Genomic DNA, 57,671 nt, shown 5'->3' with positions numbered 1-57,671 from the left:
CATCTTTTCCGAAGAATATATGGAGGACGCCAAAGCCTATTTGCAGCTTACCCAGCAGGAGCAGCTGATTTGTGCTTTGACTGGTCAGCACGGCAAGGCAACCATGCTTGTCCGAATCGTGCAGGTGATGGGCCATTTGAGCTATTCTCTGGGACAATACAAGGAAGCCCTGACGAAATTTGCAGAGCGTTTGAGTGAACCAGGTTATGACCGTACCCCGGATGGTTATGCGGCAATGTTCGGACAGTTCTTCAAAGGTGAGCCAACTCTGTCGCTGGATAACCCGGCCTGGATGACCCTGACCAATGCTTCGGTGCAGTATGTATCCGCCGTTCGGCCTGGAAAGACGGAGCCACAGTTGGTCAAGCGGATGCACTATGTCTCCTTTGTGGGAATGTTCCGTTCCGATCTGTTTGAGGGGCTTTGTGTGGGCCATGCACCCAAGAAATGCCCCATCTGTGGCAGATGGTTTCTCACCATTGACGCACGGCATACCAAATACTGCGGCGGTCTGGCCCCTGGCGATCAACGGGGAAGGACGTGCCGACAAATCGGCAATCTGAGAGGCTGGGAACAGCGGGAGCTTGCAGAAGATCACCCCATTAAGGCCATTTATACCCGCCGGATGAATACCATCCTGCAAAGCACCCGCCGTGGAAAGCTGGATGAAGAAACGGCAGCAGCTATGAAAAAGCTGGCAAAAGATAAGATGCTCCGTGCGCTCTCTGATCAGCGCTATGCCAGCACTGTCTATGAGCAGGAAATGACCCAAGATGCACTTTTGAAGGCCGTACAAAAGAAATAAGTAGCAAAATATCAGAAAGGCGGTGAGGGAAAATGGATACAGCGTGGTCATGGGAACTACCTGGCTACTGTGCCAAATACTGCTTTCTAACGGAATCTAAGGGCTTGACCATGCGGGAAGTAGAACGTATCTTTCAGCTTGACTCGGAACCGCCTGTTCTGGAAAATATGAACGACTACATCATTGAGGCTGTGCGGAGCTGTGAATTGCGCTGGTTCTCCTTTTTCCTGCACTGCTATGAAAATCGGCTTAATGGTCGTGTTCGCCGTTTCCTGCTGCGGGAGGGGCTGGATCGCTATAACCCGGAACGCTTTTTGGACTACAAAATGGGATGTGTGCTTGCCATGTTGGACTGTCTCCGGGGATATGATCCCTCACAAGGGGCAGATTTTCTGACCTATGCCCATCATTTTATCGGGAACGCCCTTTTGATCAGCCGGATGCAAGAGGAGGCTGGTTCCTTTGAAAATGTGGATGAGTACAAAGCTGTGCGTGGGATTGCTTGGCTCTATAATCAATCCGGTCAGTCTGAACAGGCGGCAATCCAGAAATATGCCCAAAAAAACGGTTGTACCGAGGAAACCGCAGCAAAGTTTTTAGCATTGGCCAAGCAAAATCGCAGCCGTGTTCCGTTTTATCAGACCATTCAGGATGAGGACAGCGAAGAAACCGGCGAGGATGTCAGCCGGGATGACCATTGGGACTATGCGGAGATTCTATGGAACGGTATCCGGGCTGAAGCTGTCCGAGAAGCGTTTGAAAAGCTGAATTACCGGGAACAGACCCTTTTGGAAAAGAGAAACGCCATCTGTATGACCTGTGGACGGATCAGTCCCATCAGCACCCGGTTGACCTTTGAAGAACTGGCAGTCCTTTTTGAGGGCAGCACGGCCAGTGGTGCAGAACGGGCCTACCGCAAAGCCGTGGATCATTTGGCCTGTCTGCTGACAGAAGCCGGAGTGCTTCATATGATCCGGCTGAAACGCAAATCCCAGACCAAACGTAAAAAGAAAATCGCCGCCGCTGTTTACCTGTATCAGGTGGACAACGACGGCGAATGGGGTGAGATTTTGTTTGATTTTGAGGCTGGAACAGCGGAGATCATCCGGTTGGCAGAGTGGGATACGACGGTAAGTAAGAAATTTGCAAAACAGGCAATCTATCATCTGCAAACTTCTCCAAATCATAATCTGCCCAAAGATGGGATAATGATATTTGAAATATGATTCCCGTATTTTAAGGCTGAATATCTTCCACCTTATTTGTCATCGTGCAGTTCTTTATACAGACGATCCGCCAAAGCTCTCATCACAGCCTGATACTTATCTGCATCCAAGAAGAGCTGCTCATATGCTGCGGTGTTCTCCATATAAGCTTCCTGTGCGGTTGTATCAAAAATACCCGGGAAAAGACTTCTCTCATATACTTGGCGATCCTCAGTCTTTGCGGCTTTTTTGGCTTTAGAATCCTTACGCATTTTTTGATACAGCGTATCAACCATTACACGGTCTGCATCTGTGAATTCACCATAGAATTCCTCATTGATGCGCTGAATGATTTCGTCCAATGGACTGGTACGATCTTTTTGGCCACCAGCCCGTTTTGGCTGAGTCGGTTTCCAAGATCCAGGCTTGCTTTCAAGTTCGATTGCACCTTCGTATGTCCTTTCCAGACGATAATATTCCAGCTTGACTCTATTATCAAGGTCAAATGGCTGCACGGGATCGGAGGGAAGCAACTTTGCCAAGTAAGAGCAGAAAACATACTCTTTGTGCAGTTCCTTATCGAACATACGGGTAATCTGAGAAATGTAATTATACCACTTAACGAGAGCACGAACTTCTCTACGAAACTGATAGCGTTGCTCCTGATTGAGTTCGTTGTACTTATCAGCCACAGGCTTTAGCGCATTGGATATCTTTCCCTGAGTCAGATTTGCCTTGCGCACATCCGGATCAAAATAAATGCTGGAAACTTCTTCAATATCTTCATCTGCATAGATACCAAAACCACGAAGCGTTTTCTGGGTTGTGTAAATCAAATCGAAGTTGATTTCTTCATCCAGACTGGTTTCTTGATAGAACTGCTGGAAAGCTTCACGGATGCGTTCAATCGGATTTACAAAATCGAGAATATAGGTGTCCTCTTTGCCAGGATAGATACGGTTGACACGGCTCAAAGTCTGAACAGCCTTCACATCACGAAGTTCTTTGTCAACAATCATCGTGTGAAGAAGCGGCTCATCAAAGCCTATCTGATATTTTTCTGCAACAATGAGAATATTGCCTTCTTCGTGGAATACGGCCTTTGTCTGACTTTCCTTCACCCGATTGCCATTACGATCTACATTCATACCGCTTTCGGTGTATTCAGTACCTGTCGGGTCATCTGGGTCTTTCAGGCTCCCGCTAAAAGCAATCATGATTTCTACATCATCGTAATTGTTGCTTTCAAGATAACGCTTAATTTCATGATAGTAACGGACTGCCGCCAGCCTGGACGCAGTAACTACCATCATCTTTCCATGGCCACCGATTTTCTTTTTTGTGACCTCACGGAAAGTTTCTACAATAATAGCTGCTTTCTGCTGAAGGTTGTGCGGATGTAATTCCTCATAGCGTCGAATCGTTCTAACAGCCTTAGAGGTAGGGACTTCCGGATTGTCCTGGACATTCTTTGCGATTTGATAACACATTTTGTATGTGGTATAGTTCGCTAAAACATCCAGGATAAATCCTTCTTCGATAGCCTGTCGCATCGAATAGATGTGGAAGGGATGGAAAGAACCATCCGGTTGAGGCTCGCCGAAAATTTCCAAGGTTTTGCCTTTGGGCGTTGCAGTAAAGGCAAAGAAACTCATGTTACTGTGTTTACCTTGGCTGAGCATTTCTTGCACAAGAATATCGTTTGCCTCGACTTCTTCAATAGCCTTTTCTTCCAGTTCGGCATATTCTGCAAGAGCGTCGCTCACATCGGCAAGAGCAGCCTTGAGTTTTAATGCACTCTGTCCAGTCTGGCTGCTGTGTGCTTCATCTACAATAACCGCATAATGCTTCCCAACAGCAGACTCGACTTCGTTGTAAATCACTGGGAACTTCTGCAAAGTGGTGACAATGATGCGCTTTCCATCGTTAATGGCATCACGCAGAGCGCCAGAGTTTTTCTTCTCATCAATCGTAACCACACTCCCCAAAGTATGGTCAAAGCTGGAAACGGTGGCCTGCAACTGTTGATCGAGAATACGGCGGTCTGTAATAATGATTACGCTGTTAAAAATTGCATCGTTGTTTTCGTTGTGGAGGCTTGCCATACGGTAAGCCGTCCAAGCGATAGAATTGGACTTGCCGGAACCGGCACTGTGTTGGATGAGATAGTTATGTCCAGCGCCATTAGTTCTAACATGATTGACCAGTTGACGCACGACATCCAACTGGTGATACCGTGGGAAAATGACTTTGCTACTGACGGTTTTCTTTGTGGAACCGTCCGGTAAAGTCTCTTTTTTTTCTGTTCTTTCGTAGTTAATGAACTTTTGCAGAATATCCAACAAGCTATCCTTCTGAAGGACTTTCTCCCAGAAGTATGAAGTTACATAGCTGCTATCGGTGCTCTTTGGATTACCTGCACCGCCATCCTTGCCTGCACCAGCACTGCCTTGATTGAAAGGAAGGAGCGTTGTCTCTGGGCCTTTCAGCTGGGTAGTCATATATACATTGTAGAGATCGCAGGCAAAGTATGCGAGAACACGCTTATTAAATCCGAATGCTGGTTCATTGGGGTTACGGTCATATTGCCACTGGCGCATGGCGTCATCTACCGACTGCCCGGTGAGCTGATTCTTCAGTTCAATCGCCACAATGGGGATGCCGTTGACAGCCAGCATCATATCGACTGTATTTGTGTTGCGTTTAGAATAGTGCCACTGGCGGATACACTGGCAGACATTCTTTTGGTAGTTGGTGATGGACACCTCGTTCAGCTCAGACTCAGGCTTAAAATAGCACACACGAAAATTGATGCCACGATGCTTGAAGCCGTGACGCAGGACAGAAATCAGACCATCCTGCGTGATGGCATTTTCAAATGCCTTATAAAACTGCCGAACCGGGTTGATCGTACACATCCGCTCAAAGCGTTTCCATGCCATAGGCTGGGTGCTTTTTACGAAATCGGTCAGAGTGACGATGTCCAGAAACATATCCTTGCTTTCGTCGCTACAATAACCGGCATCCGTTGCCTTTGTCCATCCACCATCCTCAGAAATAAGGTAGGACTCTATGAATTCCTCAAAGCGTTTTTCCGTTTCGTTCATGGTCACACCACCTTTCTTTTTCCTGTGACAGCTTCAAATATTAGTGATCTTTTATAGCACTCCAACTCGATAACGAGAGCATTTTTTTCACTTATAAGTGAATCAATTGCTTCGCACTTCTGTTTAAGATATTTTGCTATTGCATCTTGCTCATTATGTGGCGGCAATGCAATCAAATAGTTGGATACATTTTCTGCTGATAGGTTAGCTGCACAGGTTCCATTCATATACACTTGAGTTTCTCTAACAGCAACATCAGATAACAAGCAAAACAGCAAATATTCCCCGTTGATGTCATGCGGCCGAATTGTCGCAAGGGACGAAGCAACAGTACCTCTTTCGAGATTTGTATTAATAGCACATTTTCCAACACTTCCACGAAGGCAATATACGATATCCCCCCTTTGTAATTTTGCTCCGCTTAACGAGTTGTACTTTTCCTCTGTTATATACTTGCAAACTGACGTATCGACAACATCACCGTTCAAGTTTGAGGAGTTAAGGAATGCTACTCCCTCTGCAACGAAGTCTGTTGGTTGCGGATATCGAGATGTTCTATCCCCATTAAAAAAATAAGCAAAATGATTAACTTTTACTTTTTGCCAATGTGTTGGTATTTTCCCCAAATATTCACAGCCACTATCCTTCAAATCAACGCTTCGATCCAATCCTTTTGTCACGGCCTCTGAAATTACCGAGAATTTCCATCTTTTGTACTCATCGATACTGGATTTTGTATCCTCAAGAATTGAATCGATTTGTCCGCATTGATTATCAAGGAATCGAACAATAGCATTCTGTTCATCTTGACCCGGCAGCACGACACGAAGCTCTTTCACTTCTGCGTAATTTAGTCCTTGTCGCACGCCAGACCCCATACCGTAAAATCCTTTTTTTAGATCAAAGGCATGGAGTAGGTAATATAAGTATTTTGAATTGCTTGTGTCTATTGGACGCAAGGTTGTGTAAGCGGAGGTAATGATACCACGCTCTGTGGCCAAACCCACCCGAAGGCTTGTATGGTCGTTTTGTAAATCCGTTAAACGAAGAACAATATCCCCATCTTCGATAATATTATAGCCGTCAAAAGACGCAGGAAGAAGTCCATCCGGCGAATCAATATCTTTACGTTTGATTTTGCCGTAACTCAAAGACAACAGATTCTTTTCCTGAAGATTGCTGTTTTTTTCCTTGACCTGGGTCACAAGTTGATACAAAGTGTGGACACGCCAGTGAGAGGGAACGCTGCCTATCCATTCTATGCCACTATCTTTTGTTTTTTCATAGGTAGTAATCTCACTCATTTTGCCCACCACCATTTCCAAACAATGCCTGCAATTTCTCCATCAGTACCTTTTCACGGGCCGCAATGCGTTCTGCAATATCAGCCGCCGGTTCCAGTTCCTCGTATTCATAAAAGGTACGAGTGAATGGAATCTCATACCCGACTTTGGTCTTGCTTTTGTCGATCCAAGCACCCGGACGATAAGGCAGAACTTCCCGTGCAAAATAAGCATCCACATCTTCATCAAGTGGAACACTTTCAGTGTCACGCTTGGAGGTATCGGCTACTGGCTTTCCTTTTTTTACAATCGGGTTGCCATCATCATCCAAAGCAGGACTTTCCACTGTAATTTTATTGTAGCCAAGCGATATGGCATCAAGCACTTTGCTTTTGCAAGTCAACACTGTTTTTTTATCTTCTAAGGTCTTTGTAAAAATTGCACTTCTATATTCGCTGTATGCCTGTGTGATCAAATTGCGGCAAGATTCTGTAATATCTACACGCTTATTACCGATAGGACGTCTGCGTGCCTCACAGCACTTGCTGGCATCAATCAGCAAAATGTGTTCTCTATGTGTTTCGGGTTTGTTTTTAGAGACTATCCAGACATAGGTTGCAATCCCGGTGTTATAAAAGCTGTCATTGGGGAGCTGAACAATGGCATCCAACCAGTCATTCTCAATAATATAGCGACGGATTTCACTGGGGCCACTTCCTGCATCTCCTGTGAAGAGAGAGGAACCATTTTGGATAATAGCCATTCTGCCGGTGTCTTTCAATTTTGCAATGCCATTCAGCAAGAACAGCATCTGCCCATCGGATTTTTGAGGCAAGCCAACGCCAAACCGACCGGCATCGCCCAGTTTGTGTTCTTTCTCCACATCAGCCGCTTCACGCTTCCAATCGATACCGAATGGAGGATTGGAAATAATGTAGTCGAAGGTATAGCCCTTGAATTTATCCGCATTCAAGGTGTCGCCGAACTGCATGTTTTCAGGATCGCCACCACGGATCAGCATGTCCGCTTTGGCGATACCAAAAGTAAAAGGGTTGATTTCCTGGCCATAACAGATGATTTCAGCCTCTTTGTCAAGGGCATGAACACGCTCTTCCATACAGGTAAGCATCTGACTGGTGCCCATCGCCATATCGTATACAGTCTTGGCAGAGACATCTTCGCCGGAAAAATCCGCATTCATGGTAAGCAAGTCACACATCAAATAAATAATGTCACGGCTGGTGAAATGCGCACCTGCTTCTTCATCATAACTCTCAGAAAAACGCTGAACAAGGTTTTCGAAGACATAGCCCATATCAATTGCGGAAATTTTCTCCGGATTCATATCTGCATTGTCAGCAGTAAAGTCGCTGATAACCTGATACAGAACTCCCGCATCCGCCATACGCTCGATTTGCGTAAAGAAGCCCATATTCGCCAGAATGTCAATAACATTATCGGAGAAGCCGTTGATGTACGCCTCGAAATTGGTCTTAATATTCTCTGGGTCAGCTTTCAGTCGCTCGAAGGTGTACTGGCTGGTATTGTAAAAACGATAGCCAGATGCAGTACGCAGAAAACCATCTTTGACGGCTAACTGTTTCACCTTTTCATAAGTGGCCAGCACTTTCTCTCTGGTCGGGAGTAAGCAGTCATGAAAACGCTTAATCACGACCATGGGCAAAATAACCAGACCATATTCATGAGGCTTATATGCTCCAAATAGACTGTTCGCCACATTCCATATCAGATTTGCTTTTTCTTGAATGTTTGTACCGACTATTTTGATCTTTTCATTGGTATCCATAATCTCGTTCCTCCCTAATATTGGCTGAGATCTCATTGATTTTCTCAGTTAAACGACTTGACTTAATGCCGTATCGCCACAGTTCTCCGTTTTCCTCCATGGTGTCGTGAGTTATAGAGAAGACGCAGCGACCACGCATTACATCGAAAATGCAGTGCGGCATATCCTTGATAGCGTCACAGATGCCTTGCACCGCAAACTGATAATTGTTGGGTGGCTTCTCGCCCAGTGTGAAAAATCCGCTTAATTGCTTGCCAAAGATATCAATAATATCACCAACTGCCAAAAACTCATCTACCTCTGTCGGAATCTGGTCTGCCCATGTTCGGAGATCTTCTATCGACCACTTGGTTTCCATAAGCTCCAACAATCTCTGATGGTGATTGTAAGCCCGTTGTAACCTCGGCCTACTCTTCATCCCTTCCTTAATTCTGGGAATGACAGTTCTATCATCCAGGCCTTTGTGGAGTACCGTCAATCGCCGATCTTTATGAACCACCGGAAATCGCTTTCCGTCGGAATGGATAATATCAAGCATAGCGTTTCTGGCATATCGCTGAATCGCCTCATCAGTCACCACAATTGAAGCCATTGGAAAGTACTGATTCACGGCATTAAATAAGCTATCGACTGGGTCTACATATATGGTTTCAACTTGATTAGCATCCAATGTTTTCAGAAATGCACCACAGGTTTCCTCGGATGAATCTCGCAAAATATCCAGGCAATAAACCTCACCATCCCAAACCCCTAAAACAGCGGGATAGAACTCCCCAAAAAACACTACCTCGACAATGCTAATGATATGCGGTGTTCTGACCGGCGGCAACAATGACTCCCTATATTGGATTCTGCGTCGCATTACTTCACCCACTGAAGCAGTAGAAGCTGGAACACCGTAATGCTGGCATACTTTTTTATATGAGAATTGAAAGGTTCCATCTGCCAAGGCATCTGATAGCCGGTTTGTGAATTTGCATCCCTTTTCTCCAAATTCTGTAGGCTCAGGGAAAACGCTTTGCCCGCAACTATCACAGCGCATATAACGCTGATGAAAAAGTAGGCTGATTATTTGAAATGTCTTGTGGTCCTCGTCAAGCCACAATAAATCCTTGAGTTTTCGATCCACAATTTTAGAGCAGCGTGTTTTAGAGGAACGACAAGCAGGGCAGAGCAATTTTTCATCCTCAAAGTATCTACGATGTACAACTTCTAAACCAACATCATCCCTGTTTGTTTTTAATACCACAAGTTCGGGTATGCCCAGCCATTCGGTTTCGGCTTTGGAGATGTTTTCTTTTGTGTATAGCTTTTTTCCCAAGGCACACTCCTCCTATTTTATTTCATTATACAACATTTGCCACCAAAAATCAAACATTTTTAACTATTATCTTATATTTTTTTAATTTTGCCACCAAACAACGAACATCTTAATTTTTCATATAGCAGAAATAGCTGTATAATGGAACCATCAGAAAAAGAGAAATTCACCGGCCCAACGGAAGCCGTGGACAGGTGAATTTCCGAAGCTTTTAAGGAGGTGGTGTCTTATGTACAAATAAAAAGAGCGGCAATCTGCTGGCACAGATTAACCGCTCATTTGCAATATGTACGCTATCAAAATATCATGTATCGCTTGTTTGGTCAAGCAGAAAGGAAAATTATATGTATCATTATTACTATGTTAACAACAATCAGACGTTAAATCCTGGCCTTCATCATGAAGTCCATACAAAAGAACATGCTGAACAGCTTGGCATCCGTAGCGCACAGTATGTGGGCTACTTTGAAAGCGAGGTTGAGGCAGTAGCTCATGCGAAGAAAATCTATCTCGATGCGGACGGTTGTGCAATCTGCTGTCCTAAAGCACACAGGGGGTAATCGTATGGCTCGTTCTACTCATCATGTCGTTCACAATCCCAATGGTGGCTGGGATGTAAAACGTGGCGGAGCTCAACGCTCCAGTGGCCACTATTCCACCAAGGAACAGGCAGTAAATGCTGGAAGACAAATCAGCCGAAACCAAGGCACTGAGTTTGTCATTCATGGGCTGGACGGTCGTATTCAGTCTGCGGATAGCCATGGAGGGGACCCTCATCCGCCGAAAGGCTGATTTCGATAAAACACTGGTCTCCAAAGGCTCCACGAAGTCTATAAGGAGAAAAGTGGGTAAAATGCTTGCCGACCACAAGGCTAAGTTAAGACAAAGGGCATCCATGCTTTCGTATGGATGCCCTTTGCACGTCAAGATTTATAGAGTTATCAATCAGAATCTAACTGCGGGATCTCAGTTACGGTTCGCAAGTATTTTTCTGGATCACCATTCAAAATCAATTCCGCATAAGACAGCGGATCGTTGTAGATGAGCCAGTCCAGTTCAGACCGCTGGAAACGGCTATTCGCAACTTCGTCCTCTACAGCGGTGCAATTAATGGAAATCATGCTGTCGTCAGAATATCTTAGTTCAACGCAGCCTGTGTCCATGTTAAATTCACAGGAAAGTAATGTTTTCATAATGCTATCCTCCAATATAGGCTCTGTTAACAAGAAAAACTCCCGACTAATTCCTGTTAGGAATCAGACGGGAGTTTCGTATGCACCCGAAAACCGTCAGCTAACAGTTGATAAGTGATTTAGTTCCTTATCACTGTTAAGCCAATGTTTAGGTGCTTTTTGTATACGCAAATATGCTTGGAAATCAACATCTGAACTATATTATTATTTCAGGCAAATAGGTGTATCCACATCTCCTTTTTTTGCTTTAATGTACTCTTCTTTATAAATTAAAGAGTAGCAGATGCATGAAATAAAAATGAATAGGCTGCCCCCAATGATACCGGTTAGATTTGGCCCAATAAAAGAATTAGCAGGCTGACTCATAAACAGCTTCACAGGAGTAATTTTATCAATGGCATTCAAGGCAGCATGGAATATGATAGAAGGCCAAAGATTACTAGTCTTGAAATAGAGCCAAGAGGACAAACCACTTACTACTATGCAAAACAAAATCATGGCTAACATACCAAGCACAGGGTGTTCAGTACCATAATTGAAACCAGTTAAGATGATTGGAGCATGCCAAATTCCCCAAATTGTACCGCTTACTAAAACTCCTTTAAAACGTCCTATCTGTTCAGCTAGTGCTGGCAGCAGGAAACCACGCCATGCAAATTCTTCGCCTAGACATTGAAGTATTCCGCCGATTGGATTCATCAAGACGGCTAATGGCAGCATTACCATTAACTGACTAAAATAAGCTGAACTGCCTGTCAACTGCCACTGTTTGGCAATTTCAGAATGGAGTGGATCGAAATGATTAGGGAATAAGGTAAAATAAATAAAAGCACCACCGAAAGCGAGCAAAGGAGTAGCAAAATATACAATTAAAAAAATCTTTTTATTTTTAGATAAGTCTGGCTTCAGTTGCTTAAAATTAAGTGGCTGATGAGTAATTCGCTGAGTCAGAATACAGCTTATAGTTGGTGTGAGCATCAAAATTGTCAGCACTGATGGTTTCATAGATTGAATGTATATACCACTTAAAACGGCTAAAAATAATCCTGTAAATATTAAAAAGATTAAGATATTTTTTTGAATTTTCATAAATGTTCCTCTTTCTAAGGTGAGAGGAATTTATTTTTTTATGAATGAAAGGGTTAATAAAAGACAAGCTGCAAATAACAGTCCAACTGTCATTATTGCCATTAAATTGTCAGAGAGTTTAAATTCTAGCATCAGTGGAATGGCAAGAATAGCGATTGCAAACAAAATGACTGAGCTGATTCTTAACAGCTTTTTCATTGGATATGTCTTTGACGAAGATTGCATTTCTGATTTTGATTTTTCAATTTTCTTAACCTGAAGCAATTCATCTACTGATAAATTGAATAAATCACAAAGCGGAACAATCTTATCAAGATCGGGTGTACTTTCATTTCGTTCCCATTTAGAAATAGTCTGTCTTGATACATTAAGCTTATCACCTAATTCTTCCTGACTTAAATTTTGTTGTTTTCTAAGTTCATATATCTTTTCACCAAGATTCATTCCTTCACCTCCCCAATATTGTAATCAAACTGATGAAGTGCATCTACCAGATTTGGTTGTCACTTTGTCAACTGAATTTAACATTCTATGTTTAACATGATTTTAAACACTTTGCAAGTACCTATTATCAATTCAGCCAGAGCAGCTGATGAAAGTGAATATAAGTTTTCATTTTTAATAGTGCAATATAAAATCTATACTGATAGCGTTTACATGCTCAGTAAGCATTTTTTTCATTTTTGAATTGATGTATAATTATCAATTATATCGTTAATCAATCAAGATTATGAAAAGAGGCGCAGGGATGGATAGGAAATTATTTGATAATGCGGCACTGAAACGTTTGATTATTCCATTGGTAATTGAACAATTTCTGGCAGTATTTATGGGTATGATGGATATGATCATGGTATCCAGTTGTGGTGAAGCGGCTATTTCAGGGGTGAATTTGGCAGACAGTATCAATATTTTAATTATAAATGTACTTGCCGCTTTAGCTACCGGCGGGGCGGTGGTAGCGAGTCAGTATTTGGGTAAACAGGAGCCTGAAAATGCAAGTAAATCAGCAAAGCAGCTGATTTATTCCAGCTTGATTTTTGCATTAGCATTGGCAATAGGCTCCATGCTTTTCTGCAAGCCGCTTTTAGGTTTTGTCTTTGGCAGTGTTGATGCTGAGGTTATGGGTAATGCAACAACTTATTTCTTTATAACAGCAATATCTTATCCATTTCTTGCTTTGTATAATTCAGGGGCATCTCTGTTTAGAGCGATGGGTGATTCTAAAGTCAGCATGAAGGTCTCAATGATCACGAATGTTGAGAATATTGTCGGTAATTACATTATGATTTTCCCATTACAGATGGGAGTTGCCGGTGCGGCGATTTCAACACTTGTTTCACGTTTGACAGGTGCCGTTATCATGCTCGTACTGCTGAAAAAAGAAGAGAATCCGATTCATATCAAGAGATACTTGCATTTTGAATGGAGTAATTCTTTAGTAAGTAAAATCCTGGCTGTCGGTTTGCCAAGCGGTATGGAGAATGGTATCTTTCAATTGGGCAAGATTTTAGTGCAAAGCTTGGTATCAACCTTTGGCTTAAGCGCCATTGCGGCTAATTCTGTTGGTTCTACAATGGCCTCTGTCTGTACGATTCCAGCGGCTGCGATTGGTTTGGCCTTGGTTACGGTGGTCGGACAATGCATGGGAGCCGGTAAACCAGAGGAAGCGGCTTATTACATGAAAAAACTGACAGGCATTGCTTATGTCTGTATCTTTGTTACAGCAGCCCTCACTTATCTGTCATTGCCGTTTATCTTCCGTCTTTATCAGCTATCACCAGAAACAATGACTATTGCCAGAGAGCTGGCGGTATCCTTCTGTATTGCATGTGTTATTTTCTGGCCAGCCAGCTTTACCTTCCCAAATGGACTGCGTGCGGCAAACGATGCCCGTTATACGATGGTTGTATCTGTATTATCCATGTGGATCTTCCGTGTTGGCAGCGCCTATGTTTTTGCCCAGTACATGAACATGGGAGTTATGGGCGTATGGTTTGCGATGTATCTGGATTGGATTGTACGGCTAGTATTCTTTGTTTTACGCTTCAAAAGCGGCAAGTGGCAAAGACGCAAACTTGTATAAGTTATACAGGGATTTCATTTTGATAGAAAATATAGATAAATATTCGAGATATAATATAGCCATTGAAAATAAATACTAAGAAAAGAGTAGGCTTATGAGTAAAAAAAAAGAAAAATAACAATAACAGTGAATGCTTTGATGAGTTCGATTATATATATTATGAAGCATTGGACACTGCCGAACAGCAGAGAAATGATATAAAGAAACTTATTATTCTATTGATTGAATATGATATTCCAATTCCTGATGATATTATCAACAAATATCTTAAAAAGGATTCGTATATTGATAACATATCAGAAGAAGATTTGCCTTTTTAATGAAATACTAAAACTGCACAGCCAAACGTTACTTGACTGTGCAGTTTAAATTTTAACTATTATTTATCAGCATCAAATACAATGCCAGCATCTTTTCTTGCGGCTTCCATCACTTCACAAACGCTTAGTGAATAATCAAGCAGCTTGTAACAAGCGTCATAATCTTTTGCTTCTACAATCTTTAAGAAATCCTTCATCTCATAATACAATGCAGTAATATCTTCCTGATCATTGATGATTTCAACTTCTTCACGATCATTCAAGTGAATTTCAACCTGCCGGCAGCGGCTAGTTTCACCTTCAATCAGCATATATCCCTTTTCACCTTGTATCTGTGCCATATTATGACTCTTTGTATCCTTGCAGCCAACTGCTTCAGCATAGAACCTGTCATATGTGAAAATCAATACGCCGGAAGTATCGATGCCATTGTGAGCTAGATTTGCGAAGTAATTGATTTTCTTTGGTTTGCCAAACAATCCCATAATAAAATTCGTATTATAGACATTAATATCCATCAAAGCGCCGCCAGAGAATTTAGTTGTGAATACATTCGGCGATTCGCCTGCTAAAAATTGATCATACTTCCTTGAATATTGTGAGAAATTACACTGAACCATTTTCAAAGGCCCCAGCTCACCGATTTTTTCTTTCAGACGTTTAAAATTCGGCAGATGAATCGTTGTGATAGCTTCAAAAAGGAATAAATGTTTTTCCTTTGCCAAGCGGATCAGTTCCTGACATTCTCTGACATTGCTGGTAAACGGCTTTTCACCAATGACATTCTTGCCAGCTTCTAGTGCTTTTAAAGCGTAACTGTAATGCAGACTGTTAGGTGAAGCAATATAGATAAAATCTATTTCCTCATCCTTCAGCATCTCTTCAAAATCAGTATATACTTTCTTAACATTAAACTTATCAGCCAGCGCGCGGCCTGTTTCTTCTTTTCTTGAAAAAACAGCCAGGCATTCGCAATTTTCATTATGCTCTACCGCGGTTAGAAACCATTCGACAATAAAACCAGTTCCAATCGTACCTATTTTCATTTGGATCACCTCTGTGTCTATTGTATCATGGTTGAATTGTTTAGTCAGCCTACACATTTGCATAATTACCATAAAGCAGGTTTGATGATTTAAAAAATGTTCGAAACATAAACCATCATTCACCAATAATGTACCATGTTATGCTCCTGTAAACGATGCCTTCATCTGCATAATTTTGCTTTATATTGTTCACATTGCTCACAATTCAACAGTTAAGATAGATACGCATGGTTTATCCGGTTTAATTGAAAATATTTACATGTTGACAATTGACCTTTTACTTGCTTTAATGAACGATGGGTTAAACCGTAAAAGGAGGCTTTTTTTCGTGAAAAATAAATATGATGTAGTAATAATCGGCGGTGGTATCGGCGGTATAATGACTGCTTATCGTCTGGTGGAGAATGATCCGGCTTTACAGGTGGCAATCTTTGAGAAGGGGAATGCTATTACTAAAAGACAATGTCCAATCGTAGCGAAGAAAGTAGAAAAATGTGTAAAATGTCCATCTTGTTCAATCATGGAGGGAATGGCAGGTGCGGGTGCATTCTCAGATGGCAAGTATGTAATATCAACCGAATATGGCGGCTGGCTGACTGATTTTTTAAAGCCGGAAACGGTTATTGATTATATTGAACAGGCAGATAAGGTCCTCGTTTCCTTTGGTGCTACTGAGGAACGCTATATGCCTAATAATGAATTAAAGAAGCTTTGTCTCCAGCATGATCTTCACATGTCACAGGCTCAGCTTAAACACTTGGGTACAGATTCTAATTTCGATACAATGCGTAAGCTGATCGAGTCTTTAGAAGGTAAGGTAGAAATTATTACCGGTGCTAATGTTGTGGATGTGGATAAGGATAGTCATATCGTTCGTGTTCAGCATGCCGGCGGCGAGCATTTTGTGGAGGCAGAAAAGATTGTTTTCGCAGTGGGCCGTGTGGGCAGCCGTTTCTTCTCAAAATGGTGCCGTGAAAATGATATCAAGCTTGAGAATAATCAAGTGGATATCGGTGTGCGAGTCGAAGTTCCAAGCATGGTGTGGGAAGACTTTTCTAAAAAAATCTATGAACCTAAAATCTGGTATCGTTCACAGAAATATGGTGATGTCACTAGAATGTTCTGTTTTAATGAACGCGGTCAAGTAGTGACAGAGTTTACTGACGGAGTGCTGACTGTCAATGGCCACAGCTATCGGGATCAGTCACGCAAAACCGAGAACTCTAACTTTGCCTTGCTGTCAACGATTCGTTTTACTGAACCATTTAAGGAACCAATTACCTATGCGCGTCATGTTGCTTCGCTGGCTAATTTGATTTCTGGAGGTAGTGTGCTGGTACAGCGTTTGGGTGATTTAGAGGATGGCCGCCGAACTACGGAAAAACGACTTCGTGAATCATCACTGCAGCCGACATTAAATGCGGTGCCGGGTGATTTAAGTCTCTGTCTGCCTAAACGCCAACTAGATAATATTGTAGAGACATTGCATGCGCTTGATGTAATAGCGCCGGGTACAGCGAATTATGATACACTGCTTTATGGTATTGAGTGCAAATATTATTCGGCTCGTCCTGAATGCGAGGATTTTGCGATTAAGGGCTGTGAGAATATTTATGCAATTGGTGACGGCGCTGGTTTTACCCGCTCCTTGTCACAGGCTGCCGCGAATGGCCTGTATGTTGCTGATAAATTAACTAAATAAAGAATACCGCAGGAAACTGCGGTATTTTTACAGTTTTCCCTATGGATAGGAAATCATTTATTTGCATTGATTATCCTTACAATTTCCACACACTTAGGAAATTAAATATTTGCGGTAAGAATAAGAGTCTTTTATACTGGAATCAACAATTAATAAGTGTCGACGAAGCGTAATTGTTTTGAAAAGGAGATAGGGAAACTATTATGAATACACTACAAAATGTGTTGATGAAATACCTAATGCCAATTGCAAATAAGGTAGAACAGCAAAAGCACCTTCAAGCTATTAAGGATGGAATGATTGCCGATATTCCTATTGTTATCATTGGATCAATTTGCTTACTGCCAATTGCATTTATGAATTTGCTTGGAAGTGGTCCTATTTATGAATTCCTAGCTAATAATATCAGTATTTTCACCTATGCCTCATTGTATACAAATGATATACTTTCTGTCTATGCGGCTTATTTCATTGCTTCCGCACTCGCAAAACGTTATGACATGAACGCATCAAGATCAGGTATTACTTCAATTGCAGTCCATTTGATTTTGCCCGGTGTTGCTATTGAAGGCGGTATCGGCATTGAGTATCTAGGTGCATCAGGCTTATTTACAAGTATTGTTTCAGCAATTTTATCAGTAGAAGTTTCAAGACTGCTGCTTAAACATCACGTATATATTAAACTGCCTGACAGCGTACCGGAAATGGTTGGTGAAAGCTTTAAAACATTAATTCCACTAGTTATTAATGTTATTGTTGCTGTAATAATTGCTAATCTGTCTTTGGCAATGAGCGGTAAAGTATTCCCAGCACTTGTTATGAGTCTGCTTGCACCAGCAATTAGTTCAATGGATTCATTACCTGCATTATTAACCGTTATCTTTTTTACTCAGCTGCTTTGGTTCTTTGGGTTACATGGACCTTCAATTACATCAGCTGTATGGGCACCGTTTGCTATAGCTTATGGAGCTGAAAATATTGCTAATTTTGCCGCTGGAGCTCCTGTAAGTCATATCTTTACATTTGGTTTATATTATAATATTCTTCAAGTAAGTGGATCAGGTCTGACATTAGGTCTAGTATTCCTTATGATGAAGTCAAAATCAAAAGCCTTTAGTTCAATGGGAAAAGTAGCATTAGTACCTTCATTATTTGGCATAAATGAACCTGTTATATTTGGTCTTCCAATCATTTTGAATCCATATATGCTGATTCCGTTTGTATTCGGACCGTTGGTTATCACTGCTATGACCTACTTCGTTATGAATACAGGCTTTATTGGAATGCCAATTGCTAATCCGCCAGGATTCTTGCCGCCAGGTGTCGGGGCCTTCTTAATGACTCTTGACTGGCGTTCAGTAATCTTCGTATTCGTATGTCTGATTCTTATGACCTTATTCTATCTGCCATTCTTCAAAACGATGGAAGCGGAAGAACTGAAACGGGAACAGGCAAGCGAAGCAGCTAATAATAACTAGAGACGGGAGAAATTACATGTTCACTGGGAGACAACTTAAAATCATCGAGCTGATATTCAACAATACTCAAGGTATTCACGGTTCTAAAATCGCCGAGCTTTTAAGTGTGTCTTCCAGAACAATCCGTCATGAAATAGGTGAAATTAATGATCGCTGGCAGAATGAATGCTGCATTAAATCATCGAAAAAGAGTGGTTATTATTTTCAAGCAGAAAATATCCAGTTTGTCCGAGATTTTTTATTCAAATATCGCAATCTCGAAAATGAAGATACAGATAGTGAAAAAAGACGTTATGCGATCCTTGGCTTACTGCTTTTTGATGAAGATATGGAACTTGATGAAATTGGTGAACGACTCTATGTTTCATCACAAACGGTGTATAAAGATATTCTTAAATTACAGCAGCAGCTGAAAAAGAAATATGGAATTGAACTTTTAAATATATCTGGATCGTATGTCCGCATTATTGAGGATGAACATAAAATACGGGAATTAATGTTCAAAATCATTAAAGATGAAGTTTTAATTAAAGAATCCGCGGGTACACATTATCTTAAAGATTTACTGCCGGATGCCTATGATCAAAGTGAATATGAATATTTATTAGAACAAATCAAACATTATTTTAATGAACAAGGTGTAATGCTGACGGATGGTAATTTGATTATGGCCGCAAGTGCTATTTATATCGCGATTGTCAGAAACCAATACGATTATCGAGCCGCAGAGGTAGAAAATAGCGGTATAGATAGTAATGTGAAAAGGCTGATTGATGTACTCATACAAGCACAATGGTCGCTTTATCCTCAGGATATGTATTCTTTGAATCAATTTCTGCATACATTCAAATTAAATGATGAAAAGGATGAAAGTGATATCAGCAATTTCAGTATACATGTATTAGATGAATTCTGTCAGGAAGTATTGGATAAATACAATTTTGATTTGCGTACTTCAGAAGCACTTTATTTGAATATGCTGGCTCATTTTGAATATATGCTGCGCCGTCTTGAAAATGGGTTTCAGTTATTGAATCCAATTCTTGATGATGTAAAGAAAAAATATCCATATGCTTATGAAATTTCTATGTTAATTGTTCATATCGTGTATAAATATAAAAACACCTATGTTCAGGATGATGAAATTTCATACATTGCAATCTATTTAGAGCATTTTCTTGAGAATGTAAATCAAAAATTAAATGTGATCTTAATCAGTTCAGCACGGCTTAGTGTTTCCCATATTCTGTTGAATTGGCTGAAAAATAACTTCAGCAATCAGTTAAATGTTCAGACCGTACTGCCGATTCATTCTCTAGCTAGTTATGTGAATGAAAATGCGGTTGATTTGATATTATCGACTAATGATATGGCACTACATCCAATTATTCCAACTTATAAAATTAACAGCTTGCCAAGTTCACAAGATCAATTGCTTTTGAATGATATGATTCATACAATCAGAATCAGTCAAAGATTCAGAGAAGTTGTAAAAAAACATTTTAGTCCGGAAATGATTAAGATTTATGAAGATAAAACGACGTTTGAATCAATTATTACCGATATGGCTCAGAAGCTGGAAACGTACAATAAAATCAATGATGCAGAAGAATTTGCAAAGGACGTTTTACAAAGGGAAATTAATTATCCGACCTTTGTTAATGATCTTTTTATGATTCCTCATCCGCTTATGACATTTGCTAATAAGACAGCTGTTTCAGTTGCAATATTAAAGAAACCGTTGTTGAAAGATGGCCGTTCAGTACAGTTAATTTTCACTTTAGCAATTGAACGTAAGCAGAATGATGATGTTCGCGTGTTGTTTCAGATTTTTAAACAGATTGCCGCAAATAAGCAATCAATGAAAATGTTGATTGAGGCAACAGATAATGATAAGTTCTTATCTGCATTAATCAATTTATCTGGTTCGATTCAATAATTCTGCCATCAGACAGAGAGGGTTGAATATGAATAAAGTGTATTTAGCGCAGTATATAAAACGATTTTGTTTTTTGATACTAGGTGCATTTATCACAGGTGCTGCAATTGGTGTATGCAACCGCTCCGGTTGGGGAGCAGACTCAATCACTGTTTTCTATGACGGGCTTGCGAAGACAGCAAATATATCGGTGGGTGAAGCCAGCAAATGGACGGCGCTTACAATGGTTGGAGCGGCGGCACTGATTGATTGGCGGCAGCTTGGATTGGGAACCATTATTGCCCCCTTTTTTACGCAGTATGGTATTGATCTATCAATGTGGTTGCTTCAAGGCGCAGCTGGCGGTATGATTGGATTTCTCTATTTTGCGGTAGGAATTACATTCATTGCACTGGGAATTGCACTTATGGTTTCAATGAATCTAGGCAAAAGCTCATATGATGCACTGCTTTTAGGTTTAGTAAATCGCTGCGGATTTTCATATGCGCCAATTCGATGGGTGTTTGATACAGGTTTATTAGCTGTTGGATTTTTACTTGGCGGCAAGGTTACTGTGGGTACTTTTATCGCCATTTATTATCTAGGCAAAGCAATCCCATTCTTCCGATATCACATAGAGTTAAAAGTCACTGCAAGGGTTATTTAAAACGTTTCCTAAGCGGTAGGAAATTGAATATTTGTTTAAGGCAGACAGCTTTGATATAATCACGATGACAATAAAATCTAACATTCAATGTATCTCTTTATTGTTTCAAATAGAAAGAGAGGAAATAAATATGAAAAAGAAATCATCAGTTGTAATTGCAGGCGGAGGCAGCACTTATACGCCGGAAATCATTTTAATGTTATTAGATAATCTCGACAAGCTGCCGCTTCGCAAGATCAAATTATATGATAATGATGAAGAACGTCAGAACAAATTAGCAAAGGCTTGTGAGATTATTGTAAAGGAAAAAGATCCAAGTATTGAATTTTTGGCAACCACTGATCCGGAATTAGCATATACGGATGTTGACTTCTGTCTTGCTCATATCCGTGTAGGTCAGCTGCCAATGCGCGAGATGGATGAAAAAATCTCGCTGAAGCATGGCGTAGTCGGTCAAGAAACTTGCGGCCCAGGCGGCATTGCATATGGTATGCGTTCAATCGGCGGTGTGCTTGAGAATATTGAATACATGGAGAAATATTCACCCAATTGCTGGATGCTGAACTATTCCAATCCAGCTGCTATTGTTGCAGAAGCATGCCGGCGTTTGAAACCTAATTCAAGGGTGATTAATATTTGTGATATGCCAATTGGTATGGAAAATACAATGGCAGAAATTTTAGGAGTAGCATCAAGAAAAGAGCTTGATGTACGTTATTTTGGTCTTAATCATTTTGGCTGGTGGTCATCAGTTAAAGATAAAGAAGGTAATGAGTTACTGCCGAAGCTGCTTGAACATCAGTTAAAATATGGCAATTGTATGACAGATGGCGGCGGCAATTTTACAGATGACAGCTGGCAGGAAACAGCAAGAAAAGTTAAGGATATTGTGGCGGTTGATCCGACATTAGTACCAAACTCTTATTTGAAATATTATTTATTTCCAGACTATGTTGTAGAACATTCAGATCCTAATTATACAAGAGCGAATCAGGTCATGGATACAAGGGAAAAGCGTGTGTTTGGTGAGTGTGCGCGAATTGAAAAAGCCGGTACAGCAGTTGGCACCTGTCTGGAAATTGGTATTCACGCATCATTTATTGTTGATTTAGCGACAGCACTTGCATTTAATACACATGAAAGAATGCTGCTGATTGTTCAAAACAATGGAGCTATTGAGAATTTCGACCCTGAAGCGATGGTTGAGATTCCGTGCATTGTAGGTAAAGATGGTTATGAACCTTTGTCAATTGGTAAGATTCCTACTTTCCAAAAAGGCTTGATGGAAGAACAGGTTGCGGTTGAAAAGCTGACAGTCGATGCTTGGCAGGAAGGCAGTTATCATAAATTATGGCAGGCTCTTACATTGTCTAAGACAGTGCCTAGTGCAACCGTAGCTAAAGCAATTCTTGATGATATGATTGAGGCAAACAAGGGTTACTGGCCTGAATTAAAGTAATTGTATCAGCCATCTATTAGGAATGAAAAAAGGAGAATTATATGAAAATATTATTATGCTGCAATGCAGGTATGTCCAGTTCAATATTGGTTAAGAAAATTCGTGAAGCCGCAAGTAAAAGAGGCATGGATTTAGAAATAACGGCTGTTGCTAATTCAGGAATTCGCGATGAAGTGGGGAAATGGGACGTATGTCTTGTAGGGCCTCAGTTGGTATATGCGGTTAGTACGATTCAGTCTCAGCTTAATATACCAGTAGCTAGTGTTGAACCACGTACTTATGCGATGGCTGACGGGGAGAAGGCATTGGATTTTGCTCTCAGCCTGCTGAATAAGTAAGCAGGAAATAATTATGGTAAATGTTGAGAAATTATCTGAAACGGCTATGCATATCATAACCTATGCCGGTTTGGCAAAATCATATTATATGCAAGGTTTGATGTATTATAAGGAAGGAAATACAGAAGCAGCATTAAAGTTAATTCAGGAAGGTGAAGATGAATTTATCCGGGCACATCATGCCCATGGAGAAACTTTGACAAATGAAATGTCTACATCTGATCCGCAGATTTCATTATTAATGGCACATGCTGAGGATCAGTTGATGAGTGCAGAAACAATCAAAATCATGGTTATGGAACTGATTGATGTATATAAGGAAAAGCGAGGAAATAAAGGTGAGTAATTATAATATTTGGGCAGATTCTAAAACACGGAATGGTTTCGCGGCTGATGAAATAATCTCCTGTCTGCAAAAGGCAATCCGCCGTTCAATGGTTGAAGAGGCGTGTCAGTATGCGTATGAATTATATACATCAGGACCTATTTTCTTAGATAAGGTATGGCGCCGGTTGCTGACAATTTCAGTTGAGGATATCGGTTTTGGCAATTTGGATGCGGCAGTGCAGATAAATGCTTTAGATCAAATGCGAAAAAGCTTTCCTTATGACGATGGTGACCAGCCGATGTATTTTATCCATGCGATACGAATTCTATGCATGAGTACAAAAGATCGGTCTAGTGACTTTTTGAAAAATATTATTATAAAGAGTGCTGCTATGGGCAGGAAGCCTGAAATCATGGATGTTGCACTTGATAAACATACTCGCCGCGGTCAATCAATGGGAAGAGGTTCAAAGCATTTCTTTGAAGAGGGCTGTTTAGTTTTTCCACAATTAGAAGTTGATAATGATTATAGGGAACGCTATGGCAAGATTCTTGAGGAATATGACCCCGAAAATGTTGTTGAGAATGCCTTTGTTTATAATACAGGTCAGTATTAAAGAGTTGTTTCGGCAACTCTTTTTTGAAAGGAGAGTTTATGAAGGCTTTTGAGAGCGTGCGGTTAACAAACATTGAATTAAAGAACCGTTTTATTCGATCAGCTACGTCAGAACGTCTTTGTTTGGATAATGGCCATTTGAGTGAAGCTTATTATCAGCATTATGAGAAACTGGCGCAAGGTGGCGCAGCCATGCTTATTACTGGCTATACATATCCTGATGAAGCTTTTAAAGTTAAATCACGAATGGCTGGGTTTTATGATGACAGCTTTATACCTGAGTATCAGCGGCTGACAGCTTTGGCTCACTGTTATGATACAAAACTTTTGCTTCAGCTTGTTCACGGCGGAAGTTCGTCCTCATTGGGCTGTATTGAAAGTGCTTCGGCTATACCTCATATATCATCAGGATTGGTTCCAGAAGCTATGAGCAAGGAAAGATTAAAGACAATCACTAATATTTTTGTAACTGCGGCTATACGTGCAGAGCGTTGTGGATTTGACGGTATACAAATCCATGCCGCACATGGATATTTGTTTTCACAATTTTTAGATCCTCGAATGAATCAGCGAATGGATGAGTATGGCGGCCCAATCAGCAATCGAGCTCGCTTGCTTGTTGAAGTGATAAAAGCAATTGATAAGCAAGTTTCCAAGCATTTTCATATTAGTGTAAAAGTGCATTGTTCAGATTTTAATATTAATGGCATGTGCTTTGATGAAGCTTTAGAATTATGCGGCTTATTAACAAAAGCAGGCGTTGATTCAATTGAGATAAGTGGGGGTGATTATGCAGCACGCAAAGGGGAGCTGTTTTATCAATCAGAAGCGGCACTGATTGCTGAAAAAGTAAATATCCCAGTATTTTTAGTGGGGGGTGTACGCAGTCTGAAGGCTGTAGAAAAACTGTTATGCACGACATCAATCGCTGCAGTTTCAATGAGCCGTGCTTTATTATGTGAGCCCAATCTCGTTAATGCTTATTATTATGGCAAGAAAGCATCACCGGATTGTCTGCAATGCCGTACATGCCAAGCTTGTATTCTGCCATCAAAACATGCACCCGCGCTGTTTGTTTCTGACGTAGACGGTACAATCTCAATGCATGGCGTTATTTCAAAAGCCGATGTGGCTGCTGTAAATCAATATGCTAAACATAATTATCTAGCTTTTATCAGCGGCAGATCATTGTCTAATTTAAAGTGCGATTTGGACAAACATAAGATTAATTATGATTTTCTCGGAGCATATAACGGTGCTTATTTAATTGATCGATGTGGCAAAGTTTTGATCGATCATCCGCTTGCTATTGAAATGGAGGAATTGTTTGAATTAATAAGTAAATTTCAGATTAAAGGATATGCTTTGACAGGTAAAGCAGGGATGTATTTTAATATTATGGATACTGATTCGATCATGAATAAAATGAAAACATCATCCTATGAACCACAGATTGAACAGCGAGAGGTAATGAAGCAGCTATATTCAGTGAATATAGAATTCAGAGATGATAGTACAGCAAGTTTGTTTATCGCACAGGCTGAAGCTTTAAAGTTGAATTGTCAGATATATCTGAATACGCATTTTGTTGATATTGTAGCGTATCGAACCGGTAAGCTTGAAGCAGTTAAATGTCTGCAGTCAGCACTTGGTCTTGAAAGAGAAGCAGTTACTGTTATTGGTGACAGCTTTAACGATTTGCCTATGATTGAAGCTTATAATAGCTTTGCAATTTCTTCTGGGGATTTGAAAGTCATTAAAGCGGCAGCTAATCAGGCTGACAGTGTTGAAGCGGCTATCCATCATATTATGGGTTAATAAATTAGAAACAGTCTATCGATAATGATAGACTTTTCGTCATGCAAAAAATGCACTTGATTACAAAAAAATGATATAATAGATAAAATAGCATGAATCGTGACGGAGGAAATTATGAAAAATATAAATATGTATAAACTTGTTCTTCGTGCGCTTTTTTTAATAGGCGGCGCTGCTTTAAATGGGTTCGCGATCGGCCTGTGCAATCAGTCAGGCTGGGGAGCCGACGCGATTACAGTCTTTTATGGCGGCGTGTCATCAACCTTTAATATAACGGTGGGGGCAGCAAGTACCTGCACGGCGATCGGTATGCTGATACTGGCGGGCATCATTGACTGGCGTCAGCTTGGTTTAGGTACCTTGATCACACCTTTTTTTACCCAGTTTGGAATTGATTTCGCTATGGGCTTGATTCCTCACCAGCAAGGCTGGATCACATTTGTAATGTTCGCATGCGGTTTGCTTTTAATGGCAATCGGCATCGCGGCTATGATTGATGCTAATCTTGGTAAATTTTCATACGATGCTTTAATTTTAGGATTAGTTGATAAAATGAAAAAGCCGTTCCATATGATACGCTGGACATGTGATATTCTGCTTCTTGTTTCCGGTATGATCTTAGGCGGTTCGGTGACAATCGGCACTTTTGTGGCCATCTTTGCATTAGGTAAGCTAATTCCGTTCTTTACCAATCAATTCAATTTAAGATTTAAAATGCAAAATAAGGAACAATACTCATAATGTTACATGAATAATGTAAGATTAGAAGCTATAATACTGTCAAGGAGGATTTATTATGCAGAGAACAAGTGAAACAAAAGTATTAAGAGATCCGATTCATGGTTATATTCATGTAGACCTTCAGGTTATCTGGGATTGCATCAATGCCCGTGAATTTCAGCGGTTAAGAAGAATTCATCAGCTTGGCGGTAATTTTCAGGTTTATCATACGGCTGAACACAGCCGGTTTGCACATTCGTTAGGGGTTTATGAAATTGTGCGGCGAATGGTGTATGAGGTGCATGCGCTGAATGAGCAGCTGAGTGAATATGATAAGATGACAGTCATGCTGGCGGGCTTGCTGCATGATATCGGACATGGGCCTTTTTCCCATGCGTTTGAAGCCATTTCATCAGTAAAACATGAAGAGTTCACAGTACGGATTATTCTTGAAGATACAGAAATTAATCATATCCTAAGAGCGGTGGATGCACGGCTCCCGCAGGCTGTGGCATCTATTATTACCTATGATCATCCCAATCCTTTACTGAATCAAATCGTAAGCGGACAGCTTGATGCGGATCGAATGGATTATCTGCTGCGTGATGCTTATTTTACCGGTACCAGTTATGGTGAATTCGATCTTGAACGCATCATCCGTACTATGCGTGTACGCAATGGCAAAATTGTTGTGAAAGAGAGCGGGATTCATACGGTTGAAGATTACATCATGGCTCGCTATCATATGTATTGGCAGGTTTATTATCATCCGATTGCCTGCAGTTATGAAACAATCCTGCATTTATTATTTAAACGAATGAAGACGGTTTATCGTGAACATCCTGAATGGCTGTCTGATTTGAAGATGTTTCTGCCGTTTCTGGCAAAGGCTCAGCCAGATGTGCATGATCATTTCATACTTGATGAATCAGCGGCTTTATATGGCTTTACTGTGCTGACAACAGGCAAAGATCCAATCCTTGCAGATTTGGCAGGCCGCTTGCTGAATCGTCGTTTGTTCGCCTATACCACGATTCATAATGACGAGGATATCGATGCAATCCGCACTGAAGTAGCACTGCGCGGTTATGATACAGAATATTATCTTGCTTGTGATCAGGCGTATCAGCGGCCTTATCAGCCTTATAAGGCGGGTGACGGACATAATATTTGGGTCATCTGCGAGGATGATTCAGTAAAGGAATTATCAGAAATATCTGATATTGTATCGGCAATTGTCCGCGGCAAGTCAAAGGAAGATAAAAAGGCTTTCTATCCTGAGGTTTAACCTATGTATCTTATCGATCTTGTTTGTTTTGATGATTTATCCGTGAAGCAATGCCGTATTGAAACAGAGGAAGCCAAGGATGAATTTCTTGTCCATTGTCTATTCGATGAAAGAGCTGTTACCGGCATCGGAGACAGTATGTTTACTGCGTTTCAAAAGCTGATGGATCAATTGTATGCGATGCATTATGGTATGAACTGTCAAGGTGCTAAACAAAATGCGATGCAGTCTGCCATGGCTTATGCGAGTGATAAAATTTATCTTCTCACACTTGGACAACAGGCTATGAAAAAAGATTTAGTCAGTATGTTTGAACCTGTTGAATTAACAATGTATTGCCGCAGCGATGAGCAATTGGAGTATGCCCAGCAATGGCTGGCAAGTCTATGAGACAGCGGTATGAAGCTGAAAAGAATAATATATATCAATAATATTGAAGTAACAGACAGCTGGTTTTACCAGTTGTTTTTCTATTCCTTTTTAAACCAATAGATACTGCCCAAAAGAGAATCTTTGCCAGTAATGGGGTCAACACGGCGCTCCATAAGGTTATTTGTAAGCTGATACCAGGCGGCTGTTTCTTCACCTTCATACAAAGAATTAAAGGTGGACTGAAAGATGCGTTTGGAAATGTTATAGTATTCTTTATCTAACGGACGGCTGTCATCAAAACCGCTCCATACGGCGATCGTATATTCAGGATTAAAACCAATCACTAAAGAATCAGCTTCACTGGTGCCTGATTTAGCGCCTACCTGAACTTTAGGTTCACTGCCGTACATTGTTGGAAAGTTTACGGTTTTATTTTTAATATCAAAGGTTGCCGTCAGCATTTGATTAATCATCAGCACTGAATCAAGATTCATCAAACGTTTTGTTTCCATATCGCGTTCATAAACCACATTGTTGTAGCTGTTGGTAATCGTGGATATCATGGCCGGTTTGATGTATTGCCCGCAGGATGCAAACGTATTGTATATGGTTGACAGCTCCAGCAGCGACATATCTACCGTTCCCAGCGCCAAAGAAGGAACCGCCTGTGAATTTTCGATGCCAAAGGCTTTTAACGCATTATCTAATGTATCCATACCAAGGAAGAGATGGGTTTTCACCGCATAAATATTGTCAGACATGGCAATGGCATTAATCATTGAGATTTCACGGTTTGGATACAGCTCGTTATAATTGGTCGGAGCATATTCATTTTGCGCGTCTATCTGAAATGTAGTGGGTGTTGACATAAAGGTTGTTGAGGGTGTAAAGCCAGATTCTAAGGCCGTGTAATAAAGCAGCGGTTTGATTGTTGATGCGACTTGCCGATGGGCATAAATTGAACGGTTATACTGTGTAATCGTATAATCCTTACCGCCTTGTATCGCTAAAATATTGCCGGTAAAGGGCTGTGTAATGATGGCCGAGGTTTCCAGCTCATCGTTCAGATCTACATTATTTCTGAAGCTTTCAACCAGTTTTTTCTGTACGTCAGGATCATAATATGTATAAATATTGCCGCCTTCCTTTAATGATATTTCACCACGGCTGATCATTGCGTTCACCTCATCAATGACTGCCTGAATATAATAGGAAGCATTGGTATTTTCTTGATGATTTTCATTATAAATCAAGGGTTCTTCGATGGCTGCCTGCATTTCCGCTTCACTGATTAAACCGGCATTGGCCATAACCTGTAAGATTACCGCCTGTCTTGAATGGGCATTTTCTTCATTAATCAGCGGTGAATATAGGCTTGGCCCATTAGGAATGCCGATCAGCATCGCAAGCTGCGCATTATCCAGTTCATTCAAGGGTAAACCAAAGAAAAAATCAGCAGCTTCTTTGATGCCGTATACGCCATGACCATAATACAGGGTATTGAGATAACCCTCTAAAATAGCGTCCTTATCATACTGCATTTCCAATCGGGCCGCGTAAAATAATTCCTCCAGCTTACGGGTAAAAGTCTGTTCATTGCTTAGAAAGAGATTTTTAGCCATCTGCTGAGTGATCGTTGATCCGCCCTCCACAATTCTGCCTTCCATTAAATTGCTGATCAGCGCCTTTGTGATGCGGATAACGTCAAAACCATGATGCTGATAAAAGCGTTTATCTTCAACAGCGACAACTGCCTGTTTCACATTTTCAGGAATTTCTTCAATCGGCGTCCAGGTCAGTTCCTTTTTAAAATTAGTTTCATATAAAATATTGTTATTGATATCATAAATGGTAAAACGTTCCTTCTTTGAATCTAATTCAAGAGGTGTAAAAGCTGCCGCGGTATAAAAAAGGAACAGGCAGATAAAGCCGAAGATTGTAAAAGCGAGAAAGAATTTTAATAATTTGCGCATCTTATCACCTCATGGCTAGTATGGGAAAGTAAGCTTGAATTTAAACAGACATAAGGATCAAGAAATATAAAAAATGAAAGTAAAAGTTATATTTGATGAAGAAGAGTCTAAAAAGTTGATTTAAGATACCGTATTATTAAACATATCTGCGCCCTTTTGCAATCCTTATTCACTGCTCAGCATGTATTTTTATGCCCGCTTGAATCCGCTGAAGAACGTATTTTATCCTAGCTCTCGTTAAAGTGGAATTTAATATTTCACTTCAGGGAAATGAAAAAAATTCATTATCTACTTGCAGTATCTCATGTTTATGGTATAATGCGAAACGATGAGTGGTGAAGCTGATGAAACAACGGGTTCTTGTAAAGCAAAAGAATCAAATCACAAATGAAGAGTTTCTGATGGCCGATGGCATGTGTGAAATCAGAACTGATGAAAATAAACGAGAAGTTTTTTATCATGAACTTGATGCGGCTTCAACAAAAGTAGAAATGTTTATACATAAAGATCAGCTGACAATTATCCGGCATGGTGAAGTAGTCAGTACCCTGCATTTTAGAAACAATGAGAAAACTGTGGGTACTGTATTGAGTGAGTTTGGTGAGTTTCAGATTGAGCTTTTTACCCGCCGCTATCTATGCGCTAATGAGACAATTGCTGTCGAATATGATGTAATGAGCGGTGATGAAGTCAGTGATTCTTTTCGGATACTGTGGAAAATAAGGAGAGATGATGCATGAACGAAATTGAAAATAAATTAAAAGAATGTATCTGCGATGCCGTTAATAAAGGTTTTGATCTAACCATCGCAGCCGATGAGGTAACAATTGAAATACCTAAGGATAAAAGTCACGGAGATTATGCGACTAATATCGCTATGCAGCTGACACGGAAGCTGCATCAAAATCCTCGTCAGATTGCCGAGAAAATTATTGCCAATTTAGACAAAGCAGCCGGTAATCTTGAACAAGCGGAAATCGCAGGACCTGGTTTTATTAATTTTAAAGTAAAGAGTTCGACCTTAGCCAGCGTCATTACTAAGATTCTTGCACAGGGTGATGCTTATGGTGAAAATGAAGTCGGCAATCATGAAAAAATCATGGTTGAATATGTATCTGCCAATCCTACCGGCGATTTACATTTAGGTCATGCCCGCGGCGCAGCTTGGGGTGATTCATTAACTCGGTGTATGAAAGCCAGCGGTTATGATGTATGCCGTGAATATTATGTGAATGATGCAGGTAATCAAATTAATAATCTTGCATATTCTTTAATAGCCAGATATCAGCAGAATTTCGGAATTGATGCGCAGATGCCGGAAGATGGCTACTATGGCAAGGATGTTGAAAACATCGCGAAGCAGATTGCCGAACGCGATGGTGAAAAATGGCTTAATGCTGATGAAGAGGAACGTTATCAATATTTCCGTAAGGAAGGAATCAAATTTGAATTAGATAAGCTAAAGGCTGACTTGGGCTTATTCAGAGTAGAATTTGATGTTTGGAGCAGTGAACAGTCACTGTATGATAACGGTGAAGTAGAGGCGGCTTTGAATAAGCTGATCGATTTAGGTCTGACTTATGAAAAAGATGGCGCAATCTGGTTTAAATCAAGTGAATACGGAGATGATAAAGATCGTGTTCTGCGTAAGTCAGATGGTTCCAACACCTATTTGCTGCCGGACATTGCCTATCATATCGGTAAGTTTAACCGCGGTTATACCAAGCTAGTCAATCTTTGGGGAGCTGATCATCACGGTTATATCCCGCGTATGAAAGCAGCGATGCAGGCATTGGGCAAAGATGCTGATGCTTTGGAAGTAGATATTATCCAAATGGTTCGTCTGGTTGAGGACGGCATGGAAGTGAAGATGTCAAAGCGTACTGGCAATGCGGTTACTGTGCGTGAGTTATGCGAGGAAGTCGGTGTTGATGCCGTGCGTTATAACTTTGTGCAGCGAGCTTTAGATACCCATCTTGACTTTGATTTAGGTCTGGCCCGCAAGCAGTCAAATGAGAATCCGGTTTACTACGCGCAGTATGCCCACGCGAGAATTTGTTCGATTCTGCGTCAGGCAGGTGATGCGGAAGTCCCTGAGTCATTTGATTTATTGACGCATGAAAAAGAAGTGAGCCTGATGAAATATCTGAATGAATTCCCTGGTGTCGTTGCGGATGTCGCTGTTCAGCGCGCACCGCATAAAATGTGCAACTATATTCAAAAATGCGCACAAAATTTCCACAGTTTCTATGGCGCATGCAAGGTCATTGACGCTGAAAATCCTGAATTGACCAAGGAACGTCTGGCCCTGTTAAAGGCATGCAAAGTAACGCTGAAAAATGCTTTAAACCTCATTGGTGTTGAAGCGATAGAAAAAATGTAGAAGGAGAATTGTTTGAATGAAGAAACCTATGGTTGACATCGCATTTGATTTGATGTCGAAGAAAAAGAAACCCGTATTATTTTTAAAGCTGTGGGAAGAAGTTGCCCAAATCGACGGTTTGACTCCCCAACAGGCAGATGATAATATAGCACAGTTCTATATGGATTTAGGCCTTGATAATCGCTTTGTTCATATGGGTGAAAACAAATGGGATTTAAGATCCCGTCATACCTTTAATGAGGTTGTGGTTGATACGGATGCATTGATCATTGATGAAAATGACGGTGAAGAGGATGAACTGGAGCTTCTTGATGAAGAAGAGGAAAAAGACGAAATCGTTGAAGATAAATATTAATCAACAGCCAGGGTAATACCTGGCTTTTATATTGAAAAAAACACCCGTGAGGGTGTTAATTAATTTTAAGCTTTACTTTCTCAATGCATTTATCCTTTACTTCAAGGATCTCAAAATATAAATTGTCGATCTTAATCGTATCTTTCGCGTCATCATCAGGAATGATGCCTAATTGATCAATCAGATAACCGTTAAGTGTTTCATGATTCTCTGAGTGCAGCGACAGCTTTAACCCTTCGTTAAGATCATCAAGCGGGATTGATCCGGCAATAATATAGCTGCCGTCAGCTGTTTTAATAATCGCTTCACTTGGTTCATCGTCTTCATCCGATATATCACCGACAATTTCTTCGACTAGATCTTCCATGGTCACAATACCGGCAAAACCACCGTATTCATCAATCAGAATCGCCATGTATATTTTAGCTTTCTGCATTTTTTTGAATAATACATCAATTTTAATGCTTTCAGGTACAAAATAAGGCTTTTGAAGAATTGCCTTGAGATCAATCTTATCAAAGCCATGCTGCTTCGCTTCAATAATCAGATCTTTTAAATGCAGGATGCCGACAATCTCATCCTGATCATTTTGATAGACAGGAATTCTTGAATATCGCATAGCCAGCAGTTCATCTAAGTTCTGATTTAGATTTTCATCAAGATCAAGCATATAAACATCGGGGCGCGGCGTCATAATTTCATAAGCCAGCTTGTCATCAAATTCAAAGATACTCTCCATGAATTCCTTGCCTGTCTCATTAATTACACCGCTCTGCGTACCGGCAGCCAGCAATGCCTTGATTTCCTCCTCAGATACCGCATCCTCAATATCATCTTGATTCATATGGAAAAGCTTTAATAACGCGGTAACGGATACCGAGAGAATCTTGACGAAGGGAGCTGCAATCTTAGATACAAATATGATAATATTCACGCTTGCCAATGATACCTGCTCACTCTTCTGCAGGGCGATACGTTTTGGAAACAGCTCGCCAAACACAAGGGTGAAGTATGACAGAATCACGGTTACAATAACTACGGCAATCGTTTCGCTGTAAGGCAGATTGAAATGATTGAAGAAGTCAGCAAGGTAAACCGAGATACCGGTAGCGGCACTGGCACTGGCAAAGAAACCAGCCAGCGTAATAGCTACCTGAATCGTTGACAGAAAGCGGTTTGGCTCATCAATCAGCTCTAGGAGCTTTTGTGCCTTGCGGTTGCCTTCTTGGGCCAGCGTTGATATTTTTGTTTTATTGAGTGATACGACCGCCATTTCTGATGCGGCAAAAAAAGCGTTGATGCCAGTTAAGGCAATGAGTAATAAAATTTGTAAGAATAGATCGGGATCAATGTCCATTCGATCATCCACCTCCTAATAAATTGAAAAAATAATAACATAAGACAGACGAAAAAGCAAATGACGTCTTTGTCACACAAAAAAGCTATATTTTATGCAAAGGTTGCAGTTTTAGGCTTTCAATTTGATGTTAGTTTGAGTATAATACTTGTGTATAACCAATAAAAGGAGGAATTTATTTATGGCATTAGTATCAGCAAAAGAAATGCTTGAAAAAGCACATGCAGGTCATTATGCAGTTGGTCAATTCAATATCAATAACCTTGAATGGACAAAAATGATTTTATTAGCAGCTCAGGAAACAAATTCACCAGTTATCTTAGGTGTAAGTGAAGGCGCTGGAAAATACATGACAGGTTACAAAACAGTAGCTGACATGGTTAAAGCTATGATCGATGAAATGGGTATCACTGTACCTGTTGCATTGCATTTAGATCACGGTTCATATGAAGGTGCTAAAAAATGCATCGAAGCTGGTTTCTCTTCAGTAATGTTTGATGGTTCTCACTATCCATTCGAAGAAAACGTTGAAAAATCAAAAGAAATTATCGCTTTAGCTCATTCACAGGGCATTTCTGTTGAATGTGAAGTTGGTGCTATCGGCGGTGAAGAAGACGGCGTTATCGGCGGCGGTGAAGTTGCTGATCCTGAAGAATGCGCTAAAATCGCTGCATTAGGCGTAGATATGCTGGCTGCAGGTATTGGTAACATTCACGGTAAATATCCTGAAAACTGGAAAGGCTTGAACTTTGATGTACTTGCTGAAATCCAAGCTAAAACTAACGGTAAACCATTAGTTCTGCACGGCGGTTCAGGTATTCCTACTGACATGATCAAAAAAGCGATCTCTTTAGGTGTTTCTAAGATCAATGTTAACACTGAGTGTCAATTAGTATTTGCTGACGCAACTCGTAAATACATCGAAGCAGGCAAAGACTTAGAAGGCAAAGGCTTTGACCCACGTAAATTATTAGCTCCTGGCTGCAATGCAATCAAGGAACTGGTTATTGATAAAATCAAAGAATTCGGTTCTGACAATCAGGCTTAATTTAAGAAATAATGCTGGCTGTATGCCAGCTTTTTCTTTGTTCCTGTTGAGAAACAGGTGATTTGTGCTATACTTTAAGTAGTTATATACCATTAAAGGAGTGTGTACGACGATGGCTAAGAAGAACGATGTTTTGAAAAAGAAAATCGAAAAGAAAGCAGAAGCAGTCAAAGAGGTTGTAGGGGAAGAACCAGCTGTTGAACCTAAAAAGATTACAGCCGCTGAAGAACCTAAGAAAATTGCCGCAAAAGCAGCGCCGAAGAGAATTTCCGCAAAAGAAACTCCTAAAAAAATAACGGCTAAGGAAGAACCTAAAAAGATCGCCGCCAAGGCAGCGCCTAAGAAGCTTGAAAATAAGGCTGAGCCGGAAGAAAAAGAAGTGGCAGCTGCTGTGGAAGGGAAGAAGGCAGTCCGCAAAGCCAAGACGGAAACGCCTAAGGCTGAAGCAAAACCGAAAAAAACGGTGAAAGCTAAGACTGAGACAACTGAGGAAAAGGCTAAGCCAGCTCGTAAAGCTGCGAAGAAGGCTGTTGAGGAAGTCAAAGAAGATAAAACGAAAAAAGCTGTAAAACGCCCTGCTAAGAAAGCTGAAGCAGAAGCGGTTGTTTTACCGTTTACCGTAGAAGAAGGCATTCAGAAGATGAATGCGATGAATATTTTCTATACTTTTGATGAATATCATCGCTTATTGATTGAAAATGAAACGATTACCAAAGCGATTGAAGCAATCATTGATGAATGCAAGCTGGTAGATTTTGACCGTTCAGTGCTTGAGGTGCTGTATGGTGATCTAGTACGCCGTGTCGATGTAAAGACCAGTGATTTCAAGGCGATGAAGAAAACGCTTGAAGAGATTATGAATCGCAAGACAACTAGCTTTGAGGAAGATTCACAGCTCTATCATGATGCCTTCTATTTTGCCGGCAAGCTGTTGGAATACGGTGAACGTTTCAAATTATCAACAACTGATAAATTAAAGGCATGGACTGGTGTAGATATGGTTCAATACTATAATTTCTACATGGATATGGCATTAAAGGTATTGCCTGAATGGGCGGATAAAGATGTAGATATTTATGAAGATTTCATGAGTGAGGTATGCACGCAGTTTACGGATTTATGCGCTGAATTGGAATTCCGCTTCCAAATCGATCTGGCTGATATTCAGATTGCTCATGGTTTTTACAGCAAGGGCGATTCAACATTTGAATATCTGCTGAGAGAAAATGAAATCAAGGATTATATTTACTATCGTTATGCGCATGCATATGTTGATATTAATTTAGATAAGGCTAAATGGATTGCTAACCGGGCATTTGCGGTTGTTGATAAACGTTATGTTTATTATCCATTGCTTGTTGAAATTGCAAATCGTTAAAGACTCAGGAGAAATCGCAAGGTTTCTCCTTTCTTTGATTTTATGGTTTTATTAAAAAAGCACACTTTCCAGTGGATAGTTATTCAGCTTTAGCGGTTTTTTTGATATAATATGACTTACTGGAGGAATATTGATGACAGCAAATTTTACACAGGAAACATTTTATGAGACGCTCAGGTGTCATGGCATCGAGTTAAACGATAAGCAGAAGCAGCAATTTGATGTTTATGCGAAGATGCTTGTGGAATGGAATGAAAAAATGAATTTAACAGCGATTACGCAAATTGATGAAATTTATGAAAAGCATTTTCTTGATTCCATTTTACCAAGCTTTGTTTTTGATATCAGCGGTTCTTTGTGTGATGTTGGTGCGGGAGCCGGTTTCCCATCAATTCCTCTGAAAATCGTATATCCGCACTTATCGGTTACGATTATAGAAACCTTGGGGAAAAGAGTTACGTTCTTAAATGAATTAGTTAAAGCGCTGGCACTGGAGGATGTTCAATGCCTGCATGCGCGTGCGGAAGAGGCATGTGCGGATTTCAGGGAGAGCTTTGATCATGTAACAGCTAGAGCAGTGGCAAATCTGCCGATGCTTTCTGAGTTATGCATTCCTTTTATTCGGGTCGGCGGCAGTTTTATCGCTATGAAGGGTGCCAGTGGTCATGAAGAGGTCGCGGCCGCCAAGAAAGCGATTCGGGTTTTAGGCTGTGAGCTGAGAAACAGCAGTGATGTGAATTTGAGTGATGGATCTTTAAGGGTAAATGTTGAATTTGTGAAGGTTAAATCAACGCCGAAGCAATATCCGAGGGCGTTTGCTAAGATTAAGAAGAATCCGTTAAGAGGAGAATAGAAGATGAAAGAAACGAAGATTATACCGATTGAGCGGATCGTGCCCAATCCTTATCAGCCGCGGTTGGAATTCAATGAAGAATCGCTGTTTGATTTAGCTCAGTCGATCCGTGAGAATGGTCTGATTCAGCCAATTTCAGTTCGTGAGGCAAAGGGACATTATGAAATTGTAGCCGGTGAACGCCGGTTCAGAGCGATGCAGCTGTTGGGTATGACAGAGGTCAGTGCCTATGTGATGGATGCTGATGAGATGCAGATGGCTGAACTAGCGCTTGTGGAGAATGTACAGCGTGAGAATTTAAGTGCGATTGAGGAAGCGAAGGCATATCTTCAAATCATGAAAATAACTGGCTGCACACAAAGTCAGCTGGCGATGAAGATGGGTAAATCACAAAGCTCAATTGCGAACAAAATTCGTCTGTTGAATCTTGATGATAATATTCAAAATGCTGTTTCCAGTAAAATTATTACGGAGCGTCACGCGCGGGCGCTGATCGGTGTGGAAAATGAGAAGCAGCAGGAATTTCTTGAAAAGATCGTTAAGAAGGGTCTGAATGTTGCTCAGACGGAGAAATTAGTTCAGGAATCAATGAATCATGAGAAGAAAACGCGTGTTAAAGGGTTTGCCCGTGATATCCGAGTTGCGGTGAATACGGTCAAGCAGGCGTTCTCAATGATTTTGAAAACCGGTATCAATGCCGAATTAAATGAAGTTGAAACTGATGATGATTATCAAATGATCATCCGTTTCCCCAAGAGTTAAGAAGGAAGTGTACATATGGGTAAAATTATTGCAGTTTCAAATCAGAAGGGCGGCGTTGGCAAAACAACGACGAGTATTAATCTGGCTGCAGGTTTAGGTTATCTGGGCAAAAAGGTACTGCTGGTTGATTTTGATCCGCAGGGCAATGCTTCCCAGGGCGTCGGCGCGTCATTAAAGGGCAATCAGCTCAGCGTATATAATCTGATCATGGAAGATTATCATGTGAAGGATATCCGCAAGACTTTATCAACACCGCCGATTGATGTAGTGCCTTCCAATATTTCACTGGCTGGCGCTGATCTGCAGATGATTAAATTTGAAGTAGGCAAAGAAATGCTGCTGAAGAATAAACTGGATGAGGTAAAGGATGAATATGATTTCATAATCATTGACTGTCCGCCCTCATTGGGTCTGCTGAATACGAACGCTTTGACAGCGGCTGATGCAGTCATGATTCCAATTCAGTGTGAATATTACGCGTTAGAGGGTGTTACTCAGCTTCTGCTGACGATTCGTCTAGTGCAGCAGCTGTTTAATAAGAATCTGATTATTGAGGGTGTACTGCTGACAATGTTTGATGCTCGTACTAAATTGAGCGTTGAGGTTCAGCAGGAAGTGCGCAAGCATTTTAAAGAGCGGGTTTATAAGAACTATATTCCGCGCAACATTAAATTGTCGGAGGCGCCTTCCCATGGCCAGTCAATTTTTGAATATGATATTCGCTGTGACGGAGCCAAAGCTTATGCGGGCTTAGCCAGCGAAGTAGTTAAACAGAACAGTGAGGAGGCGGCATAATGGCAAAGAAAAAAGAAGAGCCGCGTATGGGTCAGGGACTGAACGCGATCTTTGGTGATGACATTGGCAGTCTGCTGGAGGATATTCAGCATGGCAATGCAGAGGGCAGCAGTCCTAAAATGGAACTGCCCATTGATGAAATTAAACCTAATCCGTATCAGCCAAGAAAACAGTTTGATGAAAAAAAACTGCAGGAACTCTCAGAAAGCATCGCAAGTCATGGTGTCTTCACACCCATTCTTGTTAAGCAGGGAATTTCAGGCTACGAGCTAGTTGCCGGTGAACGCCGTCTGCGTGCTGCTAAGCTGGCAGGATTAAAGACAATTCCGGGTATTTTAGTGGAATTTGATGATCAGCAGATGATGGAAATCGCACTGCTTGAAAATATTCAGCGTGAAGATTTGAATGCCATTGAGGAAGCGGCCGGCTATCAAAAAATTATTGAACGTCTTGGTTATACTCAGGAACAATTGGCTAAACGGGTCGGCAAATCCCGTGAGCATGTAACGAATATGCTGAGATTGCTGAAGCTGCCTAAGACAATTCAGAATTATGTCATTGACGGCAAACTGTCAATGGGACATGTGCGCGCGATGGCTAATGTAGAAGATCATGAAACGATGGAGCTGATTGCGAAACAGGCGATTAATGAAAAATTGAGTGTAAGAGCTGTTGAAGGTTTAGTGAAAAAACTTCATGAACCTAAGAAACCAGCCGTTGAAAAGAAAACAGATGCCCATCTTGCAGATCTGCAGGGCCGGCTTCAGGATAAATTTCAAACTAAGGTTTCACTTGACAATAAGCAATTAGTGATTCATTATCATGGATATGATGATCTGAATCGTATATTGGAGATTCTTGACTGTTTAGACGCAGAAGATTAGTATGAAAAAAGTAATTCGATGTGATCTGTGTGACACATGGATCGATTCCAAATTATTCAGCGGTATCACACATCTGCGCTGTCCTAAGTGCGGAATGCGTTATCAGCTGGAGCCGGCAAGTATCAAGCGGCATAGTATGCTGCCGATCGCACTCTGTCTGCTTGCCCTATTTATCAGCTATCGTTTTATTGACAGCAGCCAGCCAATGCTGAAAGTGATTTTTGTATTATGCTTCAGCGGCGGGGGAACACTAATCGTAAATCGATTGTTCCTGAAATATGGCTATTATCAATATGAAAGCGGGAAAGGTGACTCTTATCATGAAAAATAAACTGCTAACAAGTAAATGTCTTGCATTCCTATGCAATATCGTAATTATTCTTTTACCTATTCTGGTATGGGATATTATTGTATTATTTGTATTGGCGGGTATACTGCCGGCAGGAATGCTTGATGTGGTCGATCCATTTGTGGAAATTCTCATGATCGTATCATTGCTGCTGACCAATGTCTTTATCGCGGTATCTTACGGCCAGACATTTGGTGCGGTATCCTTTGATATCCGGGTTGTAGACTTAAGCAAGAAGAAAGCATCAAGACTGCAGTGCATGCTTCGTGAACTGATTGGTTTCAGTCTGCCTTTCTTCATTCTGTACTGGCTGTTTAATTATATTGGCATCGTCGCTTATCTGCTTGTCAATCTGTTAGTTATTCTGATTGATCCATATGGCCGTTCAATTGTTGATTATGTTACACATACTAGAACGATTTCGGCATATGATGCGGGGGCACCGGTGAAAAAGAAAATTGCTAAAAAAAACGAAGTTGAAGAAGTTAAAGAAGTGGTAAAACCGCAGCCGGCAGCAGTCCCTGCACCAGCCGCACAGGTAGTGCGTGACGGTGTTTATAAGGTTGATCTGCACATGCACTCCCGATATAGTGATGACGGTGATTTCAGTGTTGAGGAATTGTTCGCAAGAGCAAAGCGCAATGGTATTCAGACAATTTCCATTGCTGATCACAACAGCATAAAAGCTAATTTTGAAGCGGTGATATTGGCAGACCGCTATCAAATCAATTATATTCCCGGCATTGAAATGGATTGTTCCTTCAATGGCACGAATCTGCATCTGTTAGGCTATGGTATTGATTATAAGGATGAACGTTATATTCAGCTCAGCAACTATCATTTGAAACAGGAGCGCAAGGCTTCGATTGAACGAGTAGATAAATTTGAAGCTGTCACCGGCTTAAAGCTTGATGTTGATTTACTTCTGTCAATGAACAACGCCGGGATTATTACCGGGGAAATGATTGGCGAACAGCTGCTGAACAATCCGGCTTATGCGGATGAAGAATTATTAAAGCCATATCGTGTCGGCGGTGAACGCAATGATAATCCATATGTAAACTTCTATTGGGACTTTTTCGCCCAAGGGAAACCAGCCTATGTTGATATAGCCTACCCAACATTGCAGGATATGGTTGAGTTGATTAAGGATACCGGCGGTATTCCAATTCTTGCCCATCCAAAGAAACCATTTGGCTGTGACAGTGAAACATTAAAGGCCATTCTTGACTGCGGCGTACGCGGACTGGAGGTCTTCAGCAGTTATCATAGCCCTGAGGAAATTGCCTGCTACCTGCAGATTGTCAAAGAGACATCATGCTTAGTAACATGCGGCAGTGATTTCCATGGCAAGACAAAGCCAAGTATTGAAATGGGTGTCAGCGGGGCTGAACCTAAATATGATAAATTGATTTCCATCTTTACAAAGAAATTTATTGATGCATAAGGAATCTTCGGATTCCTTTTTTTGTATTCTAAAGCAATGAATCATATTTTAATTCACGGTATTTTTGCGGTGTCATTTTATAAATTGCTTCAAATTTCTTATAGAAAAAGCCTAAATTATCATAACCTACTTTATTGGCAATTTCATAAATCGGCATTTCTGTATTTGATAAATAGAAACATGCCTGACACATCCTTTGCAGAATGATTAATTCTTTAAACGATTTGCCTGTGCCTTTTTTTATATATGAACTTAAGTATTGAGGCGTGAAACCAAAAACATCAGCGGTGTCTTGAAGCGAAGTAGTAAAACAATGATCTTCAATATAATTTAGAATCGACATTAAATGATTTTTATTCTTCTTCTCATTCATCTGCTGATTTTTATATTTCCTCAATATTTCACAGAATAATAAAATCATATAAGCATCAATGACCTTGTCACTGCAGAATATAGGTTCATAATGCTCACATAAAATGTTTTGAATAATTGTATGAATTTGATTATCTTCTTGTTTTTTAAATAATAGATACTGATCATGTTTGGCATTGGAAGAAAGTGAATTAAGTAAAAAACTATTGATGATGCCATTATCCCCTAAGCGATTTAAAAATCCCTGTGTTAAATATTCCTTGCGGATTTCAATAGAAATGATGATATCCTCTTCATTTAGATAGGCGATGGAATGCGGTACATTGGTATCTAACATACATATATCCCCTTGTTCCATGAATACCTTCTTCCCATCGATTGTCTGCGTACATTTTCCTGAATAAACATAAATAAATTCAATCACTGTATGAATATGCTCAGGAATAAAAGTGAAACGTGATTCTTTATTTACGATAACATATTTATTTTCAAAGAGTGAATTGAAAGTAAACAAATACATTGAGCGGTCTTGATAGTTAATTTTTTGGATATTTTTATAGCGTTCTGACAGTGTCAAAGGATCATGGCCTTGATGATATTGTTCAGATTTTGTTAATTGAAATAAAGAAGCTTCTAGTTTTTTTATGTTCATGGGATCACCTGGCTTAAGTTTAAAATATTAAGTTTGGTAAGTCAACGCGTTTTATTAGGAAATTGTAAACGGATTCATTAACAGATATCATAATAGTGTAAGAACGGTTCTGACAAGTAAAAAAGAAAGGATAAGCGATGGATATGAATAAAAAGCTTAAAATAGATGTATTATCGCCCGCAGCCGGACAATATGTTCCTTTGCGTGAAATCAAGGATGAGACATTCAGCAGCGGTGTAATGGGGAGCGGCTTTGGCATTATGCCAACAAAGGGTGTAATTTATGCGCCGGTAAATGGAACTGTCTCAATGCTGTTTCCTACCGGTCACGCGATTGGTTTTACTGCCGAGAATGGTTTAGAAATCCTTGTTCATATCGGTATTGATACAGTGAATCTGAACGGCAAGGGGTTTGAAGTGCTGAAAAAAACTGGTGACACTGTGCATGCAAATGAACCAGTGATTAAATTTGATATCGATGCGATTAAAGAAGCTGGCTTAGATCCAACAGTAATTGTTATTTATACAAATGAGAGTAAGTATACAATTGAGAATTATGAAGCAGTTCAATTGGCATTGGATACTAGAGTAGCCCAATCCTTCAGGAAGGAAGCGAATGTGATGAAAAAAGATTTAAGTAAGTATGAATATGGTGCCATGTGCTCAGAGATATTAGAAATTATCGGCGGTAAAGAAAATATCGCCAATGTATTCCACTGTATTACTCGATTGAGAATTGTGCCGGTTAACCGTGATTTGGTTGATGTTGAAAAGCTGAAAAATGTGAAAGGTATTTTAAAGGTTGTTGAATCAAGCGGTCAAATCCAATGTGTAATCGGTACTACAGTACCTGAAGTATTTAATGAATTCATTGAAATTTCGGGTGTAACTGCTGAATCTACAAGCACCGGCAATATCAAAGAAAAGAAACCCAACCTGATTACCCGCGGCCTCAATACCTTGGCATCCTGTGTCAGCCCGGGGTTATACGCTATTGTTGCCGGCGGTATGATAAAGGGAATCGTTGCTTTAATAACTGCATTAGGTTTAGTAGATGCTTCATCACAAATCATTACCGTATTAAATGCTGTCGGTGATGCACCCTTCTATTTCATGCCGTTTACCGTTGGCTTTAATGCCGCTAAACGTTTTAAGGTAAAAGAAGTATTTGGTATCATGACAGCCGGTATTTTGATGTACTCGACATTTGCAGCACCGGCAGAAGGAATAACCAGCTATGCTTTTGGTTTTCTGACCATACCGGCCTATAATTATAAAGCATCAATATTCCCGGTAATCTTGTCAGTGTGGATTTTCTCGGTTATATTCCATTTCATTGATAAAAAAATGCCTAAAAATCTACGCATTGTCTTCTCAGGCGCGTTGTCATTCTTGATAGCTGCTCCTCTGTTTCTGGCCTTTGCCGCTCCAATCGGCAATGAGATTGCTAAGCTTATGACTGGCACGTTTGCATGGTTATTTACAAATGCAGGTCCGTTTGCCGGCGCGTTGTTCTGCGGCATCATTCCTTTAACAATTATCTTTGGTATTAAAGGCTGGTCAGCCATTGAACTGCAGAATTTATCAACCTTAGGTTATGATTACATGCTGCCTAATTTCTTCTATTCAAATCTAGCCGTATCTGGCGCGATCCTCGCTTATTCGTTAAAGCAAAAACCAAGCGATAACCGATCAGCAGCAATCTCTACTGGTTTGGTATGTATTCTAGGTATTACTGAACCTGCATTGTATGGTTATGCACTGCCGGAAAAGAAGCCTTTATATGCAGCAATGCTGGGCGGTGCGATAGCCGGGGCGGTAGCGATGCTTTTAGGTGTTGTTACCTATGCATTCTCAATGCCTGGTATCACAAGTATCGCAACATATGTTGATAACGGCAGCAATTTCTTGATGCTGCTGATTACAATGGCGGTAGCATGGGGAGCATCATTTGCGATTTCATATGCGATTACTAAGAAAGAACAATAGAGGTGGAGTATGAAAAAAGGATTTCCAGAAGGATTTTTATGGGGCGGCGCGATTGCGGCTTCACAAGCAGACGGCGCTTATAATCAAGGCGGTAAAGGTTTAGATACTCAGGATTTAAGATATTTTGATGCGGCTTGGACCAAGGAAGAGCGCGCGATGTTTAAAAACCGCAGAATCAATGGTGAAAAATATAAAAAGGCATTAACTGATGATGATACTGTTCACTATCCATTCAGATGGGGAATTGATTTCTATAACCATTATAAAGAGGATGTGAAGCTGTTTGCGGAATTAGGTATCAAAGTATTGCGCACATCGATTAACTGGGCGAGAATTTATCCCAATGGGGATGATGAAATGCCTAATGAAGAGGGGATTCAGTTTTATATAGATTTATTTAATGAATGCCATAAATATGGTATTAAAGTATTCGCAACCATTCTTCATTACAATATACCTGTGAATCTGGTAGAAAAATACGGCGGCTGGAAGAACCGTAAAACCATTGATTTTTATGTTAAATATGCGACAACATTATTTGTAAGACTTGGCGACAGAGTTGATTATTGGCTGCCCTTTAATGAATTTAATGCCGGCAGATTTAATCCTTATAACGGTGTGTGTCTAGTGGAGGATCAGGAAGCAGATTATGTTAATGCGATATTCCAATGTCTTCATCATCAATTCATCGCTAATGCATTGACAATAAAAGCGGGTCATGAGATTTTGCCGGGGTCAATGATTGGCGGTATGATTGCCAGATTTACAACATACCCGGCCACTTGTCATCCTGATGATGTGATGCAGATGATCTTAGATGATCAATATTCAAATTGGTTCTATCTGGATGTAATGGCTAGAGGAAAATATCCTGCCTATATTGAACGGTATTTTGATAAAGAAAACATTCAGATTAAAAAAGAAGCGGACGATGATATGATTTTAAGTGAAAATACGATTGACTTCACAGCCTTCTCCTATTATTTTTCACAGGTTTCTACCACTAAACAAGGCTGGGAGAAGACGGCGGGTAATCTGATCATGGCTAATAAAAATCCGTATTTAGAAACCAGTGAATGGGGATGGCAGAAAGATCCGGTTGGACTGCGGATTACATTGAATCAGATTTATGATCGTTATCAATTGCCGGTATTTGTTGCGGAAAATGGATTAGGCGCCAAAGATATCCTTGAAGCTGACGGGACTGTTCACGATCCATATAGAATTGATTATTTAAAAACTCATATCGCGCAAATGAAAGAGGCAGTTATCGATGGTGTTGATTTGTTAGGATATACGATGTGGGGCTTCATCGATATTGTCTCATGCGGACCTATGGAAATGAGTAAGCGCTATGGAGTAATCTATGTTGACCGAGATGACGAGGGAAAGGGTACCAATAAACGATACAAAAAAGATTCTTTTTACTGGTATAAAAAATGTATCGAAACCAATGGTGATACTGAATAATTAAATGATGTAGTATAAAGCAGTATCTCTCATGAGGAGATACTGCTTTTGCTTATTCTAGCTGGGTGCGTGATTTTGTGTATTTATAAGCGGTCTTAAGCATAGAATGCCATGAGGTGATTGAATGTTTGACCGTCTGAACTGCATCATGGTTGATTTGCTGATCCAATTTTCGCCCTATGTACTCTGGGCCATTTGTTTTGTATTTCTGCTCAGCAATGCTGTCAGTCTTGAATTTTATCATACATATGTAAGATTAATGCCATTGTTAACGCTTCTTACAATATTCAGATTTTGTAAGACAACCAATGGTGAGGCGTTTTTTGACTGTCATCCTTATGGCTGCGGCATCTATGTGATGCAGGGACTGATCCCATGGCTTCTCATTCAGCTCTTCGGCTTTGTGGGGATGGAATTATCATTATTTTTTATAATTGGTCTGCATACTTTCAGTGATCGTTATCTTATTTTTATGGCAGATAAACTGCCTTCTATAAAGATAAAATAATACTTTTTGATTGTTTAGTCATGGTTTAAATAAGGAAACATTGACTTTTACTTGATTAAAGAAAAATAATTGCATATAATAATCAAGTAAAGGTTAAGACGGAAAGAGTAGTACCTGATGAACTGACAGAGAGCGGATGGCTGGTGGAAATCCGCAGGGATAAGGGTATGAAGATGGCTCCTGAACTGTTTTTCTGAATCGTTAGGAAAAAACGTAACTGCGCGTTAAGCAGATGAGGTGTACGATGTACACAAATTAAGGTGGTACCACGAGATTTCGTCCTTTGGCGGAATCTTTTTTTATTAAAGCAGGAGGATGCGACATGAAAAATAAAGGTAAATATTATTTGACGACGGCGATTGCCTATACGTCAGGGAAACCGCATATCGGCAATACATACGAAATTATACTTTCAGATGCGATTGCCCGTTATCGCCGTTCACAGGGGTATGATGTGTTCTTTCAGACAGGAACTGATGAGCATGGACAGAAAATTGAAGAAAAGGCAGTAGCTGCCGGAGTTACACCACAGGCATATGTTGATGGTGTGGCGGATGTGATTCGTGAGAATTATAAACTGATGAATATTTCTTACGATTATTTTGTGAGAACTACCGATGATTATCATGTGAAGCAGGTACAGAAAATCTTTAAAAAGCTTTACGAACAGGGTGATATTTACAAAGGTAAATATGAAGGCCTGTATTGTACGCCATGTGAGTCCTTCTGGACTGAAAGCCAGCTTGTCGATGGGAAATGTCCTGACTGCGGCCGGCCAGTTCAGAAAGCAACTGAGGAAGCGTATTTTTTCAATCTGCAGAAATATGCTCAGCGCTTGATTGATCATATTGAATCTCATCCTGAATTTATTCAGCCTGAATCAAGAAAAAATGAAATGCTGAATAATTTCATCAAACCGGGACTGCAGGATCTTTGCGTTTCCAGAACTTCTTTTAAATGGGGGATTCCGGTTGACTTTGATGATAAGCATGTGGTTTATGTATGGATTGACGCGTTATCAAACTATATTACAAGCTTAGGCTTTGATGCGGATGGCAACCATGGTGAAAACTATAAGAAATACTGGCCGGCCGATGTTCATGTCATCGGTAAAGATATTCTGAGATTCCATACGATTTATTGGCCGATTATGCTGATGGCATTAGGACAGCCGCTGCCTAAACAGGTATTTGGTCATCCTTGGCTGTTAGTCGGCGATGGCAAAATGAGTAAATCCAAAGGCAATGCCATTTATGCGGATGAGCTGGTGAAGTATTTCGGTGTCGATGCCGTGCGTTATTTCTGTCTGAGTGAAATGCCTTATGCTCAGGATGGTACGATTACATGGGAACTGATGATCGAACGAATCAATTCTGATTTGGCGAACGTACTCGGCAATCTGGTGAACCGCACCATTTCAATGACCAATAAATATTTTGCGGGCGAGGTTAGCAATCCTGAAGCTAATGAACCGCTGGATGAGGAATTGAAACAGGCGGCAATGAACGCGGTTAAGGGTGCTGAGAAGAAGATGGATGAGCTGCGCGTCGGTGATGCGATTGCGGAAATCTTCGTTCTGCTTAAACGCTGCAACAAATACATTGATGAGACAACACCTTGGACATTGGCGAAAGAAGGTAAAAATGATCGTCTGGCAACGGTGCTGTATAATCTGCTTGAAGGGATCCGCATCGCGGCTATTCTGCTTGAACCATTCCTGCCAGAAACGGCGGAAAAGATTTTCGCACAATTGAATACGGAAGTAACTGATTTAGATACTTGTGAAAGCTTCGGTCATTTGGAATGCGGTAAAAAAGTCATCGCAAAGCCGGAAATTCTATTTGCCCGCATTGATGCAAAGGAAATGCTGGATACTATCGAAAAGGATCATGAAAAAGCGGCTGAACCTCTAAAGGAAGCTGAAGAAGCGGAAAAGAAACCGGAAATTACTTTTGATGATTTCTCTAAAATAGAATTAAAGACAGGCACGATTCTGAAGTGTGAAAAACATCCTAAGGCGGATAAGCTTTTAGTTTCCCAAATTGATGTTGGCAATGGTGATGTGCGTCAGATTGTCAGCGGCATTGCGACCCATTTCACACCTGAAGATATGGTTGGCAGACAGGTTATCGTTGTGACTAACTTAAAACCGGCAAAACTGCGCGGTGTGGAAAGTCAGGGTATGATCTTAGTCGGTGAAACAGCCAATGATGAACAGTTGGCATTAGCTGCCTGTGATTTGCCGAATGGCTCAATCGTACGTTAATGAGTGAACTGATTGAATTCAAGCTCATTGATCTGAATTCAGTGGATTACCTTGTTGAGAAGCAGCTTCGTGAGGATCTGCTCAGAAAACCGCTGGGCTTGATTCTCTCACATGAAGATCTGCGCTATGATCATTTATTTACCCATGCCGGTGCTTTTATTCAGGGGCATTTAGTTGGCTGTCTGATCTGGCGTAATGTTAGTGAGACATGTGTACAAATCAAGCAAGTATGCGTGCATCCTGCTTATCAAGGCAGACAGATCGGCTCAGCAATGATGAGATTCGCGCAGCAGGAAATTGCCAAGGCAGGAAATCAGGAAATCATGCTTCATGCAAGAATTAATGCCTGGTCATTCTATCAGCGATTGGGTTATGAATTCAGCAGTGATGAGTTTAAAGAGGTTGGCATCATTCATCGTGAAATGCGTAAAATATTATAGAAATAGGACGGAAATGGTTTTACTGTTTCCGTTTTTTTTATAAATTCTATTAAACTACTTTATCTGTCGTAGTAGTTGTGCTATACTGAAGGTACTTCATCAGGTGGAGTAGTTAGGAGGCGCTATGATCAGCAGTGATGTATTGCGTGGTTATAATGATACGATCGTATTGGCTTGTCTGCTTGATAAAGATTCATACGGCTATGAAATCAATAAGCAGATCAGAGATCAGTCAAGAGGTTACTATCATATTAAAGAAACCACACTGTATTCAGTGTTTAACCGATTAGAGAAGCATGGCTTTATTACCTCCTATTTTGGTAATGAATCATTGGGGAAACGGCGGACTTATTATCATATAACACCCAAGGGGTATGAATATTATTGCAGTAAATGTCAGGAATGGAAGGAAACTCAAGAACTGATTGACGCATTTGTCAGAGAAACGATCGAGGAGAAATAATATGGAAAAAATTAGAGTATTTGTGGATAATGTATTTTCCGGTTTGCCTAAAACTAAAGAAGTAATCGACATGAAAAGAGATATTCTAAGTAATATGGAGGAACATTATCTTGAGTTAATTAAACAGGGGAAGGATGAGGATTCAGCATTTGGTATTGTCGTTTCTGAGTTTGGCAGTATTGAAGATATCCGCCGTGAGTTAAACCTTGATGAAATTTTATATAATGAAAGCAATTTGCCGATCGATGAGGATAATCCGATGATATCCTATTTTCAGCGTAAATTCAGAAATGGTATTATTGCGGGCGTTGTCTGTTGTATCATTGGGGTATTTGGCACAGCTGTTATTTATGAGATTTTTTATTATAACTATTTGGTAGAAGCGATGCAGATCGCATGGTTTAGTGTATTTGTCTGTATCGGTGTGATTTTATTTATCTACTGGGGAATGGAAAAGGATCGCTTTGAGAAAAGCTGCGGCAGTCTGAATGGGATGGAAGCCTTTCAGGAAGCACCGATGAAAAATAAAAAAATGAAGGGAATCATTAATGGTATATTATGGCAGTTAACTGTATTGATTTATTTGCTGATGGGTTTCTTTATGGGATTATGGCATCCAGGGTGGATTATCTTTATCATATCAGCGATTATCAGCAGTGTTATCAATGCCTTCCTTTAAGCAGCTGCGGCTGCTTTTTATGTTGTAGGCAGTCAATGTTTGTGATAATATATACAAAATACATTGAATGTGGAGGTAAGAGTATGAATGAAATTGAAAAATGGTATGATGAAGTTTATGATGAATGGACACGGCTTGATCGGCATCGTGTTGAGTTTGATATTACAAAACGGTATCTTGATCATTATCTTAAAGGGGATAAGTTAAAAATCTTTGATATCGGCGGCGGCCCGGGACGCTATTCGATCTATCTGGCGGAAAAAGGTCATCAGGTAACACTGCTTGATCTGTCTGGCAAAAATGTTGAGATGGCTAAAATTAAAGCGAAAGAAGCTGGTGTTGAGCTTGCGGGTGCGGTTAAAGGCAACGCCTTGGACTTAAGTGAATTTGAAAGTGAAGCGTATGATGTTGTTTTATTGATGGGACCGCTTTATCATTTGATTCATGAAGCAGACCGCCGCAAGTCGATAGAGAATGCAATGCGGCTGTTGAAAAAGGGAGGCTTGCTGGTTGCGGCTTTTATATCAAATTACGCGCCGATTCAAGATGCATTATTGTATTGCAATGCTGATTTTGATACTGATGAATTACTGACTTATTTGGAGAATGGATTGAATGAAGCTGAACAAGGCTTTACTACGGCTTATTTTACAGGGGTAGAAGAAGCTAAGGCACTGATGAATAGTTTTGATTTAGAAGAGCTTGCTTTTGCGGGCATTGAAAATATCCTTGGCAGCAAGGAGAGTGAAATCATGGCTAGTCCGCAGTATGCGAAATGGATCGATATCGCCTATGCGCTAAGTCAGGATGCTAAGGTTTATGGTACAAGCCAGCATTTTTTATACATCGGTAAGAAATAGAAGTTGCTAACTAGAGTAAACATGTTTAAACTATGTTTATAGGAAGTGATACAATGTTTGAGAAAATATATGATTATTCAGTGAATGAAATAAAACGCGGATATGCTGAGGATGAGGAAGGCTTTGTATGTCTGTGCTGTCAGCAAAGGTTTTCAAAGGATGAAATTTATCTATTGGATAACCATTTCTATAAGGCAAACAAGGCAGTGATAGTGCATCTGAAACAAGCACATTCTGATTATTTTGATTTATTGCTGGAACATATGAGCCATGGCTGCACAGAGCGGCAGATTGAAATTCTAAAGGCGATGAAGCAGGGATATAAGGATAATGAAATTGCAAGGCTTACCGGTGTGGCAGCGGCTACCATTCGGCATCAGCGGTTTATTTTAAAGGAAAAGGCCAGACAGGCTAAAAGCTATTTGGCAGTTGCTGAATCTGTATTTGAACCTGATGAAAATGACCCTTATGTAAAGATTCATGAGGGTGCCAGAATAGGTTGATGAACGTTATTGTGTCACTGAAGATGAGGAAGCAAAGGCAATGGCGAGTCTGTTTCTTTCACTGGAACCTTTAAAGCTGAAGCAGTGGCCGGCAAAGGATAAGAAGAAGATTATCGCTTTGCGAAAGATTTGTGAATGCTTTGAGAGAAATCATGAGTATACGGAAAAAGAAGTTAATGCGATTTTAAAAAATATCTTTGATGATATCGCAAGCTTGCGCCGGGCATTGATTGAATATGGATTTATGGCCCGCAGTGAGGACTGCAGTAAATACTGGCGAACATAAATGAGTGTGGTTAATCCACACTTTTTATTTTTGGTTGACATATATCATGAACAATAATAGAATGTGTTTATGATATATGTAAATAAGGAGATTGCTTATGAAAGAAAATGATGAATTGCGGATGTTTAAAAGCTTAATGCCGCTTAAATTGATTGCATTACCTAAAAAGAAAGAACTGCGTCAAATTACGCTGCAGAGAATTGCTGAATGTTTTACGGCATCAAGGGAATATACAGAGCAGGAGGTTAATGAAATCCTGATGGGTGTTTATGAGGATTATGTTTATCTTCGCAGGGAATTGGTGGAACATCAATATTTGAAGAGGACTGCAGATGGCGGCCGATATTGGAAGTGATTTAAAGCGGGCGCTGCTTGGCCGGGCGGTGTCAATGCTGGGGAATGGCATGCAGAGTATCGCGCTGCCATTGATGTTTCTGAAGCTGACGGATTCGCTGTCGGCGAGCGGCACACTGTTTGCGTTTATGCAATGTCCTGCGGTTCTGCTTGCTCCCTGGCTTGGCTTGAAGCTTGAAAGTCTAAACAAAAAACATTGCATGGTAGCTCTTGATATTGCACAGGCAGGACTGCATGGTTTACTTTTAATTCTTGTGCTGAATCATGCGGAGCTATGGCTGATGGCATCTCTGTTAGCAGTCAGTGCGGTTTTGTCACAAGCTTTCAATATCAGTACCAGTGTGCTGCTGAGTGAATTAAGCAATGAAGCAAACCGGCAGCGGATGAATGGATTAAGGGGCATTGTTGATAATGGTGTGGCTTTGACGGCACCTTTGCTTGGAACACTTGTCTACACGGGGTTAGGTTTTGAGGCTATTGTGCTGCTGAATATTGTTAGTTTTGGTTTGTCAGGATTAATGGAATGTTTCATTAAATTAGAAGAAAAGCCGGCTGACATTCAGCAAAGGGATAAGAATTATCGGGAATTAATCCCCTTTTTCAAGAAAAAGCCTTTTGTTCTTCGCTTATTTTTAATTACTGGCTGTTTGAATCTGTTTTTTGCTCCGCATGAGGAAATCTTTTATCCGGCAGTGCTGATTAAAAATTATCACTATTCAGAGACGGTGTATGGACTAGCGAATCTGCTTTTTGTGGCAGGTATGCTGCTGACATCTTTTATTCTTTATCGTTTTAATAAAGGCTTATTCAGTCTTAAAACTAATCTGCTGCTGAACAGTGCGCTGCTTGGATGCCTTGGCTTCAGCTCATTGCTTGGTATCAGTCCAGCAATTTATTTTGTAATTTTTATGATGGTGATGATTATCAGCGGTTCACTGACATCGATGATAAACATTCCTTTGATTTCTTATTTTCAAAATGAAGTAGATGCAGCTATTCAAAGCCGGTTTTTTGCTCTGCAAAGCTTTACATCCTCATGCTTAATTCCACTGGGTATTTTTCTGGCAGGGCAGTTAAGCGAGATCAGCTCCGGCAGTTTTGTTATGGGAATGTTTAATTGCTGCATCCTCATCCTTGTTTATTTACTTATGAGAGGGTACAATATAGAAAACAATCAGAGGTGATAGGAATGAGTACGTATGTAATCAGTGACCTGCATGGTCAGCTGGGGCTGTTTAATCAGATGCTGGATAAAATCGAATTTAAAGAAACTGACCATTTATATATGCTTGGGGATGCTGTGGATCGTGGCCCTGATGGCATTTTATTGTTGAAAAAGGTTATGGGAATGAAAAATTGCACTTTTATTTTGGGTAATCATGAAAAGATGCTTCTGGATCATTATACGGATACGGATGTGGATCATGAAACAGCCTTGAAACGATGGCTGCGTAATGGCTGTGAACCAACAATGAGGGGCTATGAGGCATTAAACGATAAGGAAAGGGAAGCTGTAATCCATTTTCTTGAACAGGCACCGCTGCAGCTGATCCTGGATGTAAATGGCAAAACGTTTTGTTTAGTGCATGGCGCTCCATGCTATGAAAATCAAGAGGATTATGATCCGGCTGAGCATCTGGGTCATTCATGGCGTGATGTTTTTGTATGGACGCGGATCGGTGCTGATGAAACTTTTGAAGGCCCGCATGTAATTATCGGACATACACCAACGGCGGCTTATCAGATGGATAAACCCTGCAGGATTTGGCATGGCAAGAATGTGAGCGATATTGACTGCGGATGCGCGATGCTGGATATGGGCGGACAGCTGGGGTGTATGCGGCTGGAGGATATGGCGGAATTCTATGCAGCCCCTAAGAGAAACGATAATTAATGTTAAAAATGAAAGAAAATACAGTAAGTATCATTGTACCGGTATACAATCGTGAAAAAGTTATTGTCCGATGTCTGCAGTCTTTGCAGGCTCAAACCTATAGGTATTTAGAAATTATTGTTGTTGATGATGGCAGTCAGGATCAATCGGCTGAAATATGCATGACAATGGCTGCGAATGATTCACGCATTAAAGTTATAAAGCAGACAAATGGCGGTGTATCATCAGCGAGAAACAGAGGTATCAAAGAAGCGGCAGGTAAATATCTTATGTTTCTTGATTCAGATGATGTTTATGAGGCTGATACAGTAGATTCGATGATGGAATACGCGGCTGAAAATACACTTTGCATCTGTGGCATGCGGCGCATAGATCCACATGGCAAAAGCAAAGATTATGTCTATGATCAAACACCAGTAAGCTATTACGATTCAGATTATTATTTTGAAATAGATCGTCGGCGATTATTTTATTCTGTCTGCAATAAATTATATATGAAAGAGAAAATTATAAAGAATGGCTTATTTTTTGATGAAAGTATCCATTATACTGAAGATTTTATATTCAATTTACATTATTATCAGCATATAGATCAAGTAATCTTAATTAATAAGCCTTATTATCATTATATTGATTGTGATCAAAATTCATTGTCTAAGGATAATCAGCAGAACTTTTTAAAGGGGACGCTTGCGAATAATCAAACGGTTATCGAATATTTGAATGCAAATCCTCAAATCCCTGAAGTTTTAAAAGCACGTTGCTATCATAGTTTTTTAGTGAATATTCTATGCTATCTTGATCGCAGCAATCCGTTTTTTAAGGTTGACCGAAAGGCGGCATCCGCATTAATTTCAGACGCGATGAAGGATATGGAAGGGTGGCTGCCTTATGCGAATCATAAGACACGCATGGAATTTTGGCTGCTTAAACACAAACTGTTTCTAACTGACAGAATCATACGCGCAATCTATTTTAAATGGTTTGCTTAATCAATGCGGCAGCTCCCTTGGGTGTAAAATCTGAAAGTGAGCTGTTTTTGATTGAAATCATGGTAAATTTAATATAAATTGTACTATAATAGTAGGAAGTTGAGGAGTTGGTAAAATGGTTGATGTAATCGTACTGGGCGGCGGCCATGCTGGTGTTGAAGCGGCATTAGCGGCAGCCCGTTTAAATAAAGAAACAATCTTATTCACTATGCATATAGATATGATTGCCGCTATGCCGTGCAATCCAAGTGTCGGCGGTCCGGCAAAAGGTATCGTTGTACGGGAAATTGATGCTTTAGGCGGTGAAATGGGCAGAGCAGCTGATGCTACTGCTTTGCAGTTCAAAATGCTGAATACTACAAAGGGCCCCGGTGTTCAGTGTCTGCGGGTACAAAGTGATAAAATCGCTTATAAAAAATACATGCAGAATGTGGTTTTGAATACTAAAAATCTTAAGGTGCGGGAAGCTATTGTTGAGGAAGTATTAATTCAAGACGGCAAAGCAGTCGGCATAAGATTAAACACCGGTGAAACAGTTCTTTGCAGAGCGCTGATCATTACCAGCGGTACATTTATGAGCTCCTTAGTTATGGTTGGGCATACGGCAACACCAAGCGGACCGGATGATGAGCCGACGACAGAAAAGCTTTCAGAAAGTTTAAGAATGGCCGATTTAAGAACATTCCGTTTAAAAACAGGTACGCCGGCCAGGGTTTATACTGACAGCATTGACTTTTCAAAGACCGAGCTGCAGCCGGGAACGGATGAATTTGTCTGCTTTTCGGCTGATACTAAACGTGAGGACGTGCGGCCTTTCGAGAAACAGCATGTCTGCTATTTAACCTATACGGCGCCGCAAACACATAAAATTATTAATGATAACTTGAAGGAATCGGCCATGTACTCAGGCTTGGTTAAAGGCGTTGGGCCTAGATACTGCCCTTCAATCGAAGATAAATTGGTACGCTTTGCTGATAAGGAAAGACATCAAATATTTTTAGAGCCTGAATCAGAATCATTGGACACTACTTATGTTCAGGGGTTCTCTACATCAATGCCGCATCATATTCAGGATCAAATGCTGCATTCACTGCCGGGTCTTGAAAACTGCCGGATTAAGAAATATGCCTATGCAATAGAATATGATGCTATTGATCCGCTGCAATTAAAGCCGACGCTGGAATTAATTGCTGTTGAAAATCTGTTTACGGCTGGTCAGATCAACGGTACCAGCGGCTATGAGGAAGCAGCGGCACAGGGGTTGATGGCAGGAATCAATGCCAGTTTAAAGCTTGATGGTAAAGAAGGCTTGATCCTGCATCGTGACGAAGCTTATATCGGTGTAATGATTGACGATTTGGTTACGAAAGGCACACAGGAGCCTTATCGGCTATTGACATCAAGAGCTGAATATCGATTGCTGCTGCGCCACGATAACGCGGATATGCGGCTGACTGAAAAAGGCTATGAAATCGGTTTGATCTCACAGGATCGCTATGATCGTTTTAAAAAGAAGATAAGTGATATAGAAGCAGGTGCAAATGCACTCTCAGCGATTCGTTTCACCTCTAAATCAGAGGTAGCTCTCTATCTTGAAAAACTTGGCTTCGACCCGCTGACTGAAGGAATCAGCGCTTTAGAACTGCTGAAACGGCCGGGTGTGACAATTAATGAATTAAAACCATATACGCATTTGGAGATTTCTGAAGAAGCAGCCCGTCAGATAGAAATTGAAGTTAAATATGAAGGTTATATTCGCAAGGCGCGTAAAGAAGCGGATAAACTAAAAGCGATGGAGAATCTGAAACTGACTGGTATCAATTATGATGAGGTTGAAAATTTATCACTTGAAGGCCGTCAGAAGCTAAAGGCAATTCAGCCGGCAAGCGTAGGTCAGGCTTCCCGAATATCGGGGGTTAATCCTGCGGATATAGCTGTTTTAGCAATTCATCTTGAACAGCGCAAGCGTCAGAATCAGTAAAATCAGGTGCAATTGACATTCGTGTGTAAGAAGTATATGATGAAGCATATAGGAGAAGAGAACGATGCTAGCTCCTAATTTCAAAAGTCTGGAAGGTGCCTATGATTAAAGCGGTGTTATTTGATATGGACGGTGTTCTGATTGACTCAGAGCCGGTTTATAGTCAGCGTAAAATTGATTTTTTCAGCCAATATGGCTATCATTTCACAAAAGAAAGAATGAATTCTTTTGCTGGACTCGATCTGGATGTCATCATGCAGAAGCTGTTCCCGGAGAAGTCAGACGCTGAATTGGAAAAAATCATTGATGTTTATAAACAATTTTCCGAAACTTACCATTTCCCCTATGATGAAATCTTGAACGCGGGGGTAAAAGAAACACTGCGTTCGTTAAAGCAGCAGCATATTAAAACTG

54 protein-coding genes and 1 other annotated feature (2 of these 55 only partly in view) are annotated in these 57,671 nt (G+C 40.5%); of the genes, 43 read left to right on the top strand and 11 right to left on the bottom strand.

Annotated elements, in window-relative coordinates:
• Window positions 1-805: the 3' portion of a DUF6076 domain-containing protein gene (locus tag DWZ33_RS07440; protein ID WP_118454357.1), read on the top strand. The gene continues 311 nt to the left of window position 1, outside the view; 805 of the gene's 1,116 nt are visible here — the last part of the coding sequence; its start codon lies beyond the left edge, outside the window; its stop codon occupies window positions 803-805.
• Window positions 806-837: 32 nt separating this feature from the next.
• Window positions 838-2,031, top strand: a complete 1,194-nt coding sequence (locus tag DWZ33_RS07435) for a sigma-70 family RNA polymerase sigma factor (protein WP_118454356.1) — start codon at window positions 838-840, stop codon at window positions 2,029-2,031.
• Between the two features lie 32 nt (window positions 2,032-2,063).
• On the opposite strand, the gene DWZ33_RS07430 is transcribed toward DWZ33_RS07435, so the two are convergent.
• From DWZ33_RS07430 to DWZ33_RS07415, 4 genes are read right to left on the bottom strand one after another with little or no spacing between them, the layout of a single operon-like run.
• On the bottom strand, window positions 2,064-5,117 hold the full coding sequence (locus DWZ33_RS07430; RefSeq protein ID WP_118454355.1) for a type I restriction endonuclease subunit R: 3,054 nt from the start codon (window positions 5,115-5,117) through the stop codon (window positions 2,064-2,066).
• A 2-nt stretch (window positions 5,118-5,119) separates the two neighbouring features.
• On the bottom strand, window positions 5,120-6,421 hold the full coding sequence (locus tag DWZ33_RS07425; RefSeq protein WP_220452409.1) for a restriction endonuclease subunit S: 1,302 nt from the start codon (window positions 6,419-6,421) through the stop codon (window positions 5,120-5,122).
• A complete protein-coding gene (locus tag DWZ33_RS07420; RefSeq protein ID WP_118454353.1) occupies window positions 6,414-8,207 on the bottom strand; it encodes a type I restriction-modification system subunit M in 1,794 nt (597 codons plus the stop codon). Before DWZ33_RS07420 ends, DWZ33_RS07425 begins: the two co-directional genes overlap by 8 nt.
• Window positions 8,194-9,528 carry a transposase gene (locus tag DWZ33_RS07415; RefSeq protein WP_118454352.1) on the bottom strand — a complete coding sequence of 445 codons (1,335 nt, stop codon included), beginning with the start codon at window positions 9,526-9,528 and terminating at the stop codon, window positions 8,194-8,196. Before DWZ33_RS07415 ends, DWZ33_RS07420 begins: the two co-directional genes overlap by 14 nt.
• 564 nt (window positions 9,529-10,092) lie before the next feature.
• Here DWZ33_RS07415 and DWZ33_RS07405 point away from each other — a divergent pair.
• Entirely contained in the window at window positions 10,093-10,320 is a 228-nt protein-coding gene (locus DWZ33_RS07405; RefSeq protein WP_013379461.1) for a DUF2188 domain-containing protein, read from the top strand.
• Window positions 10,321-10,469: 149 nt separating this feature from the next.
• Here the strand turns inward: DWZ33_RS07405 and DWZ33_RS07400 are convergent, their stop codons facing one another.
• The 3 genes from DWZ33_RS07400 to DWZ33_RS07390 all read right to left on the bottom strand — a co-directional run bounded on the left by DWZ33_RS07400 (window position 10,470) and on the right by DWZ33_RS07390 (window position 12,254).
• On the bottom strand, window positions 10,470-10,721 hold the full coding sequence (locus DWZ33_RS07400) for a DUF6061 family protein (RefSeq protein ID WP_013379462.1): 252 nt from the start codon (window positions 10,719-10,721) through the stop codon (window positions 10,470-10,472).
• A 204-nt stretch (window positions 10,722-10,925) separates the two neighbouring features.
• Complete coding sequence (locus tag DWZ33_RS07395; protein ID WP_118454351.1) at window positions 10,926-11,810, bottom strand: CPBP family intramembrane glutamic endopeptidase; 885 nt, start codon at window positions 11,808-11,810, stop codon at window positions 10,926-10,928.
• 30 nt (window positions 11,811-11,840) lie between these two features.
• Window positions 11,841-12,254: a helix-turn-helix domain-containing protein gene (locus tag DWZ33_RS07390; protein ID WP_022939164.1), complete on the bottom strand. Its 414-nt coding sequence runs from the start codon at window positions 12,252-12,254 to the stop codon at window positions 11,841-11,843.
• 304 nt (window positions 12,255-12,558) lie between these two features.
• Here DWZ33_RS07390 and DWZ33_RS07385 point away from each other — a divergent pair, with 304 nt between their 5' ends.
• On the top strand, window positions 12,559-13,896 hold the full coding sequence (locus tag DWZ33_RS07385; RefSeq protein ID WP_118454350.1) for an MATE family efflux transporter: 1,338 nt from the start codon (window positions 12,559-12,561) through the stop codon (window positions 13,894-13,896).
• 379 nt (window positions 13,897-14,275) lie between these two features.
• Here DWZ33_RS07385 and DWZ33_RS07380 read toward each other — a convergent pair whose 3' ends face one another.
• A complete protein-coding gene (locus DWZ33_RS07380) occupies window positions 14,276-15,262 on the bottom strand; it encodes a Gfo/Idh/MocA family protein (protein ID WP_118454349.1) in 987 nt (328 codons plus the stop codon).
• Window positions 15,263-15,590: 328 nt separating this feature from the next.
• Here DWZ33_RS07380 and DWZ33_RS07375 point away from each other — a divergent pair, with 328 nt between their 5' ends.
• The 12 genes from DWZ33_RS07375 (at window position 15,591) to DWZ33_RS07320 (ending at window position 27,983) form a co-directional block, all read left to right on the top strand.
• Window positions 15,591-16,964, top strand: coding sequence for an NAD(P)/FAD-dependent oxidoreductase (locus DWZ33_RS07375; RefSeq protein ID WP_244925861.1), 1,374 nt, complete (start codon window positions 15,591-15,593; stop codon window positions 16,962-16,964).
• Between the two features lie 203 nt (window positions 16,965-17,167).
• Entirely contained in the window at window positions 17,168-18,442 is a 1,275-nt protein-coding gene (locus tag DWZ33_RS07370) for a PTS sugar transporter subunit IIC (RefSeq protein WP_244925860.1), read from the top strand.
• Between the two features lie 16 nt (window positions 18,443-18,458).
• Window positions 18,459-20,381 (top strand): BglG family transcription antiterminator, encoded by a 1,923-nt coding sequence (locus DWZ33_RS07365; RefSeq protein ID WP_118454348.1) that lies wholly within the window; start codon window positions 18,459-18,461, stop codon window positions 20,379-20,381.
• Between the two features lie 28 nt (window positions 20,382-20,409).
• Window positions 20,410-21,027 (top strand): YczE/YyaS/YitT family protein, encoded by a 618-nt coding sequence (locus tag DWZ33_RS07360; protein ID WP_022939157.1) that lies wholly within the window; start codon window positions 20,410-20,412, stop codon window positions 21,025-21,027.
• Window positions 21,028-21,157: 130 nt separating this feature from the next.
• Window positions 21,158-22,486, top strand: a complete 1,329-nt coding sequence (locus DWZ33_RS07355; protein WP_118454347.1) for a 6-phospho-alpha-glucosidase — start codon at window positions 21,158-21,160, stop codon at window positions 22,484-22,486.
• 41 nt (window positions 22,487-22,527) lie between these two features.
• Complete coding sequence (locus DWZ33_RS07350; RefSeq protein ID WP_022939155.1) at window positions 22,528-22,824, top strand: PTS sugar transporter subunit IIB; 297 nt, start codon at window positions 22,528-22,530, stop codon at window positions 22,822-22,824.
• A 13-nt stretch (window positions 22,825-22,837) separates the two neighbouring features.
• Entirely contained in the window at window positions 22,838-23,170 is a 333-nt protein-coding gene (locus DWZ33_RS07345; protein WP_022939154.1) for a PTS sugar transporter subunit IIA, read from the top strand.
• Window positions 23,163-23,768 (top strand): hypothetical protein, encoded by a 606-nt coding sequence (locus DWZ33_RS07340; protein WP_022939153.1) that lies wholly within the window; start codon window positions 23,163-23,165, stop codon window positions 23,766-23,768. Before DWZ33_RS07345 ends, DWZ33_RS07340 begins: the two co-directional genes overlap by 8 nt.
• Before the next feature lie 38 nt (window positions 23,769-23,806).
• Window positions 23,807-25,585 carry an HAD-IIB family hydrolase gene (locus tag DWZ33_RS07335; protein WP_118454346.1) on the top strand — a complete coding sequence of 593 codons (1,779 nt, stop codon included), beginning with the start codon at window positions 23,807-23,809 and terminating at the stop codon, window positions 25,583-25,585.
• A gap of 114 nt (window positions 25,586-25,699) precedes the next feature.
• Complete coding sequence (locus DWZ33_RS07330; protein ID WP_118454345.1) at window positions 25,700-26,326, top strand: YczE/YyaS/YitT family protein; 627 nt, start codon at window positions 25,700-25,702, stop codon at window positions 26,324-26,326.
• A gap of 55 nt (window positions 26,327-26,381) precedes the next feature.
• Window positions 26,382-27,593 (top strand): HD domain-containing protein, encoded by a 1,212-nt coding sequence (locus tag DWZ33_RS07325; protein ID WP_118454344.1) that lies wholly within the window; start codon window positions 26,382-26,384, stop codon window positions 27,591-27,593.
• Between the two features lie 3 nt (window positions 27,594-27,596).
• Complete coding sequence (locus tag DWZ33_RS07320) at window positions 27,597-27,983, top strand: hypothetical protein (RefSeq protein WP_118454343.1); 387 nt, start codon at window positions 27,597-27,599, stop codon at window positions 27,981-27,983.
• A gap of 80 nt (window positions 27,984-28,063) precedes the next feature.
• On the opposite strand, the gene DWZ33_RS07315 is transcribed toward DWZ33_RS07320, so the two are convergent.
• The gene (locus DWZ33_RS07315) at window positions 28,064-29,938 is read right to left on the bottom strand and encodes a transglycosylase domain-containing protein (protein WP_118454342.1); all 1,875 of its coding nucleotides are present in this window, start codon (window positions 29,936-29,938) and stop codon (window positions 28,064-28,066) included.
• Between the two features lie 344 nt (window positions 29,939-30,282).
• Between DWZ33_RS07315 and DWZ33_RS07310 the strand changes: the two genes are divergently transcribed.
• From DWZ33_RS07310 to rpoE, 3 genes are read left to right on the top strand one after another with little or no spacing between them, the layout of a single operon-like run.
• A complete protein-coding gene (locus tag DWZ33_RS07310; RefSeq protein ID WP_118454341.1) occupies window positions 30,283-30,678 on the top strand; it encodes a DUF1934 family protein in 396 nt (131 codons plus the stop codon).
• Window positions 30,675-32,321 (top strand): arginine--tRNA ligase, encoded by a 1,647-nt coding sequence (gene argS / locus DWZ33_RS07305; protein ID WP_022939146.1) that lies wholly within the window; start codon window positions 30,675-30,677, stop codon window positions 32,319-32,321. The genes DWZ33_RS07310 and argS overlap by 4 nt, the downstream gene beginning before the upstream one ends.
• Window positions 32,322-32,337: 16 nt before the next feature.
• Window positions 32,338-32,676: a DNA-directed RNA polymerase subunit delta gene (gene rpoE, locus DWZ33_RS07300; protein WP_022939145.1), complete on the top strand. Its 339-nt coding sequence runs from the start codon at window positions 32,338-32,340 to the stop codon at window positions 32,674-32,676.
• 55 nt (window positions 32,677-32,731) lie between these two features.
• Here the strand turns inward: rpoE and DWZ33_RS07295 are convergent, their stop codons facing one another.
• Window positions 32,732-34,033 carry a hemolysin family protein gene (locus DWZ33_RS07295; RefSeq protein ID WP_118454340.1) on the bottom strand — a complete coding sequence of 434 codons (1,302 nt, stop codon included), beginning with the start codon at window positions 34,031-34,033 and terminating at the stop codon, window positions 32,732-32,734.
• A 181-nt stretch (window positions 34,034-34,214) separates the two neighbouring features.
• Between DWZ33_RS07295 and fba the strand changes: the two genes are divergently transcribed.
• From fba to DWZ33_RS07255, 8 genes are all read left to right on the top strand, one after another.
• Window positions 34,215-35,081 carry a class II fructose-1,6-bisphosphate aldolase gene (gene fba / locus DWZ33_RS07290; RefSeq protein WP_022939143.1) on the top strand — a complete coding sequence of 289 codons (867 nt, stop codon included), beginning with the start codon at window positions 34,215-34,217 and terminating at the stop codon, window positions 35,079-35,081.
• A 112-nt stretch (window positions 35,082-35,193) separates the two neighbouring features.
• Window positions 35,194-36,459 carry a hypothetical protein gene (locus DWZ33_RS07285; protein WP_118454339.1) on the top strand — a complete coding sequence of 422 codons (1,266 nt, stop codon included), beginning with the start codon at window positions 35,194-35,196 and terminating at the stop codon, window positions 36,457-36,459.
• 133 nt (window positions 36,460-36,592) lie between these two features.
• Window positions 36,593-37,312: a 16S rRNA (guanine(527)-N(7))-methyltransferase RsmG gene (gene rsmG, locus DWZ33_RS07280; RefSeq protein WP_118454338.1), complete on the top strand. Its 720-nt coding sequence runs from the start codon at window positions 36,593-36,595 to the stop codon at window positions 37,310-37,312.
• Between the two features lie 3 nt (window positions 37,313-37,315).
• Entirely contained in the window at window positions 37,316-38,074 is a 759-nt protein-coding gene (gene noc / locus DWZ33_RS07275) for a nucleoid occlusion protein (RefSeq protein WP_118454337.1), read from the top strand.
• A 15-nt stretch (window positions 38,075-38,089) separates the two neighbouring features.
• Entirely contained in the window at window positions 38,090-38,869 is a 780-nt protein-coding gene (locus DWZ33_RS07270; protein WP_022939139.1) for a ParA family protein, read from the top strand.
• Entirely contained in the window at window positions 38,869-39,753 is an 885-nt protein-coding gene (locus DWZ33_RS07265) for a ParB/RepB/Spo0J family partition protein (RefSeq protein ID WP_022939138.1), read from the top strand. Before DWZ33_RS07270 ends, DWZ33_RS07265 begins: the two co-directional genes overlap by 1 nt.
• 1 nt (window position 39,754) lies before the next feature.
• Window positions 39,755-40,084, top strand: a complete 330-nt coding sequence (locus DWZ33_RS07260) for a hypothetical protein (protein ID WP_022939137.1) — start codon at window positions 39,755-39,757, stop codon at window positions 40,082-40,084.
• Entirely contained in the window at window positions 40,074-41,549 is a 1,476-nt protein-coding gene (locus DWZ33_RS07255; RefSeq protein ID WP_182425570.1) for a PHP domain-containing protein, read from the top strand. Before DWZ33_RS07260 ends, DWZ33_RS07255 begins: the two co-directional genes overlap by 11 nt.
• Before the next feature lie 28 nt (window positions 41,550-41,577).
• Here the strand turns inward: DWZ33_RS07255 and DWZ33_RS07250 are convergent, their stop codons facing one another.
• Window positions 41,578-42,573, bottom strand: coding sequence for an AraC family transcriptional regulator (locus DWZ33_RS07250; RefSeq protein WP_118454335.1), 996 nt, complete (start codon window positions 42,571-42,573; stop codon window positions 41,578-41,580).
• Window positions 42,574-42,710: 137 nt separating this feature from the next.
• Here DWZ33_RS07250 and DWZ33_RS07245 point away from each other — a divergent pair, with 137 nt between their 5' ends.
• The 16 genes from DWZ33_RS07245 to DWZ33_RS07170 form a co-directional block, all read left to right on the top strand.
• The gene (locus tag DWZ33_RS07245; RefSeq protein WP_220452408.1) at window positions 42,711-44,561 is read left to right on the top strand and encodes a PTS sugar transporter subunit IIABC; all 1,851 of its coding nucleotides are present in this window, start codon (window positions 42,711-42,713) and stop codon (window positions 44,559-44,561) included.
• A 9-nt stretch (window positions 44,562-44,570) separates the two neighbouring features.
• Complete coding sequence (locus DWZ33_RS07240) at window positions 44,571-46,031, top strand: glycoside hydrolase family 1 protein (protein ID WP_118454334.1); 1,461 nt, start codon at window positions 44,571-44,573, stop codon at window positions 46,029-46,031.
• Between the two features lie 124 nt (window positions 46,032-46,155).
• Complete coding sequence (locus DWZ33_RS07235; RefSeq protein WP_118454333.1) at window positions 46,156-46,539, top strand: hypothetical protein; 384 nt, start codon at window positions 46,156-46,158, stop codon at window positions 46,537-46,539.
• 86 nt (window positions 46,540-46,625) lie between these two features.
• Window positions 46,626-46,826, top strand: a binding site (T-box leader).
• Window positions 46,827-46,861: 35 nt separating this feature from the next.
• The gene (gene metG, locus DWZ33_RS07230; RefSeq protein WP_118454332.1) at window positions 46,862-48,805 is read left to right on the top strand and encodes a methionine--tRNA ligase; all 1,944 of its coding nucleotides are present in this window, start codon (window positions 46,862-46,864) and stop codon (window positions 48,803-48,805) included.
• Entirely contained in the window at window positions 48,805-49,245 is a 441-nt protein-coding gene (locus DWZ33_RS07225) for a GNAT family N-acetyltransferase (RefSeq protein ID WP_118454331.1), read from the top strand. The genes metG and DWZ33_RS07225 overlap by 1 nt, the downstream gene beginning before the upstream one ends.
• A gap of 124 nt (window positions 49,246-49,369) precedes the next feature.
• A complete protein-coding gene (locus tag DWZ33_RS07220) occupies window positions 49,370-49,708 on the top strand; it encodes a PadR family transcriptional regulator (RefSeq protein WP_022939129.1) in 339 nt (112 codons plus the stop codon).
• A gap of 1 nt (window position 49,709) precedes the next feature.
• The gene (locus DWZ33_RS07215; protein WP_022939128.1) at window positions 49,710-50,387 is read left to right on the top strand and encodes a permease prefix domain 1-containing protein; all 678 of its coding nucleotides are present in this window, start codon (window positions 49,710-49,712) and stop codon (window positions 50,385-50,387) included.
• A gap of 83 nt (window positions 50,388-50,470) precedes the next feature.
• Window positions 50,471-51,247 carry a class I SAM-dependent methyltransferase gene (locus DWZ33_RS07210; RefSeq protein WP_118454330.1) on the top strand — a complete coding sequence of 259 codons (777 nt, stop codon included), beginning with the start codon at window positions 50,471-50,473 and terminating at the stop codon, window positions 51,245-51,247.
• Window positions 51,248-51,300: 53 nt separating this feature from the next.
• Window positions 51,301-51,750 carry a helix-turn-helix transcriptional regulator gene (locus DWZ33_RS07205; RefSeq protein ID WP_118454329.1) on the top strand — a complete coding sequence of 150 codons (450 nt, stop codon included), beginning with the start codon at window positions 51,301-51,303 and terminating at the stop codon, window positions 51,748-51,750.
• 40 nt (window positions 51,751-51,790) lie between these two features.
• Window positions 51,791-52,036, top strand: a complete 246-nt coding sequence (locus DWZ33_RS07200) for a DUF2087 domain-containing protein (protein ID WP_118454328.1) — start codon at window positions 51,791-51,793, stop codon at window positions 52,034-52,036.
• A 97-nt stretch (window positions 52,037-52,133) separates the two neighbouring features.
• Window positions 52,134-52,391 carry a DUF2087 domain-containing protein gene (locus DWZ33_RS07195; RefSeq protein ID WP_118454327.1) on the top strand — a complete coding sequence of 86 codons (258 nt, stop codon included), beginning with the start codon at window positions 52,134-52,136 and terminating at the stop codon, window positions 52,389-52,391.
• Window positions 52,369-53,574 carry an MFS transporter gene (locus DWZ33_RS07190; RefSeq protein WP_118454326.1) on the top strand — a complete coding sequence of 402 codons (1,206 nt, stop codon included), beginning with the start codon at window positions 52,369-52,371 and terminating at the stop codon, window positions 53,572-53,574. Before DWZ33_RS07195 ends, DWZ33_RS07190 begins: the two co-directional genes overlap by 23 nt.
• 5 nt (window positions 53,575-53,579) lie before the next feature.
• On the top strand, window positions 53,580-54,284 hold the full coding sequence (locus DWZ33_RS07185) for a metallophosphoesterase family protein (RefSeq protein ID WP_118454325.1): 705 nt from the start codon (window positions 53,580-53,582) through the stop codon (window positions 54,282-54,284).
• Window positions 54,284-55,276: a glycosyltransferase family 2 protein gene (locus DWZ33_RS07180; RefSeq protein WP_118454324.1), complete on the top strand. Its 993-nt coding sequence runs from the start codon at window positions 54,284-54,286 to the stop codon at window positions 55,274-55,276. Before DWZ33_RS07185 ends, DWZ33_RS07180 begins: the two co-directional genes overlap by 1 nt.
• 115 nt (window positions 55,277-55,391) lie before the next feature.
• Window positions 55,392-57,257 (top strand): tRNA uridine-5-carboxymethylaminomethyl(34) synthesis enzyme MnmG, encoded by a 1,866-nt coding sequence (gene mnmG, locus DWZ33_RS07175; protein ID WP_118454323.1) that lies wholly within the window; start codon window positions 55,392-55,394, stop codon window positions 57,255-57,257.
• A 101-nt stretch (window positions 57,258-57,358) separates the two neighbouring features.
• Window positions 57,359-57,671, top strand: partial view of an HAD family hydrolase gene (locus tag DWZ33_RS07170; RefSeq protein WP_022939120.1) — the start only. The gene runs 338 nt beyond the window's last position; the window shows 313 of its 651 coding nt (coding positions 1-313); it begins with the start codon at window positions 57,359-57,361; the stop codon falls past the right edge of the window.

It is taken from the genome of Dielma fastidiosa (assembly GCF_003475485.1).
GTDB lineage: Bacteria > Bacillota_I > Bacilli_A > Erysipelotrichales > Erysipelotrichaceae > Dielma > Dielma fastidiosa.
The sequence above is the reverse complement of the archived record's forward strand: the minus strand, read 5'-3'. Positions and strand labels throughout refer to the sequence as shown.

What these genes read in the sequence shown, in the direction of transcription:
- DWZ33_RS07435 (WP_118454356.1), top strand. Translation starts at nt 838, where the DNA reads ATGGATACAGCGTGGTCATGGGAACTACCTGGCTACTGTGCCAAATAC.
- DWZ33_RS07430 (WP_118454355.1), bottom strand. Translation starts at nt 5,117, where the DNA reads ATGAACGAAACGGAAAAACGCTTTGAGGAATTCATAGAGTCCTACCTT.
- DWZ33_RS07425 (WP_220452409.1), bottom strand. Translation starts at nt 6,421, where the DNA reads ATGAGTGAGATTACTACCTATGAAAAAACAAAAGATAGTGGCATAGAA.
- DWZ33_RS07420 (WP_118454353.1), bottom strand. Translation starts at nt 8,207, where the DNA reads ATGGATACCAATGAAAAGATCAAAATAGTCGGTACAAACATTCAAGAA.
- DWZ33_RS07405 (WP_013379461.1), top strand. Translation starts at nt 10,093, where the DNA reads ATGGCTCGTTCTACTCATCATGTCGTTCACAATCCCAATGGTGGCTGG.
- DWZ33_RS07400 (WP_013379462.1), bottom strand. Translation starts at nt 10,721, where the DNA reads ATGAAAACATTACTTTCCTGTGAATTTAACATGGACACAGGCTGCGTT.
- DWZ33_RS07395 (WP_118454351.1), bottom strand. Translation starts at nt 11,810, where the DNA reads ATGAAAATTCAAAAAAATATCTTAATCTTTTTAATATTTACAGGATTA.
- DWZ33_RS07390 (WP_022939164.1), bottom strand. Translation starts at nt 12,254, where the DNA reads ATGAATCTTGGTGAAAAGATATATGAACTTAGAAAACAACAAAATTTA.
- DWZ33_RS07385 (WP_118454350.1), top strand. Translation starts at nt 12,559, where the DNA reads ATGGATAGGAAATTATTTGATAATGCGGCACTGAAACGTTTGATTATT.
- DWZ33_RS07380 (WP_118454349.1), bottom strand. Translation starts at nt 15,262, where the DNA reads ATGAAAATAGGTACGATTGGAACTGGTTTTATTGTCGAATGGTTTCTA.
- DWZ33_RS07370 (WP_244925860.1), top strand. Translation starts at nt 17,168, where the DNA reads ATGAATACACTACAAAATGTGTTGATGAAATACCTAATGCCAATTGCA.
- DWZ33_RS07365 (WP_118454348.1), top strand. Translation starts at nt 18,459, where the DNA reads ATGTTCACTGGGAGACAACTTAAAATCATCGAGCTGATATTCAACAAT.
- DWZ33_RS07360 (WP_022939157.1), top strand. Translation starts at nt 20,410, where the DNA reads ATGAATAAAGTGTATTTAGCGCAGTATATAAAACGATTTTGTTTTTTG.
- DWZ33_RS07355 (WP_118454347.1), top strand. Translation starts at nt 21,158, where the DNA reads ATGAAAAAGAAATCATCAGTTGTAATTGCAGGCGGAGGCAGCACTTAT.
- DWZ33_RS07350 (WP_022939155.1), top strand. Translation starts at nt 22,528, where the DNA reads ATGAAAATATTATTATGCTGCAATGCAGGTATGTCCAGTTCAATATTG.
- DWZ33_RS07345 (WP_022939154.1), top strand. Translation starts at nt 22,838, where the DNA reads ATGGTAAATGTTGAGAAATTATCTGAAACGGCTATGCATATCATAACC.
- DWZ33_RS07335 (WP_118454346.1), top strand. Translation starts at nt 23,807, where the DNA reads ATGAAGGCTTTTGAGAGCGTGCGGTTAACAAACATTGAATTAAAGAAC.
- DWZ33_RS07330 (WP_118454345.1), top strand. Translation starts at nt 25,700, where the DNA reads ATGAAAAATATAAATATGTATAAACTTGTTCTTCGTGCGCTTTTTTTA.
- DWZ33_RS07325 (WP_118454344.1), top strand. Translation starts at nt 26,382, where the DNA reads ATGCAGAGAACAAGTGAAACAAAAGTATTAAGAGATCCGATTCATGGT.
- DWZ33_RS07320 (WP_118454343.1), top strand. Translation starts at nt 27,597, where the DNA reads ATGTATCTTATCGATCTTGTTTGTTTTGATGATTTATCCGTGAAGCAA.
- DWZ33_RS07315 (WP_118454342.1), bottom strand. Translation starts at nt 29,938, where the DNA reads ATGCGCAAATTATTAAAATTCTTTCTCGCTTTTACAATCTTCGGCTTT.
- DWZ33_RS07310 (WP_118454341.1), top strand. Translation starts at nt 30,283, where the DNA reads ATGAAACAACGGGTTCTTGTAAAGCAAAAGAATCAAATCACAAATGAA.
- argS (WP_022939146.1), top strand. Translation starts at nt 30,675, where the DNA reads ATGAACGAAATTGAAAATAAATTAAAAGAATGTATCTGCGATGCCGTT.
- rpoE (WP_022939145.1), top strand. Translation starts at nt 32,338, where the DNA reads ATGAAGAAACCTATGGTTGACATCGCATTTGATTTGATGTCGAAGAAA.
- DWZ33_RS07295 (WP_118454340.1), bottom strand. Translation starts at nt 34,033, where the DNA reads ATGGACATTGATCCCGATCTATTCTTACAAATTTTATTACTCATTGCC.
- fba (WP_022939143.1), top strand. Translation starts at nt 34,215, where the DNA reads ATGGCATTAGTATCAGCAAAAGAAATGCTTGAAAAAGCACATGCAGGT.
- DWZ33_RS07285 (WP_118454339.1), top strand. Translation starts at nt 35,194, where the DNA reads ATGGCTAAGAAGAACGATGTTTTGAAAAAGAAAATCGAAAAGAAAGCA.
- rsmG (WP_118454338.1), top strand. Translation starts at nt 36,593, where the DNA reads ATGACAGCAAATTTTACACAGGAAACATTTTATGAGACGCTCAGGTGT.
- noc (WP_118454337.1), top strand. Translation starts at nt 37,316, where the DNA reads ATGAAAGAAACGAAGATTATACCGATTGAGCGGATCGTGCCCAATCCT.
- DWZ33_RS07270 (WP_022939139.1), top strand. Translation starts at nt 38,090, where the DNA reads ATGGGTAAAATTATTGCAGTTTCAAATCAGAAGGGCGGCGTTGGCAAA.
- DWZ33_RS07265 (WP_022939138.1), top strand. Translation starts at nt 38,869, where the DNA reads ATGGCAAAGAAAAAAGAAGAGCCGCGTATGGGTCAGGGACTGAACGCG.
- DWZ33_RS07260 (WP_022939137.1), top strand. Translation starts at nt 39,755, where the DNA reads ATGAAAAAAGTAATTCGATGTGATCTGTGTGACACATGGATCGATTCC.
- DWZ33_RS07255 (WP_182425570.1), top strand. Translation starts at nt 40,074, where the DNA reads ATGAAAAATAAACTGCTAACAAGTAAATGTCTTGCATTCCTATGCAAT.
- DWZ33_RS07250 (WP_118454335.1), bottom strand. Translation starts at nt 42,573, where the DNA reads ATGAACATAAAAAAACTAGAAGCTTCTTTATTTCAATTAACAAAATCT.
- DWZ33_RS07245 (WP_220452408.1), top strand. Translation starts at nt 42,711, where the DNA reads ATGGATATGAATAAAAAGCTTAAAATAGATGTATTATCGCCCGCAGCC.
- DWZ33_RS07240 (WP_118454334.1), top strand. Translation starts at nt 44,571, where the DNA reads ATGAAAAAAGGATTTCCAGAAGGATTTTTATGGGGCGGCGCGATTGCG.
- DWZ33_RS07235 (WP_118454333.1), top strand. Translation starts at nt 46,156, where the DNA reads ATGTTTGACCGTCTGAACTGCATCATGGTTGATTTGCTGATCCAATTT.
- metG (WP_118454332.1), top strand. Translation starts at nt 46,862, where the DNA reads ATGAAAAATAAAGGTAAATATTATTTGACGACGGCGATTGCCTATACG.
- DWZ33_RS07225 (WP_118454331.1), top strand. Translation starts at nt 48,805, where the DNA reads ATGAGTGAACTGATTGAATTCAAGCTCATTGATCTGAATTCAGTGGAT.
- DWZ33_RS07220 (WP_022939129.1), top strand. Translation starts at nt 49,370, where the DNA reads ATGATCAGCAGTGATGTATTGCGTGGTTATAATGATACGATCGTATTG.
- DWZ33_RS07215 (WP_022939128.1), top strand. Translation starts at nt 49,710, where the DNA reads ATGGAAAAAATTAGAGTATTTGTGGATAATGTATTTTCCGGTTTGCCT.
- DWZ33_RS07210 (WP_118454330.1), top strand. Translation starts at nt 50,471, where the DNA reads ATGAATGAAATTGAAAAATGGTATGATGAAGTTTATGATGAATGGACA.
- DWZ33_RS07205 (WP_118454329.1), top strand. Translation starts at nt 51,301, where the DNA reads ATGTTTGAGAAAATATATGATTATTCAGTGAATGAAATAAAACGCGGA.
- DWZ33_RS07200 (WP_118454328.1), top strand. Translation starts at nt 51,791, where the DNA reads ATGGCGAGTCTGTTTCTTTCACTGGAACCTTTAAAGCTGAAGCAGTGG.
- DWZ33_RS07195 (WP_118454327.1), top strand. Translation starts at nt 52,134, where the DNA reads ATGAAAGAAAATGATGAATTGCGGATGTTTAAAAGCTTAATGCCGCTT.
- DWZ33_RS07190 (WP_118454326.1), top strand. Translation starts at nt 52,369, where the DNA reads ATGGCGGCCGATATTGGAAGTGATTTAAAGCGGGCGCTGCTTGGCCGG.
- DWZ33_RS07185 (WP_118454325.1), top strand. Translation starts at nt 53,580, where the DNA reads ATGAGTACGTATGTAATCAGTGACCTGCATGGTCAGCTGGGGCTGTTT.
- DWZ33_RS07180 (WP_118454324.1), top strand. Translation starts at nt 54,284, where the DNA reads ATGTTAAAAATGAAAGAAAATACAGTAAGTATCATTGTACCGGTATAC.
- mnmG (WP_118454323.1), top strand. Translation starts at nt 55,392, where the DNA reads ATGGTTGATGTAATCGTACTGGGCGGCGGCCATGCTGGTGTTGAAGCG.